The 55,977-nt window shown below is 69.3% G+C and carries 37 protein-coding genes; 16 read left to right on the forward strand and 21 right to left on the reverse strand.

Going from position 1 to position 55,977, the window contains the following annotated elements; all coding sequences use genetic code 11:
- The coding region (locus ACT6XY_RS06750; RefSeq protein WP_444747569.1) for a beta strand repeat-containing protein at nucleotides 1–16,084 on the reverse strand (16,084 nt) is incomplete at its 3' end.
- Nucleotides 16,085–16,221: 137 nt separating this feature from the next.
- Between ACT6XY_RS06750 and ACT6XY_RS06755 the strand changes: the two genes are divergently transcribed.
- Nucleotides 16,222–16,665 carry a hypothetical protein gene (locus ACT6XY_RS06755; protein ID WP_444747570.1) on the forward strand — a complete coding sequence of 148 codons (444 nt, stop codon included), beginning with the start codon at nucleotides 16,222–16,224 and terminating at the stop codon, nucleotides 16,663–16,665.
- Between the two features lie 1,278 nt (nucleotides 16,666–17,943).
- Here ACT6XY_RS06755 and ACT6XY_RS06760 read toward each other — a convergent pair.
- From ACT6XY_RS06760 to otsB, 6 genes are all read right to left on the reverse strand, one after another.
- Nucleotides 17,944–19,041 (reverse strand): alkene reductase, encoded by a 1,098-nt coding sequence (locus ACT6XY_RS06760; RefSeq protein ID WP_444747571.1) that lies wholly within the window; start codon nucleotides 19,039–19,041, stop codon nucleotides 17,944–17,946.
- Nucleotides 19,042–19,171: 130 nt separating this feature from the next.
- On the reverse strand, nucleotides 19,172–19,987 hold the full coding sequence (locus ACT6XY_RS06765; RefSeq protein ID WP_444747572.1) for an IclR family transcriptional regulator: 816 nt from the start codon (nucleotides 19,985–19,987) through the stop codon (nucleotides 19,172–19,174).
- A 119-nt stretch (nucleotides 19,988–20,106) separates the two neighbouring features.
- Nucleotides 20,107–21,561, reverse strand: a complete 1,455-nt coding sequence (locus ACT6XY_RS06770) for an MFS transporter (protein ID WP_444747573.1) — start codon at nucleotides 21,559–21,561, stop codon at nucleotides 20,107–20,109.
- Between the two features lie 63 nt (nucleotides 21,562–21,624).
- Nucleotides 21,625–23,862 (reverse strand): alpha,alpha-trehalose-phosphate synthase (UDP-forming), encoded by a 2,238-nt coding sequence (locus tag ACT6XY_RS06775; RefSeq protein ID WP_444747574.1) that lies wholly within the window; start codon nucleotides 23,860–23,862, stop codon nucleotides 21,625–21,627.
- A gap of 122 nt (nucleotides 23,863–23,984) precedes the next feature.
- Entirely contained in the window at nucleotides 23,985–25,790 is a 1,806-nt protein-coding gene (locus ACT6XY_RS06780) for a glycoside hydrolase family 15 protein (RefSeq protein ID WP_444747575.1), read from the reverse strand.
- A gap of 17 nt (nucleotides 25,791–25,807) precedes the next feature.
- Nucleotides 25,808–26,587: a trehalose-phosphatase gene (gene otsB, locus ACT6XY_RS06785; RefSeq protein ID WP_444747576.1), complete on the reverse strand. Its 780-nt coding sequence runs from the start codon at nucleotides 26,585–26,587 to the stop codon at nucleotides 25,808–25,810.
- A 221-nt stretch (nucleotides 26,588–26,808) separates the two neighbouring features.
- Here otsB and ACT6XY_RS06790 point away from each other — a divergent pair, with 221 nt between their 5' ends.
- Nucleotides 26,809–27,900 carry an ROK family protein gene (locus ACT6XY_RS06790; RefSeq protein WP_444747577.1) on the forward strand — a complete coding sequence of 364 codons (1,092 nt, stop codon included), beginning with the start codon at nucleotides 26,809–26,811 and terminating at the stop codon, nucleotides 27,898–27,900.
- Between the two features lie 12 nt (nucleotides 27,901–27,912).
- On the opposite strand, the gene ACT6XY_RS06795 is transcribed toward ACT6XY_RS06790, so the two are convergent.
- Nucleotides 27,913–28,590 (reverse strand): YggS family pyridoxal phosphate-dependent enzyme, encoded by a 678-nt coding sequence (locus tag ACT6XY_RS06795; RefSeq protein ID WP_444747578.1) that lies wholly within the window; start codon nucleotides 28,588–28,590, stop codon nucleotides 27,913–27,915.
- Nucleotides 28,591–28,737: 147 nt separating this feature from the next.
- Here ACT6XY_RS06795 and leuS point away from each other — a divergent pair, with 147 nt between their 5' ends.
- Genes leuS through holA form a run of 3 tightly spaced genes read left to right on the forward strand, consistent with a single transcriptional unit; the run spans nucleotide 28,738 to nucleotide 32,924 of the window.
- Nucleotides 28,738–31,356: a leucine--tRNA ligase gene (gene leuS, locus ACT6XY_RS06800; protein WP_444747579.1), complete on the forward strand. Its 2,619-nt coding sequence runs from the start codon at nucleotides 28,738–28,740 to the stop codon at nucleotides 31,354–31,356.
- Nucleotides 31,343–31,885 (forward strand): hypothetical protein, encoded by a 543-nt coding sequence (locus ACT6XY_RS06805; RefSeq protein ID WP_444747580.1) that lies wholly within the window; start codon nucleotides 31,343–31,345, stop codon nucleotides 31,883–31,885. Before leuS ends, ACT6XY_RS06805 begins: the two co-directional genes overlap by 14 nt.
- Nucleotides 31,886–31,889: 4 nt before the next feature.
- Nucleotides 31,890–32,924, forward strand: a complete 1,035-nt coding sequence (holA, locus tag ACT6XY_RS06810) for a DNA polymerase III subunit delta (RefSeq protein ID WP_444747581.1) — start codon at nucleotides 31,890–31,892, stop codon at nucleotides 32,922–32,924.
- A gap of 13 nt (nucleotides 32,925–32,937) precedes the next feature.
- Here holA and ACT6XY_RS06815 read toward each other — a convergent pair whose 3' ends face one another.
- The 8 genes from ACT6XY_RS06815 to hemE all read right to left on the reverse strand — a co-directional run bounded on the left by ACT6XY_RS06815 (nucleotide 32,938) and on the right by hemE (nucleotide 41,834).
- Nucleotides 32,938–33,813, reverse strand: a complete 876-nt coding sequence (locus tag ACT6XY_RS06815) for a ParB/RepB/Spo0J family partition protein (RefSeq protein WP_444747582.1) — start codon at nucleotides 33,811–33,813, stop codon at nucleotides 32,938–32,940.
- Nucleotides 33,814–33,887: 74 nt separating this feature from the next.
- A complete protein-coding gene (locus tag ACT6XY_RS06820; protein ID WP_444747583.1) occupies nucleotides 33,888–34,700 on the reverse strand; it encodes a ParA family protein in 813 nt (270 codons plus the stop codon).
- 21 nt (nucleotides 34,701–34,721) lie between these two features.
- Nucleotides 34,722–35,366: a 16S rRNA (guanine(527)-N(7))-methyltransferase RsmG gene (rsmG, locus tag ACT6XY_RS06825; RefSeq protein ID WP_444747584.1), complete on the reverse strand. Its 645-nt coding sequence runs from the start codon at nucleotides 35,364–35,366 to the stop codon at nucleotides 34,722–34,724.
- A complete protein-coding gene (mnmG, locus tag ACT6XY_RS06830; protein ID WP_444747585.1) occupies nucleotides 35,363–37,231 on the reverse strand; it encodes a tRNA uridine-5-carboxymethylaminomethyl(34) synthesis enzyme MnmG in 1,869 nt (622 codons plus the stop codon). Before mnmG ends, rsmG begins: the two co-directional genes overlap by 4 nt.
- 119 nt (nucleotides 37,232–37,350) lie before the next feature.
- Nucleotides 37,351–38,667, reverse strand: a complete 1,317-nt coding sequence (mnmE, locus tag ACT6XY_RS06835; protein WP_444747586.1) for a tRNA uridine-5-carboxymethylaminomethyl(34) synthesis GTPase MnmE — start codon at nucleotides 38,665–38,667, stop codon at nucleotides 37,351–37,353.
- A 67-nt stretch (nucleotides 38,668–38,734) separates the two neighbouring features.
- Nucleotides 38,735–40,000: a transcription termination factor Rho gene (rho, locus tag ACT6XY_RS06840; RefSeq protein WP_106751115.1), complete on the reverse strand. Its 1,266-nt coding sequence runs from the start codon at nucleotides 39,998–40,000 to the stop codon at nucleotides 38,735–38,737.
- A 251-nt stretch (nucleotides 40,001–40,251) separates the two neighbouring features.
- On the reverse strand, nucleotides 40,252–40,767 hold the full coding sequence (gene hemJ, locus ACT6XY_RS06845; protein ID WP_444747603.1) for a protoporphyrinogen oxidase HemJ: 516 nt from the start codon (nucleotides 40,765–40,767) through the stop codon (nucleotides 40,252–40,254).
- 29 nt (nucleotides 40,768–40,796) lie between these two features.
- Nucleotides 40,797–41,834, reverse strand: a complete 1,038-nt coding sequence (gene hemE / locus ACT6XY_RS06850) for a uroporphyrinogen decarboxylase (protein WP_444747587.1) — start codon at nucleotides 41,832–41,834, stop codon at nucleotides 40,797–40,799.
- Nucleotides 41,835–42,202: 368 nt separating this feature from the next.
- Here hemE and ACT6XY_RS06855 point away from each other — a divergent pair, with 368 nt between their 5' ends.
- From ACT6XY_RS06855 to ACT6XY_RS06880, 6 genes are all read left to right on the forward strand, one after another.
- Nucleotides 42,203–43,054 carry a pyruvate, water dikinase regulatory protein gene (locus tag ACT6XY_RS06855; protein ID WP_444747588.1) on the forward strand — a complete coding sequence of 284 codons (852 nt, stop codon included), beginning with the start codon at nucleotides 42,203–42,205 and terminating at the stop codon, nucleotides 43,052–43,054.
- On the forward strand, nucleotides 43,051–43,647 hold the full coding sequence (locus ACT6XY_RS06860) for a Maf family protein (RefSeq protein WP_444747589.1): 597 nt from the start codon (nucleotides 43,051–43,053) through the stop codon (nucleotides 43,645–43,647). Before ACT6XY_RS06855 ends, ACT6XY_RS06860 begins: the two co-directional genes overlap by 4 nt.
- Nucleotides 43,644–44,474 carry a shikimate dehydrogenase gene (locus tag ACT6XY_RS06865; RefSeq protein WP_444747590.1) on the forward strand — a complete coding sequence of 277 codons (831 nt, stop codon included), beginning with the start codon at nucleotides 43,644–43,646 and terminating at the stop codon, nucleotides 44,472–44,474. The genes ACT6XY_RS06860 and ACT6XY_RS06865 overlap by 4 nt, the downstream gene beginning before the upstream one ends.
- A gap of 2 nt (nucleotides 44,475–44,476) precedes the next feature.
- Nucleotides 44,477–45,073, forward strand: coding sequence for a dephospho-CoA kinase (gene coaE, locus ACT6XY_RS06870; protein ID WP_444747591.1), 597 nt, complete (start codon nucleotides 44,477–44,479; stop codon nucleotides 45,071–45,073).
- Entirely contained in the window at nucleotides 45,073–45,801 is a 729-nt protein-coding gene (gene dnaQ, locus ACT6XY_RS06875; protein ID WP_444747592.1) for a DNA polymerase III subunit epsilon, read from the forward strand. Before coaE ends, dnaQ begins: the two co-directional genes overlap by 1 nt.
- 83 nt (nucleotides 45,802–45,884) lie before the next feature.
- A complete protein-coding gene (locus ACT6XY_RS06880; RefSeq protein ID WP_444747593.1) occupies nucleotides 45,885–46,502 on the forward strand; it encodes a class I SAM-dependent methyltransferase in 618 nt (205 codons plus the stop codon).
- Here ACT6XY_RS06880 and pdeM read toward each other — a convergent pair.
- The 4 genes from pdeM to radC are packed head-to-tail and all read right to left on the reverse strand — an operon-like array spanning nucleotide 46,484 to nucleotide 50,925.
- Complete coding sequence (gene pdeM / locus ACT6XY_RS06885) at nucleotides 46,484–47,155, reverse strand: ligase-associated DNA damage response endonuclease PdeM (protein WP_444747594.1); 672 nt, start codon at nucleotides 47,153–47,155, stop codon at nucleotides 46,484–46,486. The two genes, ACT6XY_RS06880 and pdeM, sit on opposite strands and share 19 nt — an antisense overlap.
- 22 nt (nucleotides 47,156–47,177) lie before the next feature.
- On the reverse strand, nucleotides 47,178–49,760 hold the full coding sequence (locus tag ACT6XY_RS06890; protein WP_444747595.1) for a ligase-associated DNA damage response DEXH box helicase: 2,583 nt from the start codon (nucleotides 49,758–49,760) through the stop codon (nucleotides 47,178–47,180).
- Between the two features lie 49 nt (nucleotides 49,761–49,809).
- Nucleotides 49,810–50,148, reverse strand: coding sequence for a hypothetical protein (locus ACT6XY_RS06895; protein ID WP_444747596.1), 339 nt, complete (start codon nucleotides 50,146–50,148; stop codon nucleotides 49,810–49,812).
- Nucleotides 50,149–50,196: 48 nt separating this feature from the next.
- On the reverse strand, nucleotides 50,197–50,925 hold the full coding sequence (gene radC / locus ACT6XY_RS06900; RefSeq protein WP_444747597.1) for a RadC family protein: 729 nt from the start codon (nucleotides 50,923–50,925) through the stop codon (nucleotides 50,197–50,199).
- A gap of 157 nt (nucleotides 50,926–51,082) precedes the next feature.
- Here radC and acuI point away from each other — a divergent pair, with 157 nt between their 5' ends.
- From acuI to ACT6XY_RS06925, 5 genes are all read left to right on the forward strand, one after another.
- Nucleotides 51,083–52,069, forward strand: a complete 987-nt coding sequence (gene acuI, locus ACT6XY_RS06905; protein WP_444747598.1) for an acrylyl-CoA reductase (NADPH) — start codon at nucleotides 51,083–51,085, stop codon at nucleotides 52,067–52,069.
- A gap of 62 nt (nucleotides 52,070–52,131) precedes the next feature.
- Entirely contained in the window at nucleotides 52,132–52,602 is a 471-nt protein-coding gene (locus tag ACT6XY_RS06910) for a hypothetical protein (protein ID WP_444747599.1), read from the forward strand.
- Between the two features lie 90 nt (nucleotides 52,603–52,692).
- The gene (locus ACT6XY_RS06915) at nucleotides 52,693–54,045 is read left to right on the forward strand and encodes a TAXI family TRAP transporter solute-binding subunit (RefSeq protein WP_444747600.1); all 1,353 of its coding nucleotides are present in this window, start codon (nucleotides 52,693–52,695) and stop codon (nucleotides 54,043–54,045) included.
- Between the two features lie 71 nt (nucleotides 54,046–54,116).
- Complete coding sequence (locus ACT6XY_RS06920; protein WP_444747604.1) at nucleotides 54,117–54,542, forward strand: Fur family transcriptional regulator; 426 nt, start codon at nucleotides 54,117–54,119, stop codon at nucleotides 54,540–54,542.
- Nucleotides 54,529–55,395, forward strand: coding sequence for a lysophospholipid acyltransferase family protein (locus ACT6XY_RS06925; RefSeq protein WP_444747601.1), 867 nt, complete (start codon nucleotides 54,529–54,531; stop codon nucleotides 55,393–55,395). Before ACT6XY_RS06920 ends, ACT6XY_RS06925 begins: the two co-directional genes overlap by 14 nt.
- 16 nt (nucleotides 55,396–55,411) lie before the next feature.
- On the opposite strand, the gene ACT6XY_RS06930 is transcribed toward ACT6XY_RS06925, so the two are convergent.
- A partial coding sequence (locus ACT6XY_RS06930) for a PD-(D/E)XK nuclease family protein (RefSeq protein WP_444747602.1) occupies nucleotides 55,412–55,977 on the reverse strand: 566 nt, incomplete at its 5' end.

Consider the following 55,977-nt stretch of genomic DNA (forward strand, 5'->3'; position numbering starts at 1 on the left):
ACCCGGCGCCGCCGCCGGAACCACCGGTCAGGTAGAAGCCGTAGTCGGTATTGACGCCGGCCTGGCCGCTGCTGCCGTCGTTGCCGTCCGCCCCATCAGCGCCATCCGCGCCGTCGCTGCCGTCCTGGCCCGATGCGCCGGCAGCTCCGGTCCAGTTCGCATCGCCGTCGTCGACACCACGGGCGCCGCCCTGACCTGAGTTGCCGGAGGCCGTCGCGGCCGGCAGGACCGCCGTCCCTGCGGCACCGCCCGCATTGCCGCCGACGGTGGAGTTCGATCCAGGTCGCGACAGCGGCACGACCGCGGGACTAAGGCCGCCGACATCGACACGCCACGGCTCCCCGGACGTGCTGTCCACCATGAAGTAGGTGCCGGTTCCGGACCAGTAGCCACCGGTGCCGCCGGCGTATCCACCATCGATGGAATTGCCGGATTTCGCCAGGCCCACGGCTCCAGTGCCGCCATAGCCGCCGCCTGCGCCGGCGTTCTGCTGGGCCGCGGAGGCGTTGATCACCACACCCGTTCCGAGGGTAATGTCGTTGGTGGCCGTCATCGACAGCGACACAGCCCCGATCTTGGTCAGGTCGATCACCGTGTTCCGGGCGATGACGAGATTGCCCTTGAACACGACCCGGTCGGAGAGGACGGCATTCTGGTTGCCGTTGACGGTGAAGTCCCAGGTGTTGCCGGCCGCGATGAAATCGGTGCGGTTGGTGATGGTCTTGTCCGTCGTGCCGTTGCCGTCGAGGTCGACGGTGAGCACGGCGCCGGAGAACCAGCGGTCGTACATCCACGACGACATCTGCATCGGCGTGATGGATGTCGAACCGCTGGCGAGCGACAGCGTGTAGACGGGGATGACGGCGGCCCGGGTTTCGCTGACGACCGCGGAGACGAGGGTCGCGCCGACCTCGTCGACGATGACCCCTGCCGAGGCCGACCAGGTCACCTTCTTGGCCGCGGCGAAGGCGGCGTCGAAGGTCACCATGCGCTGGGTGGCGTCGACGGCGAAGGTCTGCTGGACCGTGGCGCCGCTCGCGGTGGTCACCGTGAAGGTGATCGTGCCGGAGCCGCTCGCCATCGACAGCGTCGCGCGGTCGAGGCGGAAGATGTCGCCCGCCGTGCCCGTCGTCGCCATTTCGAGGCTGGTGACGTCGCCGGGCGCACGGGCCTCCAGGCCGAGGGCGCCGGCAGCCGCCCGCTTGAGGCCGAGCGCCGAGCTGGTCGAGAAGCGAAGGGCATCCTCGGTATGGACGGCGACGCCCTCGGTGAGGCCGTTGAAGGAGGCGATCCGCCGGATCATGTTCCCATAGGCGTCGTATTCGGCCGTCGGCTGGCCATACTGGTCGAAGTCCGTCGCCGGATTGATCTGCCGGATGATGGCGGGATCGCCGGTCAGGTCGACCCGGTCGCCGGCGATGCGGCCGGTGATGCCGTCGCCATCGGCGCTGAGCGTCAGGCGGTCGTCGCCGCTGGTGCCGCCGATGATCCGCACCACCTCTGCCCCGCCCGGCTTCAGGACCGTCACCTTGGTGCCGACGACACCGTTCGTCACCGGGGCGGCGAAGACCGTCTGGCCATCGTAGAACCAGGCCGTAGCGAGGCTGTTGCCGGCGTTGTCGACGATCAGGGTCTCGGTAATCGTGGTCTTGAGGTTGCTGTACAGCGCCGCCGTGCCGGCATCCGGGCGGCCGGCGATCTTCACCTCGACGACGTCGTCGCCCTCGCCGCCGAAGAGATAGGTCGGGCCGCCGACGGAGGTCACCTTGATGCGGTCGTCGCTGACCCCGCCGTCGACGGTCAGCGCCAGCGTCCGCAACCGCCCGGCCCCGGCCGAATTGGTGTCCACCGTCACCGTGTCGTTGCCGGTGCCGAGCAGCAGGTCGAGCTTCTCGATGCCGTCGAGATCGAGCCCGGAGCCGGCCAGCAGACCCTGCAGGACGACCTTGCCGGCCGCCGTTCCATCCTTCACGGTGATGTCGAAGGCGGCGGTCGAGGTCGTGCGGTCGACGATCACCCGGTCCTCGTTGCCCAGGTCACCCTGGATCGTCAGCGGATAGGCCCCGATGGCACCGAGCGCGATCGTGTCGTCGCCCGCCCCGCCCTTGATCGTGACGGCGCCGTTGGTGCCGTCGAGGCGGATCTCGTCGTTGCCACCACCCGCATCGATGTCGAGCGTCCCGACCGTCGCCCTGACCGTGACACGATCCGCCTGGTCGCCCAGAACGAGGCTGGTGCCGGCGACGTTCTCCAGGCGGACGAAGGGGGCGGTGGCGCTGGCAAGACTCGCGGTCACGCGCTGGTCCACGTCGCGGTCCAGGATGACGTCCGACGCCGTACCGGTCGACCGGAGGATCACCTTGTCGTTGCCACCGCCCTTCACGGCGACCGGCGCCCTCAGCGAGGAGAAGACCCAGGCCGGATCGGTGGCGTCGCCGATGGTGATCGTGTCGGCGGCTGAGCCGGCGCGGGCGTCGATCGTGGTTTCGACGGCCGCCGCGGTGACGGAGACGTCGGTCGCGCCCTTGCCGAGAAGAACCGTGACGCTGGCGATGTCGGAGAAGACGACGCCGTTTTCGAGCGGCTTGTCGCCACCGAGCCCGAGGCCCGTGATGAGATTGCCGGACGAGCCACCGACGCGACCCGCCTTGTCGCCGGTGTTGGCGGCAGTGTCGCCGCTGTCGTCGATCACCAGCGTGTTCGTGCCGCCACCGGCCGATATGTCGACGAGGCGCGCGACGGCCCCGACGCCAACATTGCCGCCGACGATGATGCGGTCGTCACCGCTGCCGAGCGTCAGGCTCGTCACCGCCGACGTGCCGGTGATCCGCTGCGTGCCGCCGGTGGTCTTGCCGGTGAGGATGGCGAGTTTTTCGACCCCCTGGTAGCCGATGGACGCCTGCAGCGGCAGCGACAGGCCCGTCAGGCGGCTGGCCGAGAGCTCGAGGCTGCCGGACGCGATGGTGCCGGAATCATCGACGGTGACGGTGTCCGCGCCCTCGCCACCATCGATGTCCACGGAGCCTGCGAGCGCGCTGAGGACGCTCGTCGACTGGGACGTCGCCGTCGGAGCGGAACCGATGCGGATGTCGTCGTCTCCGGCGCCCGCCCGGATCGACAGGGCCAGCCCCGCGGCGAGTTTGCGCACGGTGATGGTATCGTTCTCGCCGCCGCCGTTGAGGTCGAGGCGCGAGGCGCTGACGTCGCCGGCAATGTCGAGGACGCCGCCCTGGCCCGTGTCCTTCGAGCCGACGTCCACGCCGAGCGTCGCCACCCCGCCCGCGACGATCGAGGCGCCCGCCACGAGTGTAATGTTGTCGCCGGCGGACAGGGAAACCGCGCCGGACGCGGCGCGCACCTGCGTTTGTGCCGTGAACCGGATGTCCTGCCCGTTGGCGCTGTCGTCGAGGGTCGCGACCTGGACGTCGCCGGTCTCCGCGCTCACCACGCCGAGTTGCAGGGCGCCCGTCCGGTTGACGATATCGACGCCGCCGCTGTTGGTCCTGGCGGTGACGGTCCGGCTCGTCTCGCTGCCGAGAGCGGCGAGGCCTAGGAAGATGCCGTCGGCAGCCGTTGCCGTGACGGCCTCGGACCGGACCTCCAGGCGGCGCTGGCCGGTGCCGACCGTTCCGTCGGTCGAGGACAGGATGACCTTGTCGAAGACGATGTGGCTCGGCGATGTGGCGGCGCCGGTGATGGCCCCGGCCGCCTTGATGGACGCCAGGCGATCCGTGTTCGTCGTGGCGACGAGGCCGATCTCCACGTCGCCGAGATCGCTGAGATAGATGTCCGTCGAGGCCGACGCATTGAGCAGGCGGGCATCCGTGACGAGAGGCGTCGACGAGCGGCCGATGCCGGCGCCCGACGCCGTCATCGTCACGGTGTCGGCACGCAGCACCTGCGTGTTGCCGGCGGCGAGAATGTCGCCGCGGCTGGCCGTGACGGTGATCGAGCCCTCGGGCGCCGCGACCGTGCCCATGAACGTGATGTTCGCCGCGTAGCCGAATCCGCCCGGAATGCTCTGGATGACGACCTTGGTCTTGGGCGTCACGGTGCCGTTGGAGAACTGGAAACCGCTGGTATCGCCCGCCGACCGGGAGATCCGCGCGTCGACCGAGGCGGCATCCGTCGTCGTGACGATATCCTGGATCGTGAGCGCCCGGGTCGACCGATTGGTGATCGTGACCGTCTCGAAGCCGTTCAACGTGTTGAAGACCGGGGCACCCTTCAGGACGCTGGTGCCCTGGATCGGCTGGAACGTCAGCGAACCGTCCACCTTCGCGGCGGTCACGGGGGTCTGGCCCGCATTGAAGGCCGCCGTCCCTGAGACGCCGGACGAGGCGATGAGGTTGGGGATGACGATCTGGCCCGCGCTGACCGCGACGTCCGCCACCCGCCCGCCGTCGGGCCGCGTGACGACGCCGTTGGAATCGATCTGGATGTTCGGGTCGTTGACGCCGCCCGCCAGGTGAACGGTCGAGGAGAAGTCGATCAGCCGGTCGAGCGAGATCGCGGGCGCGGCCGTGCGGTCGCCGGTGTCCCCGAGGCCGCCGTCCTGCTTGGCGTCGGCGACGAAGGCGGTGGTGATGGTCGAGGCCGCGTCGACCTGGAGGCGGCCGGTGCGGATGACGGAGCCGGCCTCCGCATCCACCTCGGAGACCAGCCGCGTCGTGTTGCGCGCCACCGAATCCGTATCGCCGATGCCGCCGAACAGGTCGGCGTCGGAAACGGCCCGGGTTTCAACCGTGCCGAAACCGGAATTGAGCGAGACCGTCGCACCCTCGATCCGCGCCCCGCGGTCGAGGTGGACGAGGGAGACGGAGGTCCTGTCGCTGTAGGCCTTGGTGCGCCCGCTGCCGAAGCCGGCCGGCGCATTGGCGGCGACGTCGACCACGGCGAGCGCGTCGGTATTGGCGGCGAGAGCGATGCCGTCGGCCTCCGCCTCCGCCTTGAGGCTCAGGTTGACCAGGGTGGACAGCGCCACCTCGCCCGCCGCGGCGCGCACCAGCGCATCCTCGGCGACGCTGACGGCCGTCATGTCGCTGTGGTTGACGCGCGCCTTGGTGTCGGCGCCGCCGACCAGCGTCAGGCCGTCTGTCTCGCCATCCGCCTCGAGCTTGTGCGTGCCCTTGGCAGTCAGGCGCACCGCGCCCGCAAGGGCGGTGAGGGCAGCCGCCTTGCCGATGTCGACGAGGGTGGAATCGGCGGAGGCGATCTTCGGCTCCGCCCAGGATCCTGCGATGAGGCCCGCGGTACCGCCCGCGGCCGAGACCTTCATCCTGTTGCTGGTGACCGCTTCGGCCGTCAGCGACGTCCCGGCGGTAAGCACCGCCTCTTTCCCGATCACGACACGCGTGTCGCTGACGATCGTGCCGACGCCCGAACCGACGACCAGCGCGCCGACGCCGACCGCACCCACGAGCGCAGACAGTGACCCGTCGATGGTCGAGGAAGCCCGGGCCTCGATGGCGCCGGTGGCGACCACATCGGCCTTGTCGCCGATCGACACGCGTGTGACGGGCTTGACCGTGAGCGACACCTTGAAGACCTGGCCCGCCAGCAGGCCGCCGCTCGCCGCGACGCCCGACAGGGTCGCCTCGATGGTCTGGGTCGCCGTGATCTTGACGCTGCCGGCGCGCACCGTTGCGGTGCCGACGCTGGCCGACGCGTTCGTGGCGACCGTCACGTCGAGGCTGACGCCGCCGACCGCGACGACGCCGAGGGCGGCGCCCGCCACGCTGATGTCGGTGATGTGGCTCTGCGCCGCCGCGCGCAGTTCGAACAGGCCGGTCGTGTAGACGGAGGCGCCGTTGCCGAGCCGGGCATCGGCGGAGCCACCCACGGCGATGTCGACCACCGCGGCGGACGCCCCGAGCACACCGCCGCCGACAGCGATGGCGGTGGGCACGGTCACCAGACCGGAGGCGGTCGGTCGGATCGCGCTGTTGCGCTGGGCCGCCACCGTGACGGTGCCGCTGGCCCTGTTGTCGTCGGTCGCCAGCGACGTGCCGGCACCGAGCCCGGCGTTCGACGACACGGTCTGGCGGCTCGACACGACGGCGGCGCCGAGGCCGACGGCGCCCGCGCCCAGAGCGCCGACGGACTGGCGCGCCGTGGCATCGACCATCGACGTGACGGAGACGGCCCCGATGTTCCTGAGGCTGGCGCCGGTGCCCTCGACCCAGTCGGTGTCGGCGCCGGCGAAGTTGGGCGACGCGCCGAGATAGGCCCGTGCCGAGGAGGTGTCGCGCACGACGCTCACCGAGGCCCCGAGGCCCACATAGAGGCCGCCGCCGGCCGCCACCGCCGTGCTGGTGATCGACGAGGTCGTGCCGGCATCGATCACGAGGCCCAGGCGATCGGCCGTGGAGAGACCGGACAGGCTCGCCCCGGATGCCACATAGGCCGAGGCGTCGGCATCGACGGTGGCGAGGCTAAGGCCCGCGCCGACGCCGCCCAGGCCACCGAAGCCGCCCGCAAGGCCGGCGATGTCGAGGTCGGTCACCTGCCGTGCGGTCACGGCGACGTCCTTCGCCACGACGACCGCCCCGCCGTGAACGGCAGCGACCGTGCCCGCGGTCGCCGCGACCTGCGGCGGGCCGCGATGTGCCTGGGCGAGGCGATAGGCCTCGACCTCGCCCTCGTAGCGCTCGAAGCGGTGCCCCGACCCGATCAATCCGGCGGTGCCGATGTCGATTCCCGCCGCGTCCTCGCGACGGGCCTCGTCGAGGGTGCGGGCCAGCTTGATCTTGGCCGAGCCGTCGCTGCCGGTGGCGGTGACGATGGCGTAGTAGGTCTCGCCGTCGGCGAGACCCTGAACCGGAGCGGCCCCGTCCTGCCGGTAGATCAGCCGCGTGCCGGTCTTCAGGCCCGCCGCGTCGGCGACGGTGATCTCGTCCGTGGCGACGTTGACGGCGGCGGCGCCGAAAGCACCCAGGGGCGGACGACCGGTCGACCCGGCGAGCGTCTGCTGCTCGATCCGTCCCGAGGCGCCGGTCTGACCGACATTGGCGCGCACCGCGCGGTCCACCTCGGCCGCATTGCGGGCGAAGACGTGGCTGGTGCCCGTCATCGTCGACGACGACAGGTCGATGGCCCGGCCAGCCTGCGCATCCGCCTTGGAGGCCGCGAGCTTGACCAGCTTGGGACCCGAGGGATTGGCGGGATCGGCGGGAACGACGATCGCGTAGTAGGTGGCCCCCGAGACCAGGCCCCCCACCGGCGCGCCGCCGTTCGCCAGGTAGGTCAGCTGGTCGCCGGTCTTCAGCCCGTTCGCACCGTCGAACGTCACGGTGTCCCCGGTGGCGTTCACGCCGGAAGCGCCGAACGTGCCGAGGGCCGGCTCGCCGTCGGTGGCCGCCCGTTGACCGAGCGTCGACATGAGGGTGGACACCGCGCCCCCGGCAAGAGCCGCCGCACCCTGGGTGGCGTTGTCGCTGCCGCCGCTCGCGTCATAGGAATCGTTGAAGTCACTGCCGAGGGTGAAGACGCTCACCGAGGCGCCGAAGCCGCCCTTGCCGCCTGCCCCGACGCCGATCGCATAGCCTTCGGCGTCCCAATCGCTCCACGCGTTGACCAGCACGTCGTCGCGGGCCCTGACCTGGCTCGCGCCCTCGATCGAGGCCCCCACATTGTTACTGAGGAAGCCGAGGTTGATGCCGCCCGCCAGACCGGCGGTTCCGCCGATGCCGACGCCGCCGGCGAGCGAGAACGCGTCCGCCCGGTTGGTGGCCACGACGGCGACGCTCTGTGCCGCGTTGACGGCGGGCACGGTCCCGTTGATCGCCGAGGGGCCCGAGACATTGACCGCCGCACCCGGCCCGATGCGCGCGAAGGTGTCGGAGTCGACGTCCACGAAGGTCAGCGACAGCGCACCGCCGGCCGTTCCGCCGGCACCGACCGCCCCGGCGATCGCCGTGACGTCCTCGCTGGACGTGGCGACCACACCGACGCCCCGCAGCTTGCGGGAGGCGCCGCCCGCCGTGTCGGAGGGGATCGTCAGTTCGGCAGCGTAGGGGTTTGTCTGGGCATCGAATGCGGCATTGTCTGCGCGCGCGAACACGTCGGCGGCGCCGTCGATGAACGCCAGCGTCGACTTGCGAAGGCTGACGAGGGAGAGCGTACCGCCGACGCCACCGGTCGCGCCGGCCGCCACGTTGCCCGCCGCGGTAACGACAGAGGTGTCGTCCTGCGCGTTGACGAGAATGTTGCCGCCGCTCTCGGCGCGGGCCTGGTTGGTGATCCGGGCGCTGGTGGTCGTATCGACCGTGACGACGGCGAAGGACCCGCCGCCGCCGAAGGTCTTGCCCCCGGCGATGCCGGCGGCCACGGCGACGATGTCGGTGTCGGCCACGGCCGAGACGGTGATGTCGTTGCGGGCGAAGACCCGTGCGGCGTCGGTGACGAGCGCGGACGTGGTTCCCTTCAGCGCGACGACGCCGACGCCGATCGCGCCGCTGGCCGTTGCGCCGCCGGAAAGGCCGGCACCCACGGTCACGGCGTCGTACTGACGCGAGGCGCTGACGCGCACGTCCTGGTGCCCGGCCGTGGCGGCGACCGGCTCGAGGCGATGGGTGCCCGCTGCCCCGGGCGCGAGGTCCTTGATGGCGATCAGGCCCGCGGTGCCGGACATCAGTGCATCCTCGCGGGTCAGCGCGAGGGCGATCGTGTCGGCGTTGATCACACGGACATAGTAGGTGCTGCCGGAGGTGAGCCCCCGCAGCGCGGTATCCTCGCTCCGGTAGACCACTGCTTGCCCGTCGACCAGACCATGGTCGGCGAGGGCGATCGTCCGGGCGGCCTCGTCCACCGTCGCGTCCTCGAAGGCCCGGGTCGAGACGTCGTTGATCTTGGCGCCGCCGCGGATTTCGGCCCTCGTGTCGATCGTATGGACGGCGACGCCGCCGGCAACGCCCAGTGACACGGCTCCGGCGCTGACCGCCGCACCGGCGCCGGCGGCCACGACGGTGGTCGTGCTGATCGCCGAGACGTTGACGCCCCGGAATTCCTCGGCGCCTGCGACCTTGCTGCGCTCGCCGACGACGGCACTCGATTCCGCGCCATCCAGATCGATGGTCGGGCCGGCGGTCTTGAGCTTCGGCAGGAGCGTGTGCCCGGAGGCGCGGGAGGCATCCCGGTCCTTCAGTGCGATGGTTTTCGAGACGTCCGACGACAGCGCATTCGCCCGCGAGGTGGCCAGCGCGATGGTATCGGCGTCGACAACCCGGACGAAGTACCGGGCGCCTGCCTTGAGGCCGCCGAGGGCCGTGTCACCGGTCGTGTAGACGACCTCCTGGCCATTGGAAAAGCCGTGGTCCTTGATCTTGATCGTCGACGCAGTCAGGTCCGCATCGCCGAAGACCCTGGCGTCTGAGGTCCCGGTGGCGACGCGGCGCAGCGTGCTGGTGTCGGTCGCCTTCACCCGGCCGCCGTCGAGCCCCAGCGCAATGGCCGTGCCCGCGAGCGCGTCGTCGCGCGTTGCGGCGAGCTTGAACGCGGTGTCGCTCACGCGGATGACGAAGTACCGCTTCTCCGTCGTCAGGCCGGAGAGGGCGTTGTCGGAGAGATAGACGACCTCGTCGCCGGTCGAGAGAAGATGGCCGGCCTTGGTGATCGTGTCGGCATTGACGGCCGAGGCCGCGAACTTCAGCGGCGCGTCGAAGGCCGTGCTCCTGGCCCCGACACCGGAGAGGCCGGCGGCCGTCACCGTCGCATCCTTGTCGATGAAGCTCTCGGTGGTCTTGTCGATCACACTGAAGACCAGCGGGATGCTCGCGGCGCCCTTGCCGGAGATGGCCGCATTGACCGATGCCGTCGTCGCGTCCAGGTCATCCTCGGCGGCGACGGAGATGCTCCCCTCCGTATCGACCTGGGCCTCGGATCCGATGAAGGCGCGCGTGGTCAGCTTCAGGGCCGAGATGCCGGCGGAGGCCCCCACCGCCGTCTGGCTGGCCGCGGCGAGCGCCGCCGAGACGCCCACCGTCTCGAAGCTTCCGGTGGCATCGACGATGACGGGACTCTTGGCGTCGATGCGGGCCTTGCCGCCGATGGACGCCTCGACCGTTCGCGTGAGGACGCCGACGTCGGCACCGAGGCCGACACCGAGCTTCTTCGATCCGGCGAGGGCGCCCGCGACGCCGGTCAGCGCGGTATCGCCGCGGGCGGCGACGAGGACCCCGGCATCGCGCGACGACACGCGCCCGCCGCTGGCCGCGGCGGGTCGGTCGCCAATGCGGGCGGTGACCGTCTCGTTGATGACGCTGAGGGTGGCGGCACCGGCGAAGGCGCCGTTGCTGGCGAGGGCGGCAGCCCCGGCCACCGCGAAGACCTGGACGCGACCCGTCGAGCTGGCCTCGATCCCGACGCCGGCACGCCTGTCGCCCGACAGGGCCGCGAAATCGGAGAGGCCAACCGCCGACACCGTGGCGGCTCCGTCGACGAAGGCCTCGGTCGTGGCGTTGACGACGACCGCCGTGACGGCGCCACCGATGGCGGTGCTGTCGGAGCTCACGCCGAGGCCGCCCGCCGCCACCATGACCGAGCCGTCGTTGACGGCGCGGACCTGGGCGCTGCCCTGCGCCTCGACCTGGGAGGCTGCGCCGGTCACCACGGCGCGGGTCGAGGTGCTCACGTAGTTTGCGGTGATCGACCCTCCGGCGGCGAAGCTCTTGCCACCGGCGGCGCCGATGGCGAGCGCCTGGATCTCGGTCGCCTCCCGGGCGACGACGAAGACGTTGCCGCCGGCCTCGGCGGTCGACTGGTCGATCTTGGCGGTGACCGCGTTGGTGACGACGTTGATCGCGATGGCCGCCCCGACGGCGCCGGCAGTGCCGCCGCCGCGCAGCGACAGGGCCGCGCCGCCGGTCAGGGCGCGCACGAGGGCGTCGTCGCTGGCGGTAAACGAGATGTCGGGCGCCCTGGACGGATCGCCGCTCGCCGCCTTGACGACGGCGCCGTTGATCGCGCCGGCCGTCACGGCATTGTCGACGATGTTCAGGGAGAGCGATGCGCCGATGGCTTTCGCCGACCCGGTCGATCCCCCTGAATCGACGGCCGCGCCGATCGCCGCCGAGACGATCTTGCCGTCGATCAGTTCGGTCGAGTCGTCCGACACGGCCGTGACCGCAACCCCGCCGGACGTGCTCGTCACCCTCGCGTTGTCAACCAGCGCGCTGGTGTTCACCGCGGTCTTGTTGACGGCGAGCGCCGCGCCGATGCCGTTGCCCTTGGCGACGGAGCTCCCGGCCTTGACCCCGAGGCCGCCGGCGATGGTGGTGATGCCGGACAGGTCCTTGGCCGCGGCCGACACCGACCCGGCCGTCACGTCCGCATTGGCGATCCCCGCCCGCACGCCGCCTGCATCTCCGGCCAGCTGCGACTGGGAGTCGATGAAGTTGAGGGACATGGTGAAGCCGAGCGCGGTCGTATCGCTCGCGTTCGCCCCGACGCCCGCCGTGTTGGCCGCCGCGCCGATGCTGTAGCTGTCGATGCGCTGGTCGTTGGCGGCGGCCATGTCGAGGTCGCCGGAGACCGCAAGGGTGGTGCGGCGGCGATCACCGCGAATTTCGGCCTTGGTGCTGGACGACAGCCAGTTCACCGCAATGGCGGCACCGACCGCCATGGCGTTGGTCGAGCCGCCGAGACCACCGGCGATGTTCAGGAGATCGAAGCTGTTCGAGGCGTTGATCTTCGCATCAACGCCCGTGGCGCCGGCCGCCGACCGGATCGCGGCGCCGTCCACATAGGCCGACACGTCGTCGCGCAGCGCATTGGCGGCCACAGACCCGCCAAAGCCCGAGCCGCTGGCGCTGCGGGTGACGCCGACCCCCATGGAGAGGTTGACGACGTCGCCCGCCCGGCGGGCATCGACCAGGAGGTCGCTCACCGCCGCACCGTCGGTCAGGGTGATGGTGAGATCCCTGGCCGGATCGGACGGCTGCGAGGGCAGGGCGGTGCGGTTGGCGATGAAGGCCTGGACGTCGGAGAGGATGACGTTGACCGCGAAGGCGCCTGCCATCGCCGATCCGCCGGTCTGTCCCGAGGTGTAGGTGACGCCTCCCGTCAGGGCCATCACGTCGGTGTCGTTGACGGCCTGCACCGTGACCTTGCCGGCATTGATGGCGCCGGCGGCGTTCACATAGGCGCGGGCCGCCTCGGACGCGATGTAGATGTTGGCCGCGCCGGCATAGCCGGCGCCGCTGGACCGCGGCGTGGTCGTGAATTCCTTCGCCTGGGCGGAACCGTCGTCCAGAAGCGACGAGAGGCTCCCGAACAGGTCCTCGTCGACGTCGTCGGTGAGCGAGGTCTGCGCCGGCGTCTGGCTCGCGGCGGGCGCCTGCGTCGCCGAAGACTTGTTGGCGGGGTTCGCCGACGAGACCTGGCTCTTGTTCTCGGCATCGGTCTTGGCCGTGCCGGACACCACGACGTTGTTGATCGAGCCGCGCAGCCGGGCATCGACCGCGAGCGATCCCGCGGCGATCGACACGGCGCCCGTCGGCGTCGTGCTCGCGTCGGGGGACGCACCGATAAACGACGCCACGTCCCGGTTGTTGTTGATCACCAGCGCCGAGGCGCCGACCGAGGCTCCCTTGCCCCCGGACTGGACGAGGGTGCCGACCACGTTGATCTGCGTTCCCGAGGCGGCCGAGGCGATCGTCACGGCGCCGCCGCCTGCGATCGTCGGGCCCGCCGCCGGCCCGGTCGCGAGACCCGCATAGGTCTCGCTGTCGTTGACCATCACGCCGACGCTGCCCGACACCGTCGACTTGGCGCCGTCGCCGCCCGTCGTGGCGCCGGACTGGACGAGCTGGAGGCGGGTGAGCTTCTCGGTGGCCTTGACGTCGAGCGTGCCGGAGCGCCCCGTCGTGACAGCGGCCGCGCCGGAAATGGTGGCGACTGTCTTGGTGTCGTAGAAGCCGCCGACGAAGGCGCCGCCGACGCCTCCCCCGCCCGTCCGGTTGCCGAGGCTGACGACGTCGCCGCCGGTGATCGCCTTGCCGACGCCCTGTTTGGCCAGGGTGTAGCCGGCCCCGAGATCGACCTTCCAGCGGCCGAGCCCGCCGATGTCGATCAGCTCGCGCAGCGTGCTGGCCTCGACCGCGACGCTCTGGTCGTCGCGCGGCTGGATCGGCACGCCCGCCACGGAGGCGGCGGAGCCGCGCTGGTTGATCCGGGCGCCGTCGTCCACCGACGCGGTAGCCTCGTCGCTGTAGACGAGGACCGAGATGGAGCCCGAATAGCCCACCGAGCCGGCCGCCGCCGTGTTCGCCATCGCGGTGGTCCAGGAGTTCATCAGGCGGCTGTCGAAGCCCCCCGTGCCGTCCAGCAGATCCTTCAGCCCGGAGCCAGGCTTCTCCTTGATGTCCTTAGCATAGTTCGACCAGTAGTCCTTCAGCGGCGTGATGAAGGGATAGGCGGTTTCGGCCTTCACGCTGGTCTTGCCGACGGCGTCGAGATCCGCCGTCCCGGCGATCCGCGCCTCGCTGGCATTGTTGTAGACGGCGACGGAGACCGCCACCGAAGACGGCTTGTCCGCAGCGCTGCCCGTCTGGGCGCCGGTCGGATCGACCGGCTTCGACAGGAAGCTCTTCGAGGTGATCTGCGCCTTCTGCTGGACGTTGGCGATGACGTCGATATCCCCACCCGAAGTCAGGGTGGCGCGGTCGCCCGCCGTGGCGCCCTTACCGACGGTCGCGGAGACCTCGTGGGAGGCGTAGGTCACGGTGACGGCGCCGCCGAGGCTGAGGCCGCCGTTGGTGGGCTTCTGCGCGGTGCCGTTGGTGTTGGTCTTGGCGGTCTTGGCCTTGTCGTCGGTCCGCAGCTCCTTGATGACGTCCAGGACGCCCGACAGCGCTTCCGCACCGACCGCATTGCCGGCGGTGAACGCGCCTTCGAGCGGGTTCGCCTTCGCCCCGATCTCGACCTCCGCCTCGTTGCGGATCTTGCTTTCGAGGATGGCGCGAATGCCGATGCCGACGGTCAGTCCGCCGTCGGTGAAGGTGTGGCGGTTCCCCTTGCCGAGGCCTGTGAGATCGACGGCGGCGATGTCGGTGGGGCTTTCGACGAGCTGGATCCTGTTCGCGTCGAGCCGCACCACGTAATAGACCTGGTTGGTCGTCAGGCCGCCGATCGCGCTGTCCGGCGCGCTGATGGTGCGCGTCGGCGCGAGGGGGTCGCCCGTCTGCTGGACGATCTGGCGCGTGACGGTCGGATCGACGCGATAGATGACCTGGTCACCCGACTGGAAACCGTGGGCGGCGATGGTGATCTCGTCCTTGGTGCCATTCACGGCCGTCTTGGCGACGAAGTTGGTGACGTCTTTGACGAAGGAGAGCTGATGCTGGCCGCCCGCGGCAGGGACCGAGAGGTCGACCGTGTTGCCGGTGGTGGCGTCCACGAGCTTGAAGCGATCGGCGTCCACCACCTGGACCCGATAGGCGCCGCCGACCTCGAGCCCGCCGATGGTCGCCTCGTCCGTCGAGTTGACCAGGCTGTAATAGACGGTGGTCGGCTTCGCAGGATCTGTCGAGAAGCCGTGACCCTTCAGGATGATCGCATCGGTGACGGCATCGACCCCCATGAGCGTGAGGTCGGCGACCTTCGGCTTGAGGGTGAAGCTGTGGGATCCCGTGCCGATGGCGCCGATGTCCACCAGCGTTCCGCCCGCGGCACGGAGCTGGAAGGTGTCGGCACTTCCCGCCACGACGACATAGGAGGTTCCGGCCGTGAGGCCGCCGATGGCGGTGGCCGTCGTCGCGTAGGTGACGACGTCGCCGGTCCGGAAGCCGTGACCGGCGGCGGTGAGGGTGTCGGCGGCGATGTCGACCGCCACGTCGGTGGCTGGGACCGTCGTGACGACGGGCGCCCGTGTGGACGTGAAGACGTGGTTCCCGATGGCGCCGGCCCCGCTCATCTCGACAAGGGCGCCGGACTGGTCCTTCAGGGCGAAGCGGAGATCATCCACCACGGAAACCGTGTAGACGGCCCCGTTCGTCAGGCCGCTGATCGCGCCCGACCCCTCGGCATCGTAGCGAACCTCGTCGCCGTCGGTGAAACCGTGGCCCTGATCCACCCGGATGGTCGCGGGGTTGCTGCCAGCCTTCGGCTCGACCGCCTGGAGCGTCGCAACGCGCGCGTCTGTGGTGGAAAGCGAATGGACCGAGGTGGCACCGACTGCGTCGGCGGTGAGGTCGATGGGGGCCGCGGTGGTGAGCTGGAACCGGTCCTGGTCGACGACGCGGATGTAGTACCACGACCCGTCGGTCAGCCCGACGATCGCCCGCTTCTGCACGGTGTTGAAGTTGATCTCCGGCTCGACGGCCGCCGTGTAGAGGACCTTCTGGCCGTTGACGTAGCCATGGTCCTTGAGGGTGATGATATCGGTGGCGATATCGACGGCCGTCGCGCTCTCGGCCTTGACGAACTTCTTCCCGCCGCTGGTTCCGCTGGTGCTGGCGCCGGCCGACACGGAGCCGTCGATGCTCGTCGTCACCCTGGCCTTGTCGATCACCACCGAGGCGGCGACGGCTCCGGTGACGTCCTTGTCGCCGGACACGGACGACTTCGCCTCGTTCGCGGTCGTTCCCTTGGCGATGATGTTGACGTTGCCCGTCTTCGACGTGATGGCGGTCGTTGCGCCCGCCGTGACGCTGGCGTCGTAGTCGAGGAAGGTGACAAGCAGGGAGGTCGACTTGGCGTTGTTGTCGTCGGTGACGTTGTCCGCCGCGACCGTGCCCTGCTGGGTGCCCATCGCCTTGGCCTTGGCGCTCCCCTTGATGGCGACGTCGCCGGTGGCGTTGATCTGCACGTCGTTGACGGCGGTGATGGAGGTCGAACCCTCGAGGGTCGCGGCCACCGTCGACCGTGCTGTTCCGGCCGCACCGGCGAACTGGACCCCGTTGATGAGCTGGCCGTCCCCGGCGGTGTAGGTCTTGCCCTTGACGTCGACGCCCGTCTTGCCCACGGGGGTGGCGATGGCGACCGGACGCGCGCCCGTCTTCGTCTCGGCCGCGACGGTCACCGAACCGGAACTGTCGATCGCGGTATCGGCGAGGCGGATGACCGCCTCGGTTTCGCGCACGACCACGGAGGCACTGACGCCGCCGAGGCCTGCGAGCTGCGAGGCGCCCTTGGCAGCCTCGCTGGCGACCAGACTGCCGACGGCGCTCGGCAGGCCGAGATCCTCGGCTTCCGCCGTCGTTCACCGCCTTCGCCGACAGCGCGATGTCGCCGCCGCGCAGCGTCGCCCCGGTCAGCGCGATCGATGCGGACCGCTTGGTGACGCTGAGCTGCGAGACGAGGAAGACCTCGCGCTCCTGGGCGTCGATGGTGATGGCTCCGCCGGCGCCGGGCGCGGTGGCGAGGAGGCTCGACCCGCGGTCGACCGTGGTGGTGCGCGAGCCGATGCGGATGTCGCCGGCGAGCGCACCGGCGGAGGTGTTGATCTCCACCGGGGTCGTCGCGCTCCCGATCGTGACCTTGTCGCCGATCAGGGTCAGGGCGGCGCCGGCCGTCCTCAGGTCGCCGGTGACCGCGATGGCGCCCTCGTTGGTCAGCCACTCTGTCGCCGAGAGGCTGAAGCCGTTCAGCGAGGCGTCGAGATTGCCGAGGGTGGTGGACGGCGGCGTCTTGCCGAAAGGATCATATCCGGTGGCGACGCTGACATAGAGTTCGGCGCCGAAATTGGCGCTCAGCGAGCGCAGCTCCACCTTGTCGCCGACATCGCCGCCCTCGCCGTCCGCCTTGGCGCCGACGACGCCCAACCTCACGGTCGGCGTGTTGAAGGTGACGCCGAGGCCGGGGGCAGCGGCGTCGGAGATGCGCATCTGGGGCGCCCCCGACTGGGTCGCGTCCTCGACCACGAACTGGTTGGAGGCATCGCGGAAATCGACGAGGGAGAAGCTCGCCGCCGTCACGTCGAGGTCGAGGGCCGCACCGCCGTTGGCGCCATCGAGGCGAAGCACCGTCTGGGCACCGACATTGAGGAACGAATGGTCGCTCTTGATGCCGAGCGCCAGGTCCACCGCCCCGGTGGGCGTTCCCGTGATCCGGACCGAATCGCTCGTTCCGAATCCCTTGATGGTGATTTCGTGCCCGCTGCCGAGCGAGAACAGGCTGGCATCGACCACCACGAGGTCATTGCCGGAACTGCCCTGGACGTCGATCCCGGAGATATCCGACAGCCGGTAGGTCTCGGTGCTCGTCCCGTTCCTGACCTCCAGTTTGCGCGTCGAGGCCGTCGATTGCGAGGCGTCGGCCGCCTCGTCGAAATAGCGCATCGTCACCTGACGCTCGCCATTGACCAGCGCGGCGCTGGACATGTCGATGTCGACGACGGTGGAGAGCAGGAGACGGGGTTCGACGGCCTCGAAGCGGAGAGCCTGCGGCTTCAGGCGCGGCGGGGTCCAGACGCGCGCAGCAGACGCGCGGAGGCGCTCACGCAGCGAACGCCCAAAACGGCGCTGACTACCCTCCCCGTCGCTCGTAGCCATCGAACAGCGCGTCTCCCCATGCGAACAGCGCCGCCGAGGAAGGCCCCAGGGCGCGTGCCGTTGGGTTCGGAGCTTAACGCAAGGTTAAGACAAAAAGGTAAAATGGTAACAAGTCAAGGGCCGGCCGGGGTTGGCACACCAAAGATAAAAATCTTCCTGCAAGTTTGGCTAACGACCGGATTCCGCGTGTCTCGCACTCAATGTGCGAAGCGCTTGGCGCATGCTCCTGATCCCACCGCCCAACCCGACCCCGACGGCTACCCCAGGCGCTGGCTGAGACGACGATAGTGCCAGGGTCAGGCTGAGAGATCCGCCACGGTAAGTCTCTGGTTGATTGCCGGATTATCGGGGCGATTGATCGCCGTGGAGACAGCCAGAGAGACTGTTCTGTTACCCCGCACGTTTCGGCGCCGTCGGTGAGGACGGAGCGGCTGGCGCCGCCCCGTCCCCGTCGTCACTCCGCCGCGTCGGCGAGCGCCGGATAGTCCACGTAGCCCTTCTCGCCGCCGCCATAGAGGGTGGCGCGGTCGAGTTCGTTGAGCGGCGCGTCGAGGCGCAGGCGCTCCACCAGGTCCGGATTGGCGATGAAGGCCTTGCCGAAGGCGACGAGGTCGGCCTTGCCGTCGCGCACCGCGTCGATGGCGAGGTCGCGAGTATAGCCGTTGTTGGCGATATAGGCGCCCGAGAAGGCCTTGCGCAGCGCCACCCAGTCGAACGGGACGTTGTCGCGCGGGCCGCCGGTCGCGCCCTCGACCACGTGAATGAAGGCGATGCCGCGCTTCGACAGCTCCGAGACGAAGAGGCCGAAGACCTCGGACGGATCAGAGGTGACGGTGTCGTTGGCCGGGCTCACCGGCGAGAGGCGGATGCCGAGGCGGGTCTTCGGGAAGACCTTGAGGATGGCGTCCACCACCTCGAGGCCGAAGCGCACCCGGTTCTCCGCCGAGCCGCCATAGGCGTCCTGGCGCTGGTTGGCACCGTCCTTGAGGAACTGGTCGATGAGATAGCCGTTGGCGCCGTGGATCTCCACGCCGTCGAAGCCGGCCTTCAGCGCATTGGCGGCGGCATCGGCATATTCGCCGACGACGCCCGGGATTTCGTCGAGGGTGAGGGCGCGCGGCGGGGTGACGTCGGCGAAGCCGCCGGCAATGTAGGTCTTCGACTTCGCGGCAATCGCCGAGGGCGCCACCGGCGTGCCGCCGTTGAGCAGGGATTCGTGCGAGACGCGGCCGACATGCCAGATCTGGGCGAACATGCGCCCGCCGGCGGCATGGACCGTGTCGGTGACCGACTTCCAGCCGGCGATCTGCGCCGGGCTGTAGAGGCCTGGCGTCTGGAGATAGCCCTGGCCCTGGGGCGAGACCTGCGTGCCCTCGGAAATGATGAGGCCGGCGCTGGCGCGCTGGCGGTAATAGGCCGCGGTGAGCGCGTTGGCGGCGTCGGTGCCCGGCGTCGCGCGGTTGCGGGTCAGTGGCGCCATGACGATGCGGTTGGGCAGCGTCAGGTCGCCGAGGGTGAAGGGTTGAAACAGCGGGCTCGGGTCCTGGCTCATCGAAAGTCTCCTGGGATGATGGGGGCGGCCGAAGGGGCTCACCGGCGAAAGGGACAAGGCCGATCTGGGGGCGCTGCTGCAGTGCAGCAAGCGGTGCGGCCGGGGGCGGGTGATCACATCGGGGTGTGGTTCAGCCGGAGAGGGCGCGGGCCGCCTCGATGGCGAGCGGCGCGAAGCGCTTGCGGAACTCCTCGACCGACCAGTCGGCGAGCGAGCCGGCGATGTGGATGGCGCCGGCGGGCATGTTGCGCTCCTTGACCACGGCTGCGGCCACCACGATCTCGCCCATCAGGCTCTCCTCCTGCACATAGGCATAGCCGTCGCGCCGCGCCTCCTCGATGCGCTGGCGGATGAGGCCGGCATCCACCAGCGTCTTGGGCGTCAGGGGCGCGAGCTTCGAGCGCCGAAGGATGTCGTCGGCGTGGCGGTCGTCGAGGCAGGCGAGCATGGCGCGCCCGCCGGCAGTGGCGAAGGTCGGCATGCGCCGCCCCGAGAGGGTGGCGTAGAAGGTCTCGCGCTTGCTCTGCAGGCGGATGGCATAGAGGATCGTCACGTCGTCGAAGAGGCTGAGATCCACCCGCTCGCCGCAGGTCTTGCGCAGTTCGGTGAGGATGGGCGTCGCCCGCTCGATCAGCGGGTTTGAGCGGAGATAGTCGAAGGACCGGTCGAGGATGCGCCGGCCCGGGACGACGCCGGTGCCGGTGGGCGAGCGTTCCAGGTAGCCGAGGACGAGCAGGGTCTGCACCACCCGCTGCGCCGCGCTCTTCGAGATCTTGGCGCCCTTGGCCACCTCCGCCAGGGAGAGCGGCCGCGGGCTGCGGGCGAAGGCCTCGAGCACGTAGAAGGACCGGGCCGCCGACTTCAGGAAGAGCCGCTCGTCCACCTCGATGATCGGCTCGCGTTCTGGCGCCTGGTAGCGGCGCTCGAAACCCTGCTGCGTCGACACGGTGATGATCCTCTCAATGGCCGCCCGAAGCGTCTTCCGGAACGGTTGTATCGATCATCAATACTCATGCAAAGACCAGCGGGCCACCCGCGCAGCCGCCATGCACGGGATGCGTTCCGTCAGTCGATATGGGAGAGAGGCCTGCTGATGTCCTCCAGCGAGCGCCTCTCGGCGGCGACGCCCCAGCGCAGCATGACGCCCGCGGCGATCACCATGAGCGCGGCGCCAAAGAGGTAGCCGCCGAACAGCGACCAGCGCGAGCCCGTCTCGATGAGGGTGCCGAAGAGCCAGGGGCCGACGATGCCGCCGATCCCGGTGCCGATCGCATAGAAGATCGCGATGGCGAGCGCCCTGAGCTCCAGCGGGAAGGTCTCGCTGACCGTGAGATAGGCGGCACTGGCGGCGGAGGAGGCGAAGAAGAAGATCACCATCCAGGCGATCGTCTGCGTCTGCGCGGTCAGCATCCCCTCGGCGAACATCCATCCGGTCGCGGCAAGAAGCAGGCCGGACATGGTGTAGGTCAGCGCGATCATGGGACGGCGGCCCCAGGTATCGAAGAAGCGGCCGAGCACGATGGGACCGAGGACGTTGCCGAGCGCGAAGGGCAGGATGTACCAGCCGACCTGGTTCGCCGCGATGCCGTAGAAGTCGGTGAGCACCAGGGCGTAGGTGAAGAAGATGGCGTTGTAGAAGAAGGCCTGCGCCGCCATCAGCACGAAACCGACGGCCGAACGGCCGCGGTGACGGTGCAGCAGCGTGTGGAACACGTCCGAGAAGGGCGTGGAGGCCCGCGCCCTGAGGCGCACCTTCGGCAGGGGCGTGTCGGGGATGACGTGGCCCTCCGCGCGCATGCGGGCCTCGATGCCGGCGACGATGGCCTCCGCCTCGGCGATCCGGCCGTGGGTCATGAGCCAGCGCGGGCTTTCCGGCAGCCACAGGCGCATGAGGAAGATGACGAGGGCGAGCAGCGCGCCGATGAGGAAGGCGGCGCGCCAGCCGTAGTCCGGCGAGAGGTAGGCGGGGTCGAGGAGGACGATGGCCCCGACGGCGCCGAGAGCCGCGCCGATCCAGAACGAGCCGTTGATGACGAGGTCGGTCCAGCCCCTGACCCGCGCCGGCACCAGCTCCTGGATGGTCGAGTTGATGGCGGCATATTCGCCGCCGATGCCCGCACCCGTGACGAAGCGGCAGAGCATGAAGGTCCAGAGATTCCAGCTGAAGGCCGTCGCGGCGGTGGCGACGAGATAGACCGACAGGGTGATGAAGAAGAGCTTCTTGCGGCCCAGCCGGTCGGTGAGCCAGCCGAAGAACAGGGCGCCGAGCACGGCGCCGGCGAGATAGGCGCTGCCTGCGAGGCCAACGTCCAGGTTGGAGAACTGCAGCACGGGGCTCGCCTTCAGCGCGCCGGCGACCGTGCCGGCGAGCGTCACCTCCAGCCCGTCGAGGATCCAGGTGATGCCGAGCGCGGCGACCACCAGCGTATGAAACCGTCCCCAGGGCAGGCGATCGAGGCGCGCGGGAATGTCGGTTTCGATGACCGGGCCCTCGCCCGCCTGTGTCGTCTTGGTCGTCACGCCAGCCTCCTCGCGCCCCTCACGCAACGCGGGCGGAGGCTTCCGGTTTCGCCGTGCGGCCGTTCAATCGCCGTTGGCGAACTCCTGCACCCGCTGGCGTTTGCGCAACCGGGAGGCGTCGAGCAGGATCTGGCCGGCCCAGCGGTAGACGTTGCGCTCGCGGACATGGCTGCGCATCAGGCGCATGCGCTCGCGCTGCTCGGCCTCCGGCATGACCAGGGCGCGGCCGATGGCCTCCGCCATGCCCTGCACGTCGTAGGGGTTGATGATCAGCGCCTCCGACAGCTCGCTCGACGCGCCGGCGAAGCGGGAAAGGACCAGCGTGCCCTGCTCGTCGTCACGGGCCGCCACGAACTCCTTGGCGACGAGGTTCATGCCGTCGTGCAGGCTCGACACCACGCAGATGTCGGCGGCGCGGAACAGCTCGTAGACGTCCTCCGGCTCGTGGTGACGGATGACGAGGTGGATGGGCTGGTAGCCCTCGCTACCGTGGCGCGCATTGACCTCGGCGGTGATCCGCACCGCGTCCTCCTGCAGGGCGGTGTAGCTGGCGAGCTTCGAGCGCGTCGGCGCCACGATCTGGATGAAGGTGAAGCGACCCTTCCACTCGGGCTGGCGGGTCAGCAGCTCGTCGATAGCCAGAAGCCGGTCGAGGATGCCCTTGGTGTAGTCGAAGCGCTCGATGCCGACCCCGACCTTCATGTCGGGGGAGAGGCCGTAGCGCTCGCGCACCGCCTGCCGGCAGGTGTCGACCGGCTGCTGGGAGAGGAGGGCCGCCGGCGGCCATTCGATGGAGATCGGATAGGGCCGGACCATCGTCTCCTCGCCGCCGAAGACCACCGAGCGGTGCTCGCGGTCGATGCGGCTCTCCATGAAGCGGTCGACCGTCTCGAAGAAGTTGTTGCAATAGGCCTGGGTGTGGAAGCCGAGGACGGTCGAGCCGAGGAGGCCGGCGATGATCTCCTCCTTCCAGGGACAGATGCCGAAGGCCTCGGCGTTCGGCCAGGGGATGTGCCAGAAGGTGAGGATCGTCGCCTTCGGCAGCTGCTCGCGGATCATCCGGGGCACCAGGGCGAAATGGTAGTCCTGGACCATGATGATCGGGTCGGGGCGGGTCGCCTCGCGCACCACGGCGTCGGCGAAGCGCTGGTTGATCGCCACATATTGCTGCCAGTCGCTCTCGCGGAAGATCGGGCGCACATAGGCCAGATGGCAGAGCGGCCACAGGCCCTCGTTGGACAGGCCGTAATAATAGCCCTCCTGCTCCTCGTCGGTGATCCAGATGCGACGCAGCCGGTAAGCGGGCTTTGCCGGCGGGACGGCGACATGATCATTCCCGTCGACGGTTTCGCGGTCGGCCGAGCCCGATCCGTGGGCGACCCAGACGCCGCCGCAGGCGCGCATGACCGGCTCCAGCGCCGAAACGAGCCCGCTGGCGGGCCGTTGCACCACGATCCTGTCGTCGTTGCGGTTGTGGATATAGGGCTCGCGGTTGGAGACGACGAAGACCTCGGCGTCGGGGAGCTCCTTCTCCAGAAGGTCCTGCAGCGTCGAGGGCGACCACTCCACCGGCGTGCCGTCCTCCTGCCGGATCTTCTCGCGGAAGTCGCGCAGCAGCCCGCGGATTTCCCGGCTCTCCTCCTGCACCCGCGGATCCATGACGCTGCGCGAGCGCGCCGGGCGGCCCGCCTTGAGGTCCTGGATGCTGGAGAGCACCGCGCGCATGTAGCGCCGTTGCAGAAGGCCGACCATGAGCGTCGCCACGGCCCCGACGAGCAGCAGCAGCGCGAGGCCGACCATCACCAGGTACCAGCGCGCCTCGACGATTCGGTCGGCGACGAAGCCGAGCTCGTGCAGGATGACGAGATGGGCGGACTGGCCGGCGGCGGCGATGGGGAAGACACCGATGAGCACCCGCTCGCCGGCGATGCGCACCCGGGTGAACCTCGCCGCGGACTCTGGCGCGCCAGCCGAGGGCGGAATGCGGCAGTCGAGGTCGCGCGGCATCCGCGGGGTCGCCACCGTGATGCGCCCCTCCGCATCGCACAGCCCCAGCGCCATGATCCGTTCGTCAGTGGTCAGCCGCTGGAAGAAGGGGATGAGCTCCTGGGTCTGCCCGGCGATCTCCCGCTCCACCCGGTCGCGGATGGAGTTGAACACGAGTTCGGAGCGCAGCTCGACGTCGCGGCGCGCCCATTGCTCGATCAGCGAGTTCGACAGCGGCACGAGTGCGGCGAACAGGCCGACCAGGGCCGCGACGGCCATTGCCAGGACGATCGCGCCTCGGGTGAATTGCTTCATCGCACCTGACCAGGGCCCGGCCCGCGAGGTCGCGGACCGCCTTGCCCCCTCCGTTTGTTGGCCGGCCTCCGCAGGGGAGGCCGGATCGTGATCTTCCGCCTGACCCCGGACGGGGCCGGCCTCTAGTGAATCCAGTCGCGCGACAGCCGCATCGCCGTGACGATGATGCCGACCATCGAATAGGTCTGCGGAAAGTTGCCCCAGAGGTCGCCGGTCTCGGGATCGATGTCCTCGGACAGGATGCCCACGTGGTTGCGCCGGGCCAGCAGCGCCTCGAAGATCTCCCGCGCCTCCTCGACCCGGCCGATGGCGTAGAGCGCGTCCGCGAGCCAGAAGGTGCAGATGGTGAAGGAGGTCGAGGGCGTGCCGAAGTCGTCGCGCTCGTCGTAGCGCAGGAGATAGCCCTGCCGCGTCAGCCGCTTCTGCAGCGCTTCCACCGTACGCACGAAGCGCGGATCGCTGGCCTCCACCACGCCGAGTTCGTGCAGGAGGAGCGTGCTGGCGTCGGCGCCGCTGCCGTCGAAGCTCGCGGCGAAGAAGCCCTCGGCCTCGTTCCAGGACCGCTCGAGGATGGCGGCCCTGATCCGCTCCGCGTGGGCCTGCCAGTAGTCCTGGCGCACCCTGAGTTCCAGCCGTTCGGCGATCTTCGCCAGCCGGTCGCAGGCGGCGAAGCACATGGCGGCCGAATGGGTGTGGACGGACTGCCGGCCGCGATATTCCCAGATGCCGGCGTCGGGCTCGAAGGCCATGGCCGCCGCGGTCTCGCCGAGCGCCTCCAGCTCGTGGAACAGCGCGGCGTCGCCGAGCTTCGGCAGCCGGTGGTCGTAGAACATCTGCGACGCCGCGAGGATCATGCTCCCCGTCACGTCGTGCTGGATCTGTTCGGCCGCGGCATTGCCGATCCGCACCGGGCCGTCGCCGTCGAAGCCGGTCAGCGATTCGGAGATCCACTCGTGCAGAGAGTGCTCAGGCACGATGGCGTAGACAGGCTTGAGGTAGGGCCCCTTCTCGGTGGCGATGACCGAGCGCATGTAGTCGAGGAAGCGCTCCATGGTCAGCGTGGCGCCGAGCTTGTTGAGGGCATGGACGGTGAAATAGGCGTCGCGCAGCCAGCAGAAGCGGTAGTCCCAGTTGCGACCCGTGCCGGGTGCCTCGGGAATGGAGGTGGTCAGCGCCGCGACGATGGCGCCCGTCTCCTCGCAGGAGCACATCTTCAGCGTCACCGCCGCGCGGATCACCGCGTCCTGCCATTCGTAGGGAATGGAGAGGTAGCGCACCCAGTCCAACCAGTATTGCCGGGTCGAACGCAGGAAGGCGAACCAGACGTCCTCGATGGAGTTCGGGAAGGTCTCGTCGGCATGGATGATCATGGTCATCGGCCGGGTGACGACGAACTGCGCCTCCGACGACAGGTAGGCCACCGGGATGTCCGAGGTCAGGCGCACGGCCCCTGCCTCCGAGACGTAGCGGATGTGGTTGGAGCCGGGGATGGGACGACCGTCGTGGCGCCCATAGGCCATGGTCGGCCGCATCTTCACCCGGACCCGCGGCGTGCCGGCGATGGGCTCGATGCGCCGGAGGATCATCGGCGGGCGGAAGATGCGGTCATACTGCTTGAAACGCGGGGCGAAATCGGTGACCCGGATCGCCGAGCCGTCGGCCGCCGTCATCACCGTGATCAGGATCGCGGTATTGCGCTCGTAGGACTGGGTCGACGCGGTCATACCCTCCAACTCTACCGACAGGAATCCACGCTGCGGATCGGGGCCGCCGACGAGGGCCGAGAACAGCGGATCGCCGTCGATCCGCGGCCAGCACGTCCACAGGATCCGCGCCTTCTGGTCGATCAGGGCGGCGATCGTGCTGTTGCCGATGATCGCCATGGGCGGCGGCGCCGGGCGCTGGATATGGGTCGAGGCGTCTGTCATGGAGCTTGCCTTGATTGTCATCGGCTGTGAGCGGCAAGCGCCGCGATGAAGTCACGGACCTCGCCGGCGTGGCGGAACGGCTCGTCGCCGTCCTTGAAATGCTCGCCGGCGACCTTGAGGCCGAGGCCCCCGGACGCCTGCGCGACGGCGAAGGCGTCCTCGTCCGCCTTGTCGTCGCCCATCATCACGGGGATGCGCCCGGCATAGGGCGTCCGGCGCATGAACTCGGCCAGCGCCGTGCCCTTGGAGGTGCCGTTGGGGATGATTTCGATGACGGCCCTGCCGTCCTTGAGGTGATGATCGAGGTTGAGGCGGTCGATGACCTCTTCGAGCGCTGCCCGCAGGCGACCGCCCGCCGCCGGTACTTGGCGAAAATGCACCGTGAGGATCGCGCCCTTGTTCTCGAGGCGGAAGCCTGGCTCGGCCGCGACGATCTTCACCACCTCGGCGACGAGCTCGCGGGGTGCTTCCAGCGTCGCGGGCGATCCCCCCGCCGTCAGGGGGAAATTGAACTCGATCCCGTGCAGTCCCGAGGCTTCGAGCCCCGCCGCGCCGATATAGGCCGCCACCTGCCGCAGCGGGCGGCCGGTGATGATGCCGAGAGCCCCGCCCAGCATCGTGCGCACGCGCCCGAGATTGGTGGCGAGGTCGGCGGGAACCATGACCTCTTCCGGCCGTTCGGCGATCTCGACGAGCGTCCCGTCGAAATCCGAGAACAGGGCATAGCGGTCGGGCCGGGCGGTGATCTGCGCCATGAGGTCGGCCAGGACCGGATGGGCGCTCGGTCTCACGAGCATGCGCCGGAACCGGCGATGCGGGATGCGGGCCGAGCCGCGTTCAACCCAGACCTGGACAGCAAAAACCGCACGGAGATACCGGTCCCTCAACTCGACCCAATATCCCGGCAACACCCGACGCCGCGTTCGGTTCCCTCCTCGGCCGCAACGCCGGCGCGGGCGCCGCGGAACGAGGCAGGGGGCCGCGCGTTGATGGGTCCGGTAGAACGAGGGGGCAACAGATGGCCAAGGCGGCGGCGACGAAACAATCCGGCAAGGCCAACGGCAACCGGGAGCAAATTGCCGGCCACGGCGCCGAGCAACTGCCGTCAGTGACCATTTCGAGCTACAATCTCGAGCTGCGCGACAAGGAAGGCTTCATCGGCGACCGCGCCAGCAAGCGCGCCTTCTCGGCCAAGCTCGACGAATGGCGTGACAAGCTCGGCAAGCTCGACGCCGATCCCTTCGGGGACGTCGAGACGGCGGAACTGAGCAAGAAACAGCTCGACAAGATCATGCAGGGTGAGGACAAGGAGGCGGCGGCCGTCGTCCATGGCGCCATTGAGGACTTCGCCCAGGAGCTCGCCGGCGTCATCCGCCGCTTCCGACGCACCAAGGCCTGGGCGAACGTCGCCCGCATCGCGGTCGGCGGCGGCTTCCGCAACAGCCGCATCGGCGAGTTCGCCATCGCCCGGACCGACATCCTGCTCAAGGCGGACGGGGTCGACGTCGCCCTGAAGCCGATCCGCCACCACCCCGACGAGGCCGGGCTGATCGGCGCGGCCCACCTCATGCCCGCCTGGACGCTGTCGGGGCATGACGCGATCCTCGCCGTCGACATCGGCGGCACCAATATCCGCGCCGGCGTCGTGGCGCTCCACATGAAGAAGGCCAAGGACCTCTCGAAGGCCGAGGTCTGGAAATCGGACCTGTGGCGCCATGCCGATGACGAGCCCTCCCGCACCGCGACGGTCGACAAGCTGGCCGCCATGCTCGAGGACCTGGTCGGCAGGGCTGGAAAGGAAGGCCTAAAGCTCGCGCCGGTGATCGGCATCGGCTGCCCGGGCATCATCGACCAGGACGGCTCCATCGACCGCGGCGGCCAGAACCTGCCCGGCGGCAACTGGGAGAGCGAGCACTTCAACCTGCCCGCCGCCCTCGCCAAGGCGATCCCGGAGATCGGCGGCCACGAAACCTTCGTCGTCATGCACAACGACGCCGTGGTTCAGGGCCTCAGCGAGGCTCCGGACATGCAGGACGTGGCGGAATGGGGCGTCGTGACCATCGGCACCGGCCTCGGCAACGCCACCTACGTCAACCGCGGCAAGGACTGATCGCCAGCGGCCTCAGCCCCGAGCGCCGAAGATGGCGCTGCCGACCCGCACATGGGTGGCGCCCATGGCGATGGCCGTCGGATAGTCGGCGCTCATCCCCATGGAGACGGTCTTGAGGCCGTTGCGTCTCGCGATCGTGGTCAGCAGGGCGAAGTGGGGAGCCGGCGGCTCGTCGGCCGGGGGAATGCACATGACCCCCTCCACGTCGAGGCCATAGGTCTCGCGGCAGGCGCGGATGAAGGCGTCGGCTTCCTCGGGGAGAACGCCCCCCTTCTGCGGCTCGGCACCGGTGTTCACCTGGACGAGGAAGCGCGGCACGCGGGCACCGGCATCCCGGGCCTTCGCCACTTCCTTGGCCAGCTCCTTCGCCAGCGACGGACGGTCGAGCGTCTCGATGACGTCGAAGAGGGCCACCGCCTCCTTCGCCTTGTTCGACTGCAGCGGCCCGATCATGTGGACCTCAGCATCCGGATAGCGCTGGCGCAGCTCCGGCCACTTGCCCTTGGCGTCCTGCACGTAGTTCTCGCCGAACACGCACTGGCCGGCCGCCAGCACCGGCTCGATCGCCTCGGCCGGGAAGGTCTTCGACACCGCGACCAGCGTCACCGACCCCTCGGGACGTTTCGCTTCCGCCGTCGCGACGGCGATGGCGGAGCGGACCTCGGCGAGGCGGCTGACGGCGTCGGACATGGGCGGTCTCCTCGAACGCGGCCTCCGCTAGCATGGTGCGGCGCCGGGGGCCAGCCGCCCCGCATGCGCCAAATCCTTGACCGGCCGGGCCCTTTCGTGTGTTGTCCGCGCTCGCTTTTGCCCTGATTTCCGGACCTGCCGCCCATCATGTCGACCGAACGCTACAATGCCCGTACCGCCGAGCCCAAGTGGCGCGCGGTCTGGGACGAGAAGGCCATCTTCGAGACGAAGAACGACGATCCGCGGCCGAAATACTACGTCCTCGAGATGTTCCCCTATCCGTCGGGGCGCATCCACATGGGCCATGTCCGCAACTACACGATGGGCGACGTGGTGGCCCGCTACAAGCGCGCCCGCGGCTTCAACGTGCTCCATCCCATGGGCTGGGACGCCTTCGGCCTGCCGGCGGAGAATGCCGCCATGGCCTCCAAGGTCCACCCGAAGGAATGGACCTACGCCAACATCGCCACCATGAAGGCGCAGCTGAAGAGCATGGGCCTGTCGCTCGACTGGTCGCGCGAACTGGCCACCTGCGATCCCTCCTATTACCGCCACCAGCAGAAGCTCTTCGCCGATTTCATGCGGGCGGGCCTGGTCGAGCGCCGCTCCGCCAAGGTCAACTGGGACCCGGTCGACCAGACCGTGCTGGCCAACGAGCAGGTGATCGACGGCCGCGGCTGGCGTTCGGGCGCGCTCGTCGAGCAGCGCGACCTCACCCAGTGGTTCCTCAAGATCACCGACTATTCCGACGACCTCCTGACCGCGCTGGACGGGCTCGACCGCTGGCCGGACAAGGTCCGGCTGATGCAGAAGAACTGGATCGGCCGCTCCGAGGGCCTGATGGTCCGCTGGGCCCTGAAGGCAGGCACGGCGCCCGCCGGCCATTCCGAGCTCGAGATCTACACGACGCGGCCGGACACCCTGTTCGGCGCCGCCTTCATGGCGATCGCCCCCGACCACCCGCTCGCGAAGGCTGCCGCCGAGACCAATCCGGATCTCGCCGCCTTCTCGGACGAGTGCCGCCGCATGGGCACCTCGGTCGCGACGCTGGAGACGGCGGAGAAGCTCGGCTTCGACACCGGCATCAGGGCCGTCCACCCCTTCGACCCGTCGTGGGAGGTGCCGGTCTATGTCGCCAACTTCATCCTGATGGACTACGGCACCGGCGCCATCTTCGGCTGCCCCTCCGGTGACCAGCGCGACATCGAGTTTGCCAACAAGTACGGCCTGCCCTTCAAGACCGTCGTGAAACCCACCGATGCGGGCGACGATTTCGCCGTCACGGACATCGCCTATGACGGCGACGGCGTGATGATCAATTCGCGCTTTCTGGACGGGCTGACCACCGACGCCGCCTTCGCCGAGGTCGCCTCGCGGCTGGAGAAGACGACGCTCGGCAATGCCCCCGTCGCCGCGCGCAAGGTCAATTTCCGCCTGCGCGACTGGCTCATCTCCCGCCAGCGCTACTGGGGCTGCCCGATCCCGGTCGTCCACTGCGACGATTGCGGCGCGGTGCCGGTGCCGGACGCGCAACTGCCCGTGCTGCTGCCCGACGACGCCGACTTCTCCAAGCCCGGCAACCCGCTGGACCGTCACCCGACCTGGAAGCACGTCGCCTGCCCGTCCTGCGGCAAGCCGGCCCGTCGCGAGACGGACACGATGGACACGTTCGTCGATTCGTCCTGGTATTTTGCCCGCTTCACCGATCCCTGGCGCACCGACACCCCGACCGACCCGGCCGTGGTCGACGCCTGGCTGCCCGTGGACCAGTATATCGGCGGCATCGAGCACGCGATCCTGCACCTGCTCTATTCGCGCTTCTTCACCCGCGCCATGAAGGCGACCGGCCATGCAGGGCTGGACGAGCCGTTCCGCGGCCTGTTCACCCAAGGAATGGTGGTGCACGAGACCTATCGCGACCCGGACGGCGCCTATGTGACGCCTGCCGAGGTGACGATCACGGGCGAGGGCGACCAGCGCCGCGCTGTGCTCAAGGGCTCCAACGCGCCCGTGGAAATCGGCTCCATCGAGAAGATGTCGAAGTCGAAGAAGAACGTCGTCGATCCCGACGACATCATCGACACCTATGGCGCCGACACCGCCCGCTGGTTCATGCTCTCGGACTCGCCCCCCGAGCGCGACGTCATCTGGACCGAGGCCGGCGTCGAGGGCGCCAGCCGCTTCGTCCAGCGCCTCTGGCGCATCGTCGGCGAGATCGCCGCCGTATCGGGCGGCGCGTCCGCCGCCACTTTCGGCGATGAGGCGACTGCGGTCCGCCGCGCGGCGCACCAGGCCCTTGCCGCCGTCGAGGCCGACGTCGAGCGCCTCGCCTTCAACCGCTGCGTCGCGCACATCTACACGCTCGCCAACGCGCTCGCGAAGACGCTCGACGCGGTGCGCGGCGGCGCGCCTGCGCCCGACATGGCTGCGGCGCTGGCCGAGGCCGGCAGCATCCTGGTGCGGCTCGTCGCGCCGATGATGCCGCATCTCGCGGAGGAGTGCTGGCAGGCGCTCGGCCATGCCGGGCTGGTCGCCGAGGAGGCCTGGCCGGTCGTGGATACCGCAATCCTGGTCGAGGACACGATCACTTTGCCGGTTCAGGTCAACGGCAAGAAGCGGGCGGACTTGACGATCGCGCGCGAGGCGGCCCAAAAGGATATCGAGACCGCCGCCATCGCCCTCGACGCCGTCCAGAAGGCGCTCGAAGGCCGCCCCGTCAAGAAGATCATCGTCGTGCCGCAGAGGATCGTGAATGTCGTGGGCTGACACCTCCTTCGCACGGATCGGCCGCCTCCTCGCCGTCTGCGCCTGTTCCGCCGCCCTCGCCGGCTGTTTCACGCCGCTCTACGGCGATCCGACGGTCGTCTCCGGCGGCCGCAATGCCCAGGCGTCGCTGCGCGACCTCGAAATCCCGGAAATTCCCGGCCGCAACGGCGTCATCCTGCGCAACGAGCTGATCTACCTGACCCAGGGCGGCGGCGGCCGCGCTGCGGCGCCGACGCATGTCCTGCGCGTCAGCGTCGGCGTCGACACCGTGCCCCTCGCGCTCAACACGGCCGCTGGCCGCCCCTCGGCCCAGGCGATCACCGTCATCGGCAACTACACGATCACCCCCGTCGGTGCGCCGCAGGTGATCCATCGCGGTTCGGCCTTCGCCTCCGCCTCCTTCGACCGCACGGCCCAGCGCCTCGCCTCCGACCGCGCCGTCATCGAGGCCCAGGAGCGCGCCACCAAGGCGCTGGCGGAGAACATCATCACCCAGGTGGCCGGCTGGTACGCGACCCAGCCGCGGTGACCGCGTGACCATCCTCAAGGGCGTCGAGATCGACCGTTTCGTCGCTGCTCCCGACTCCTCGCGTCCCGTCATCCTCGTCTACGGCCCCGATGGCGGCCTCGTATCGGAGCGCGCCCGCGCGATCGCCGGCAAGATCGCAGCCGATCTCGACGATCCCTTCACCGTCACCCGGCTCGACGGCGACGTGCTCGCCTCCGATCCCGCGCGGCTTGCCGACGAGGCCGGCACCCTGCCCATGTTCGGTGGCCGGCGCCTCATCTGGGTGAAGGCCGGCGAGAAGCCGATCGCCGCCGCAGTCGCCCCGCTTCTCTCCTCGCCCCCGGAAGGCGCCGCCATCCTAATCGAGGCCGGCGACCTGAAGAAGACGGCGCCCCTGCGCACCGACGCCGAGCGCTCCGGCGCAGCCGCCGTCATCCCGTGCTACTCCGACGGCGAGGCGGACCTGAAACGCCTCATCGCCGAGGAAGCCCGCCAGGCCGGGCTCCAGGTCGATCCGCAGGCCGTGACGCTTCTCGTCCAGATGCTCGGCGGCGATCGTGCAGCATCGCGGGCCGAAATCCGCAAGATCTGCCTCTATTGCCACGGCCAGGGGACGATCACCCCCGCTGACGTCGAGGCCGTCGCCGGCGAGAGCCTGACCCTCGGCGTCGACGCCATCGTCGATGCGGCGCTCGGCGGCCAGCCAGACGAGCTCGACCGGTTGCTCCTCCGCGCGGAGGGCGCCGGGATCGCCGTGGCACAGATCATTTCGGCGACGACTCGACATGCCATGAGCCTGCACAAGGCGCGCCTCGCGGTGGAAAACGGCACGCCGGCGCGCAGCGCGGCCGAGCGCTTCGAGCCGCCGGTCTTCTTCCGCCGCAAGGTGGCCGTGGAACGGCAGATCGGCCTGTGGACCGCCGAACGGCTCCACAGGATCATCGTACGGCTCGCAGAGGTGGGTTTCGAGGCGCGCGCCCGCGCCTCCATCGCGCCGACGCTCGCCGGCCGCCTGCTCATGTCCATCGCGACGACCGCGCGCCAGGGCGCGCGCGGCTGAGGGGCAGGGTCCGTCAGCCCCTGAGGCGCTGGCAGATGTCCTCGAGCTGCTCGAGCGAACGATAGCGGATCCGCAATTCGCCCCCCGAACCGCGGTGGTCGATGCTCACCGCCATGCCGAGAGCGTCCGAGAGGGTCTTTTCCAGCGCGCGGGTGTCGGCGTCCTTCTCCGTCCGCTCGCGCTGCTTCGGCGCACGACCGGCCTTCTCCGACTGCTCCTGCGTCAGCGCCTCGACCTGGCGGACGTTGAGACCCTGGTCGATGATCTGCGAGGCGAGCTTCGCCGGATCCTCGACCGCCAGCAGCGCACGGGCATGGCCCGCCGTCAGCTGGCCTTCGCGCAGCATGCCCTGCACGGGATCGGGCAGCTTCATGAGGCGCAGCGTGTTGGCCACGTGGCTCCGGCTCTTGCCGATGATCTTCGCGAGGTCGGTCTGGCTGTAGCCGAACTGCTCGATGAGCTCGTTGTAGCCCATCGCCTCTTCGAGAGGATTGAGGTCGGCGCGCTGCACGTTCTCGATGATCGCGAGCTCCAGCGCCTCGCGGTCGCCGACCTCGACCAGATGGATCGGAACCTCGTGCAGCTCGGCACGCTGCGCGGCCCGCCAGCGGCGCTCGCCGGCGACGATCTCATAGGCGTCGACCACACCGGCGACCGTCCTGACGACGATCGGCTGGATGATACCCCGCTCCCGGATCGAATCGGCGAGTTCCTGCAGGTCCTCCTCGCGGAACATGCGGCGGGGGTTGCGCGGGTTGGCCCGGATGAACTCGATCGGCACCTTGCGGGTGGCGCGGACGCGGTCGACCGCCGCCGTTTCCTCCCCGACGTCGCCGATGAGGGCGGCGAGGCCGCGCCCGAGCCGCGACCGGTTCGCATCCTCAGCCATGTCTTGTCTCCTTCGGGACGCCAACGTAACGACGTCGGCCGGCAAATCGGAACGTGGGCGAATCGAATCCATGATCAGGCCGCCCGCAGGACGCGTTCGCGCTGGATGATTTCGGAAGCGAGACGCAGATAGGCCTGGCTGCCCACGCACTTGAGGTCATAAAGCAGCACCGGCTTGCCGTAGCTCGGTGCCTCCGACACCCGCACGTTCCGCGGGATGATGGTCTGGTACACCTTGTCCCCCATGAACTGGCGGACGTCGTCGACCACCTGGGCCGAGAGATTGTTCCGTGCGTCGTACATGGTCAGCACAATGCCGTGGATCGTCAGCCGCGGGTTCAGTGTGGTCTTCACCTGCTCCACGGTCTTGATGAGCTGGGACAGGCCTTCGAGAGCGAAAAACTCGCACTGCAGCGGCACGAGGATGGCGTCCGCCGCCGTCATGGCGTTGATCGTGAGCAGGTTGAGCGAGGGAGGGCAGTCGATCAGCACATAGCTGTAGTCGCCGCCGAGGCTTTCCACCGCCCGGCGCAGCCGATAGGCCCGGTCGCGCGAACTGGCGATCTCGAGCTCCACGCCGGACAGGTCCATGGTGGACGGGGAAATCGACAACCGGGGAACCGATGTCTCCTGGATCGTTTCGGCGAGAGAATGATCACCGACCAGAACGCTGTAGGTGGACTTCGCACGCGCACGCCGATCGATGCCGAGGCCCGTGGAGGCGTTGCCTTGGGGATCGAGGTCGAGGATCAGCACCCGCTCGCCGATGGCCGCCAGCGCCGTACCCAGGTTGATGGCGGTGGTGGTCTTGCCGACGCCGCCCTTCTGGTTGGCGAGAGCGAGAACCCTCGGCGCGGAATGGGGTGAGGCGGCGGGCAGGAGCGACATGGGTCACGTCCGATCTGGAGGTCATCCGGCATTTTGGGAGAGGTCGCCGACCACGAGGATGCGGCCCCGGCTCTCCGTTACGCTCGGGATCGATTGGTGCGTGAATCTCCAATATTTAGCGGCGTCCGTCAATTCAGACACCACATCTTGCCCCTTCGGAAAGATTCCCACCGCGCCAGTTTTCAACAGGGGATTGGCCAGTCGGAGCAGATCGGTCAACGGAGCCAGCGCCCGTGCCGTCACGACGTCGGCCGTGAGCGGTTCCCGCCCGATAACGTCCTCGATCCGCTTGGCCCAGACCCGCACCGGAACCTTCATCTGGCGGGCAGCCTCCTGGAGGAAGGCCGCCTTGCCGAGCTTGCTTTCAATGCAGTGGACTTCGGCGCCCTTCTGCCCTTTCAGCGCGGCGGCGATCACCAGGGCCGGCAGGCCCCCGCCCGACCCCATGTCCACCCATCGGCGGGCGGCGGGCGCCAGCCGCATCAGCTGCAGACTGTCGGCCACATGGCGCGACCAGACCGCCTCCAGTGTGGAGGCCGATACTAGGTTCTTCGTCGGATTCCAGCGGCGCAACAGCGCCACGTAGAGGGCGAGGGCCTCCGCCGTTTCACGTGAAACAGGGACGCCCGCCAGCTGGGCCGCCTCGAGCGCCTGGTCGACGCTCACGCGGCTGTCCTTGCGGACGCGCGTCGGGCCCAGACCGCGATGAGGGTCAGAGCGGCCGGTGTCATCCCGTCCATCCGCCCTGCCTGCCCGAGTGTCCGCGGCCGATAGGTGCGCAGCTTAGAGCGGATCTCGTTCGAGAGCCCCGGGAGCGCGTCGAAGTCGAACTCCTCCGGCAGCGCCAGGTTCTCATCACGCCGGTGCGCGTCGATCTCGGCCTGCTGACGGTCCAGATAGACTGCATAGTGCGCGTCGATCTCGATTTGCTCTGCAATTGGCGTCGGCACCGCGGACAGCTCAGGCCAGACGCGGCAAAGGGCCGCCCAGTCCATGTCCGGACGCGACAGCAGCTCGAAGGCGCTGCGACGAATGCCATCCTGGTTGATGCTCAGGCCTGCTGCCGTGCCCTGGTTGGGCGTCAGCGTCAATGTTTCGAGCCGCGCCCGGACGTCGTTCAGGGCATCGAGCTTGTGACGGAACCGAATCGATCGGGTATCCCCCACACAGCCGATCGCCATTCCGAGCGGCGTCAGGCGCTGGTCGGCATTATCGGCGCGAAGGGCGAGACGGAACTCGGCGCGAGAGGTGAACATGCGGTAGGGCTCGGTAATGCCGCGGCTGGTGAGGTCATCCACCATCACGCCGAGATAGCCCTCGTGGCGGCCGACGGTGATCGTATCGCCACCGCCAGCCGTCAACGCCGCATTGATTCCAGCAAGAAGGCCCTGCGCGCCGGCCTCTTCATAACCGGTCGTGCCGTTGATCTGCCCAGCGAGGAACAGCCCGCGGATCCGCCGCGTCTCCAGCGTCGGGTGCAGCTCGCGCGGATCGACATGGTCATACTCGATGGCATAGCCGAAGCGTTTGATCGCCACCTGCTCCAGGCCGGGGATGGAGCGCAGGAAAGCCGTCTGCACATCCTCCGGCAGAGAGGTCGAGAGCCCATTCGGATAGACGGTGCTGTCGTCCAGCCCCTCGGGCTCGAGGAAGATCTGATGGCCGTCGCGGTCGCCGAAACGGACGATCTTGTCCTCCACCGAGGGGCAATAGCGCGGTCCGACGCCCTCGATGCGCCCCGAATACATGGCGGACCGCGCGAGATTGTCGCGGATGATGGCGTGGGTCACCGCCGTCGTGCGGGTGATGCCGCAGGCGATCTGCGGCGTCGTGATCCGGTCGGTCAGCGTCGAGAAAGGTTCCGGATCCGAATCGGCCTCCTGCATCTCGACGGAAGCCCAGTCGATCGTGGCGCCGTCCAGACGTGCCGGTGTCCCTGTCTTCAGGCGACCCAACGAGAAGCCCGCCCTCTCTAGACTGCGGGCGAGACCGATGCTGGGCGCGTCGCCTTCCCGGCCGGCCGGCCACTGCCGCTCGCCGAGATGGATGACGCCGCGCAGGAAGGTTCCGGTCGTGATCACGATTGCACCGGCCGACAGCGTCACCCCTGAGGCCAGCGTCACGCCCGTAACGCGGCCGTCGATCGCGACGAGATCGCTCGCCTCCCCCAGCACGATCGTCAGCCCCGCCTGCTCCCGTAGCGCCGCCTGCATGGCCGCGGCGTAGAGCTTGCGGTCCGCCTGGGTGCGCGGGCCCCGCACGGCGGGACCCTTGCGCCGGTTGAGCATGCGGAACTGAATGCCGGCCTGATCGGCCACGCGGCCCATCAGCCCATCCAGGGCATCGATCTCGCGCACGAGGTGACCTTTGCCGAGTCCACCGATCGCCGGATTGCAGGACATGGCGCCGATCGTCTCGAAGCGTTGGGTCACGAGGGCCGTCCTGGCGCCCATGCGGGCAGCAGCCGCCGCAGCCTCGCAGCCGGCATGCCCCCCACCGATCACCACAACATCGAAGCGAATGTCGCCCATGGCCCTCTTCCTGGGACCGTCATACCGGCGGCGTTGCCCCGGAGCAATCGGCATGACGGAAGCTAACTGTTGCGGGGGCGAATCGAGCGTTTCACGTGAAACACCTCCGACCGCGGATATTACTTGCCGATGCAGAAGGCGGAGAACAACTGGTCCAGCATGGCTTCCGTACCGATCCGGCCCCGGCTGCGCCCCAGAGCTGCCAGCCCCCCGCGAAGCTGTTCAGCCACCAACTCGGGCGCCTCATCCCAGTTCTGGATCGATAAAGCCGCCCCGACCGCCGCTGCCAGATCCTCGACGATGAGGCGATGCCGCCGGTGCACGATCACGGCTGGCTCGCCGCCCGCCTGCTCGGCCGCAAAGGCCGTGAGCGCCTCGATAAGTGCCGCCATGCCCTCGCCGGTGACGGCCGAGATGCGGTGCTGCGCGCCGTCCAGCCTGTGGTCATCTCGGTCAATCTGGGTTTGAACCGGCCATACCGCCCCCGCACCGGTCTGAGACGCCTGGGCCAGGGCTGCCCTGTCCGTCGCGAGCCACAACGTGAGATCGGCCCCGGCGATCCGTTGCCGCGTCCGCCGGATCCCCTCAGCCTCCACGGGATCAGCCGTGTCGCGCAGCCCCGCGGTATCGACCAGGACCACCGCCATACCCCCGAGATCGAGATGGACCTCCAGGCTGTCGCGGGTGGTGCCGGCCTGCGGGGAGACGATTGCGACGTCCCGCCGCGCCAGCGCGTTGAGCAGCGTCGACTTGCCGGCATTGGGCGGGCCGGCAATCGCGACCATGACCCCGTCGCGAACGCGTTCGCCGCGACCGGCCGACGCAAGCAGAGCTGAAACCTCTTCCGCAAGCCTTGAGAGGTCCCCGCGCGCCGCGACCAGCGCCGCGTTCGTCACGTCTCCCTCGTCCGGAAAATCGATCGTCGCCTCGACCTGGGCCAGGATCGGCAGCAGGAGCGACTGGAGGCGGTCGGCCTCCGAGGTCAGGCGGCCAGAGAACAGACCGAAGGCCTGGCGGCGCTGCGCCTGTGTCTCCGCCTGGAGAAGGTCGCCCAGTCCCTCCACCTCGGACAGGTCGAGCCTTCCGTTCTCGAAGGCCCGGCGGGTGAACTCGCCAGCCTCGGCCGGTCGGGTACCCGGAACGGCCAGCACGGCATCTAGGACCGCCGCGACGACGGCACGGCCGCCGTGCACCTGCAGCTCGAGCACGTCTTCGCCCGTAAAACTTTGGGGCGCGGGAAACCAGAGCACGAGAGCCCGGTCCAGCGGATCGCCGCTCTGGTCACTGAGGGTTGCGAGGGTAGCGCGGCGCGCAGCCGGCAGCTTTCCGGCCACGCCGAGGGCGACCTCGCGGGCCCGCTCGCCCGACACCCGGATCACCGCCACGCCCGAGGTCCCGGGCGGCGTGGAGACCGAAGCAATAGTACCGGCTGTCATGGCGATCCCGCTGTTTCGCAGGCGAATCGGATGGTGGGTATCCGATTCGTTTCGCTCCTGAATCGGATCAGGTGTTCATCGAGTCGAAGAAGTCGCTGTTGACCTTGGTCTGCCGCAGCTTGTCGAGCAGGAACTCGATCGCATCGACCGTCCCCATCGGATTGAGGATGCGGCGCAGCACGTACATCTTCTTGAGGATGTCCTGCGGCACCAGCAGCTCTTCCTTGCGGGTGCCGGAGCGGGTGATGTCGATGGCCGGGAAGGTCCGCTTGTCGGCCACCTTGCGGTCCAGGATGATCTCGGAGTTGCCGGTGCCCTTGAACTCTTCGAAGATCACCTCGTCCATGCGGCTGCCCGTGTCGATCAGCGCGGTGGCGATGATGGTGAGCGAACCGCCCTCCTCGATGTTGCGGGCCGCGCCGAAGAAGCGCTTGGGGCGCTGGAGGGCGTTGGCGTCGACGCCGCCGGTCAGCACCTTGCCCGAGGACGGCACCACTGTGTTGTAGGCGCGTCCCAGGCGGGTGATCGAATCGAGCAGGATGACGACGTCACGGCCGTGCTCCACCAGGCGCTTGGCCTTCTCGATGACCATCTCGGCCACCTGCACGTGGCGCGTCGCGGGCTCGTCGAAGGTGGAGGAAATGACCTCGCCGTTCACCGAGCGCTGCATGTCGGTGACCTCTTCCGGCCGCTCGTCGATGAGCAGCACGATGAGGTAGCACTCCGGATGGTTGCGCGTGATCGACTGGGCGATGTTCTGCAGGAGCACGGTCTTGCCGGTCCGCGGCGGCGCCACGATGAGGGCGCGCTGGCCTTTGCCGAGCGGCACCACCACGTCCATGATGCGCGCCGAATAGTCCTTCTTGGTCGGATCCTCGGCCTCCATCTTCAGCCGCTGGTTCGGATAGAGCGGCGTCAGATTGTCGAAGTTGACCTTGTGCCGGGCCTTTTCCGGCTCCTCGAAATTGATCCGGTTGACCTTCAGCAGGGCGAAATACCGCTCGCCCTCCTTCGGGGAGCGAATCTGCCCCTCCACCGTGTCGCCGGTGCGCAGGCCGAATCGGCGGATTTGCGAGGGTGAGACGTAGATGTCGTCGGGACCGGCAAGGTAATTGGCGTCCGGCGAGCGCAGGTAGCCGAAGCCGTCCTGGAGCACCTCGACCACACCCTCACCGATGATGTCGGTCTCCTGCGAGGCCAGCTGCTTCAGGCAGGCGAACATCAGCTCCTGCTTGCGCAGCGTCGAGGCGTTCTCGACCTGAAGCTCCTCGGCGAAGGCGAGAAGCTCCGTCGGGGACTTCGACTTGATGTCCTGGAGTTTGATCTGCTGCATCGGAACCACAAATGGCTGGGAACGGCCGGTGGCGCGGAACTCGGGACGGGGTCCGGGCCGGATCGGGGAAGGCGACTGGATGCAGATCGGGGCTGGAACCTGAAAACGCGGGTGCCGCCCGGGTGCGGGCCGTGCTCTTCGGAAGAGCCGCCGCGCAAGACCCTGTCTGCGTGAGGAGGGAATTCCGCAATAAGCCCTGTACCCGGCGATTGCAAGTGCCGCCGCCGAGTCCGCCTGTCCACGAGACCGTTTCAGAACGGCTTGACGATCACCAGGATGACGATGAGCACCATGAGGACGGTGGGGACCTCGTTCATCATCCGCCAGAACCCGTGGCTGCGGGTGTTGCGATCCTCCTCGAACCGGCGCACAGCGCCGGCGAAGAAGCCATGGGCGCCGGAGAGTAGGATCACCAGCGCGATCTTGCCGTGGAGCCAGCCGCCCCGGAAGCCGAATACCTGCCAGGCGAGCCAGAGGCCTGCCACCCAGGTCACGATCATGGCGGGATTGATGATGTATTCCAGGAGCTTGCGCTCCATCACCTTGAACGTCTGCGAGGTCTCGGAGCCCGGCGTCGCCTGGCTGTGATAGACGAAGAGCCGCGGCAGGTAGAGCATGCCGGCCATCCAGGAGATCACCGCCAGAACGTGCAGCACCTTGATCCAGGCGACGGCGCTCGCCGGGGCTACCGCGCCGAGGACCAGGACGCCGACGACGGTGGCGACGAGGGCGATGGCGGCACGGATCATCCTCTGTCGCGGTGACATGGCGGCGGAACCGCCGGAACCGACTGTCGTCACCGCGCCGCCCTCCAGGCCCTGACCCGGGCCACCATCTGCTCGACATGGGCGATCGGCGTCGGCGGCAGGATGCCATGGCCGAGATTGAACACCAGGCGGCCCCGTCCATAGGCCTCGAGCGTCGCGTCGACCGCTGCGTCGAGCGCCTTGCCGCCGGCGAGGAGGGCAATGGGGTCGACATTGCCCTGCACCGCCACCTGCGGCTGGATTTCACGTGTGACGAAGGCGGCATCCGCCGTCCAGTCCAGGCCCACCGCGTCGGCGCCGGTCCCGGCGACCGTCGCCGCCAGGCGCGTGCCGGCGCCCTTCGGAAAGACGATCACGGGAATGTCCGGCGCAACCGCCTTGACCCCGGCGACGATGCGCCCGATCGGCTCGACCGACCAGGCCCTGAACTGGGCGTCGGGCAGGACACCCGCCCAGGTATCGAAGATCTGCACCGCCTCCACACCGGCCCGGATCTGGCCGAGAAGATAGGCGATCGACGCCTCGACGATGAGATCGATCAGCCGCGAGAACCCTTCCGGATCGCGATAGGCGAAAAGACGCGCCGCCACCTGGTCGTCACCGCCCCGCCCCGCGACCATGTAGGTCGCGACCGTCCACGGTGCGCCGCAGAAACCGATGAGCGTCGTGGTCTCGGGCAACTGCTCTTTGATCCGCGCGACCGCCTCGTAGACCTTGCCCACGATGGCCTCGTCGAGCGCCCCCGACAGGCGCGACAGGCCCCCGGCATCGCCGAGCGGATCGAGACGGGGACCCTCGCCCGCCTCGAAGGCGACCGTCTGACCCAGGGCGTGGGGGACGACGAGGATGTCGGAGAACAGGATGGCGCCGTCGAAGCCGAAGCGGCGCAGCGGCTGGAGCGTCACCTCGGCAGCAAGTTCCGGATTGAAGCAGAGATCGAGGAACGATCCGGCCTGCTCCCGCACGGCGCGATACTCGGGGAGATAGCGTCCGGCCTGGCGCATCATCCAGATGGGCGGGGAGGCCGCATGGCCGCCTTTCAGGACGGCGAGAAGAGGCTTGTGCACGGTCGCTCCCTGGGTCCCCTCTTCCCCTTCATACTTGATGAAAGAGAGTCTTCTTTGATTCCTTGACACTGGATTAGGAGAAGACAGTTTCCTTCACAAGTTGTCCACCGCCGCCGTGCGTCCGCCGATGTCCCGCGCCTGACATGGGGGTGGCCTCAAGTCCTTGAGGTGAGGCGCGAATTAGCGTCGCGCTGAAGGGGAAGTTCGGCGATGCGGGACTTATCCCCGCACCCTCTCCAGGTCCGTCCCCCACGTCATCCCTGGGGACGGATCCGGGACGGGGACAGCGAGGCCCCTTGCGGACCGACCGCTTCCATGGCCTTTTCCCTGCTCGTCCACAGCCCCGGCCGACTTCATACAGAGCGCTGATGCCGCATCGTCGCGAGAGCTACTTCCATCTCCATCTCGTGTCCGACGCCACCGGCGAGACCCTGATGACGGTCGGCCGCGCCGCGGCGGTGCAATATTCCACCGTGTCCGCGATAGAACACGTATACCCCCTGGTGCGTTCCCAGAAACAGCTCGACCGGGTGCTGAGCGAGATCGAATCGAGCCCCGGCATCGTCCTCTACACGCTCGTCGACCAGGAGCTGACCGACCGGCTCAACGCCAAGTGCAAGGAGTTCGGCTGTCCCTGCCTCTCGGTCCTGGCGCCCATCCTCTCCATGTTCCAGAACTATCTCGGCGCCGCCTCGACGCCGCGCGTCGGCGCGCAGCACGTCCTCAACGCCGAATATTTCCGGCGCATCGACGCGCTCAACTACACGATGATGCACGACGACGGCCAGTTGCCGGAGAACTGGGAGGAGGCCGACGTCCTCCTCGTCGGCGTGTCGCGCACCTCCAAGACGCCGACCTCGATCTATCTCGCCAACCGCGGCGTCAAGGCTGCCAATATCCCGCTCGTGCCGGGAATTCCGCTGCCCGATGCCATCTGGTCGCTGAAGAAGCCGCTGATCGTCGGCCTCTTCGCCAGCCCCGAGCGCATCGTGCAGATCCGCGAGAACCGCATCCTCACGCTCAACGCCCCACAGGACCATTCGAGCTATGTCGACCGGGTAGCGGTCGCCGAGGAGATCGCCCAGTCCCGCCGGCTCTTCGGCACCAACAACTGGCCCATCATCGACGTTACCCGCCGCTCCATCGAGGAGACGGCCGCCGGGATCATCTCGCTGCTCAAGGACCACCGCCGGGCCCTCGACGACAAGGCGCGGGCATGACGCGCCTCATCCTCGCTTCGAAATCGGCGGCGCGCGCCGCCATGTTGCGTCAGGCCGGGCTCACCGTGGACCTGGTCCCGGCCGATATCGATGAGCGGGCGCTGGACGAGTCGCTTGCCCGCGAGGGTCGCGATCCCGCCGCCATCGCCCTCGCCCTCGGTGAGGCCAAGGCCCTCGCCGTCAGCCGGGCCCATCCCGCCGCCATGGTCATCGGTGCCGACCAGACGCTGGCGCTGGGGCCGCGCCGCTTCTCGAAGCCCGGCTCCATGGCCGCCGCCCGCGACAATCTCCTCGCCCTGCGCGGCCAGACCCATCATCTCCATTCCGGCGTTGCCCTCGCCCGTGGCGGCGAGATCGTTTTCTCCGCGGTCGCGTCCGCCGCCATGACCATGCGGCCCTTCTCCGACGCCTTCCTCGACGCCTATCTCGCCGGCGCCGGCGAGCGACTGCTCTCCTCCGTCGGCTGCTACCAGCTCGAGGCCGAGGGCATCCAGCTCTTCGATCGCATCGAGGGCGACTACTTCACCATCCTCGGCATGCCGCTGCTGCCGCTCCTGTCGGCCCTGCGCACCCAGGGGCTCGCCGTCCCATGATCCGCGCCTGCTGCATCGGGTGGCCGGTCACCCATGTCCGTTCGCCGCTCATCCACGGCTTCTGGCTGAAGCGCTACGGGATCGACGGCGCCTATGGCCGCGAGGCGGTGGAACCCGGCGGCGTCGAGGCCTTCCTGCGCAGCCTCGGCGATCGCGGCCTCGCCGGCTGCAACGTCACCATTCCCCACAAGGAAGCGGCCTTTGCCGCCATGGACGAGGTCGATCCGGGTGCCGTGGCGGTGGGCGCTGTGAACACCGTGTGGCTCGACGGCGGCCGTCTCGTCGGCATGAACTCCGACGTCATCGGCTTCCTGAAGAACCTCGACCAGCAGGCCCCCGGCTGGGAGGGTGAGGTGGGCCACGCTCTCGTTCTGGGCGCCGGCGGTGCCGCCCGGGGCATCGTTCACGGCCTCCTCTCCCGTGGCGTGCCGGTCGTCACGGTGGCGAATCGATCCCTCGCCAAGGCCGAGGCCATCGCCGCCGGCCATCCGCAAGCGATCCGCCCCCTGTCCTGGGACGCGCTGCCGCGGGAGCTCGACGCGGCCGATCTTCTCGTCAACACCACCTCCCTCGGCATGGTGGGCCAGCCCCCGCTCGACCTGCCGCTCGACGCGCTGAAGACCTCCGCCATCGTCTCGGACATCGTCTATGTGCCGCTCGAGACCGACCTGCTGGTCCGCGCCGCGGCGCGCGGCCACCGCACCGTCGAGGGCCTCGGCATGCTGCTCCACCAGGCGGTGCCCGGCTTCGTCCGCTGGTTCGGCGTGACGCCCGAGGTGACGCCGGACCTGCACGCCCACCTCGCCGCCGACATCCGCGGGCACTGACCATGTTCCTGCTCGGGCTTACCGGATCGATCGGCATGGGCAAGTCGACCACCTCGGGCTTTTTCCGCGCCGCGGGCATTCCCGTGCACGATGCAGACGCCTCCGTTCACCGTCTCTATGCGGGTGCCGCCGTGGGCCCCATCGGCGAAGCCTTTCCGGGCGTCGTGGTCGACGGGGTCGTCGACCGTACGCGGCTCGGCGCCATCGTCCTCAAGGATGGCGTCGCCATGAAGCGGCTCGAGGCCATCGTCCACCCCCTCGTCGGCACAGCCGAGCGCGCGTTCCGCGACCGCATGCGGGCTGCAGGACATGCCCTCGCCGTGCTGGACATCCCGCTGCTTCTGGAGACCGGCGCCGAGCGCCGCGTCGATGCCGTCGCCGTCATCTCGGCCCCGGCCGCCGTCCAGCGCGCCCGCGTCCTGGCACGCCCCGGTATGACCGAGGAGAAATACGCGGCCATCCTCGCCCGCCAGATGCCCGACGAAGAGAAGCGGATGCGGGCTCATTTCGTCATCGAATCGGGTTATGGTCTGGAGGCGGCGCAGCGTCAGGTCGCCGACCTCGTCCGGGCCCTCGCCGGCAGCCGCAGGAGCCACTGATGCGGGAGATCATCCTCGACACCGAAACGACCGGCCTCGATCCGCTGCGCGGTGACCGGCTGGTCGAGATCGGCGGAATCGAGCTGATCAACCACTTCCCCACGGGGCGGACCTACCACGTATATATCAATCCCGAGCGCGACATGCCGGAGGAGGCCTTCCGCGTCCACGGCCTCTCGGCCGAGTTTCTTGCCGACAAGCCGCGCTTCGCGGATCTGGTCGCGGACTTCTGGTCCTTCGTCGAGGATGCGACGTTGGTCATCCACAACGCCTCCTTCGACATGGGCTTCATCAATGCGGAATTGAAGCGCACGGGGCGGCCGCCCTTTCCCATGGACAGGGTGGTCGACACCCTCGCCATGGCGCGGCGCCGCTTTCCGGGCTCGCCGGCGAGCCTCGACGCCCTCTGTTCCCGCTTCGGCATCGACAATTCGCGCCGCACGCGCCACGGCGCGCTCCTCGACGCGGAACTTCTCGCCGACGTCTACATCGAGCTGATCGGCGGCCGGCAGGCCTCGTTCGGCCTCGCGGAGGCGGCCAGCGCCACGCGGCGCGCCGCCCGCGGCCAGGCCATTCAGCTGCAGCGCCCCGTGCCGCTTGCCCCCCGCCTGACCGAGGAGGAGATCCGCGCCCACGCCGCCTTCATCCTGGAGATGGGCGACAAGGCCATATGGTATGACCAACTGCCGCGTCCCCCCGAGGGTGGCGCCGCCTTGACCCCCCGGTGACATACCGATACCAATGACCCCCTCGTGACAGGGCTCGTGGGGAGCTCCTCTTCATCGGACCGATGATGGTCGACCAGACACCCATGAGCCGTGCAGCCGTCCTCCGCCGACCCGAGAAGCGGAGGGATGACGACGCGCGATTCCTCAAGAACTGGCTGAAGAACCCGCTCCGCATGGGCGCCGTCGCGCCATCCGGACCGATCCTCGCCCGCCGCATGGCGAGCTACGTGGACGCCGCGGGAACCGGTCCGGTCATCGAACTCGGCCCGGGCACGGGGGCCATCACCGCCGCGCTCGTCGCCCACGGCGTCGATCCGGGGCGCCTGGTTCTCGTCGAATATTCCATCGAGTTCTGCCGGCTGCTGCGCGAGCGGTTTCCCGCCGCCACCGTCGTCCACGGCGACGCCTATACCCTGAGCCGCACCCTCTCCGGCCGGCTCGCCGAACCCGCCGACGCCCTCGTCTCCGGCCTGCCGCTGATGACGCGCCCCGAACCGATCCGGCTCAAGCTCCTCAACGAGGCGCTGGCGCTGATGAAACCGGGCGCGCCCTTCGTGCAGTTTACCTATTCCGTGACCTCGCCCATCCCCATCAAGGGCGCCAGCTTCACGGCGCACCCCTCCGAGCGGATCTGGCGCAACATCCCGCCGGCCCGCGTCTGGGTGTACCAGCGCGCCGGAATTCAGGCCGCGACCCTGTAGGCGCGTTGCTCGCCGAGGGCGAACACCGTCATCCTCTCCGGAAACAGCGAACGGATCGCCGGCGCGCGGATGTCGAGCCCGCCGGTGAACGCGCCGAAGGCCGGCATGACGATCCGCGTTTCACATGAAACGAAAGCCTTGCGGCGCACGCTGCCGCCGCGCGCGACCACGGTCACGCAGGGGTGCAGGTGCCCGGCGATCTCTCCCGCCGCGGGAACGGCGGTCGGTTCGTGGGCGAATCGAATGGCACCCTCGACGATCTCGGCCACACAATCCCCGCTGACCGCCCCCTCCAGCACCGGATCGTGGTTGCCCGCGATCCAGATCCAGTCGCGTCCGGCCTGAAGGCTCTTGAGCGTCGCGACGTCGCAGGCGGCCATCCGCGCCGGCCCCGCGCTGTCGTGGAAGCTGTCACCGAGCGAAATCACCGCCCGCGGGCGGTAGCGGGCGACGACGGCGGCGAGACGCGCCAGCGTCTGGGCCGTGTCGTAGGGCGGCAGGTGCAGGCGTCGCGCGGCCAGTGACGATCCTTTTTCCAGATGCAGGTCGGAGACGACGAGAAGCCGCGCCGCCGCGCACCAAAGCGCCCCTGAGGCGTCGGCGACGAAAGGGCGGCCGGAAAGGCTGATCACGGTCTCGGTGGGCGCGGTCATTCCAGGTCCGAATCGAAGTCCGTCAGTCGTTCATGGTCAGGCCGGCATCGGCGAGGAGCGACGCCTCCGCCTCGGCCAGCAGCGCCTCGCCCGCCTCGCCATAGACCGGCTCGCGGCCGATCTCCAGCATGACGGGCACCGCGAGCGGCGAGACGCGTTCGAGGTCACTGTGCACGATTCGCCCGCGGATGCGTGACAGCATCTGACCGAGCCGCGCGATGTCGAGGAGACCGGTCGCCGCATCCGCCCGCGCCGCCCGGAGCAGCAGGTGGCCGGGCTCGTGCCGGCGCAGCACGTCGTAGATGAGGTCGGTGGAGATGGTGACCTGCCGCCCGGTCTTTTCCTTGCCCGGATGGCGCCGCTCGATCAGCCCGGCGATGACGGCGCAGGTGCGGAAGGTGCGCTTCATCATCTGGCTCTCGTCGAGCCAGGCTTCGAGGTCGTCGCCAAGCATGTCCTCGTCGAAGAGGGCGGACACCGACAGGTCGCCCCGCCGGATCGCGGCGCCCAGGTCGGACAGGCCCCAGACCGAGAGGGAATAGTCGTTGGCGACGAAGCCCATGGGCCTCAGCCCCCGCCGCTCCAGCCGGCGCGTCAGCAGCATTCCGAGCGTCTGGTGGGCGAGGCGCCCCTCGAAGGGATAGGCGACGAGATGGTAGCGGTCACCGCGGGGAAAGGTCTCGACCAGCAGCTGGTCCCGCCCCGGGATCAGCGACACGGCGCGCTGAAGTTCGAGCCATTCGGCGACCTGGGCCGGGAGCTTCCGCCATTCGGCCGGTTCGGAGAGCATTCGCCTGACGCCGTCGGCCAGGAAGGTGGAGAGCGGGAACTTGCCGCCGGCATAGGCGGGCACCTTGGGCTCACGCGACGCCGACCGCGCCACATAGACCTCGTTCTCCACCAGCGCCTCGTAGCGCAGAACCTCGCCGGAGAAGACGAAGGTGTCGCCCGGCACGAGACCCTCGACGAAATACTCCTCCACCTCGCCCAGCACCCGCCCGCCGCGCATCAGCGGACCTGAGGGCCCGCCGGCAGGCCCGCGGGCGCTGCGCACCAGCCGCACCTTGAGCATGGGGGATTCGACGATGGTGCCGACATTCATGCGGTAGCGCTGGGCGACGGACGGGTGCGCGACCCGCCACAGGCCCTTCTTGTCCCGGCGGATCTTGGCGAAGCGCTCGTAGGACTTCAGCGCATAACCCCCCGTGGCGACGAAGGCGATGACGTCCTGGAAGGTCGCCGGGTCCAGCCCCGCATAGGGCGCCGCCGACCGCACTTCCTCGTAAAGGGCTGTCTCGTCCATGGGCCCGGCACAGGCCATGCCGAGCACGTGCTGGCAGAGCACGTCGAGCGCGCCGGCGCGCAGCGGCTCGGTGTCCTGCGCCCCCCGGTCGATCGCCTCCAGGGCGGCGCGGCATTCCATCACCTCGAAGCGGTTGGCTGGCACGAGGACGGCGCGCGAGGGCTCGTCCAGCCGATGGTTGGCGCGGCCGATCCGCTGCATCAGCCGGCTGGAACCCTTCGGCGCGCCGATGTTGAGCACGAGATCGACGTCGCCCCAGTCGATGCCGAGGTCGAGCGAGGAGGTGCAGACCACCGCCTTCAGCTTGCCCGCCGCCATGGCGTCCTCGACCCGACGTCGCTGCGCCACGTCGAGCGAGCCGTGATGGAGCGCGATGGGCAGGTTCTCCTCGTTGATCGTCCACAGGAGCTGGAACAGCATTTCCGCCTGGCTGCGGGTGTTGACGAAGACCAGCGTCGTCCTGTGCGCCTTGATGGCGGCGTAGAGTTCGCCGGCCGCGTGGCGCGCCGAATGGCCCGACCAGGGCAGGCGCTCCGCCGTTTCCAGGATGGACACCGCCGGCGCGGCGCCCGCCGCCGCCATGACCACGGCGGCCTCCGGCGTTCCCGCGCGCTGCGGCGTCAGGAACCGTGCGAGATCGGCCGGGTCCTTGACCGTCGCCGACAGGCCGACGGTCTGCAGGTCCGGCGCCAGGCTGAAGAGGCGGGCGAGGCCGAGGGAGAGGAGGTCGCCGCGCTTCGAGGTGACGAGGGCGTGCAGTTCGTCCAGCACCACCCGCTTCAGCGAGCCGAACAGATAGGGCGCGTCGGCCGAGGCGAGCAGCAGCGCGAGCTGCTCCGGCGTCGTCAGCAGGATCTCCGGCGGGTCGGAGCGCTGGCGCTGCCGCTTGGAGGCGGGCGTGTCGCCGGTGCGCGTCTCGATGCGGATGGCAAGGCCCATCTCCTCGGCCGGGGCATAAAGATTGCGGGCGACATCCACCGCCAGCGCCTTGAGCGGCGAGATGTAAAGCGTGTGAAGGCCGCTCCGCCGCTGCGGCGGGGCGCGTCCAACCGGTGCAGCCGGCGCGGCCGCGGCCCTGCGGGCCGGCTTCTCAGCGAGATCGACGAGCGACGGCAGGAACCCGGCGAGGGTCTTGCCGGCACCGGTCGGTGCGACGAGCAGCGCCGAGCGCCCCTCCCGCGCCAGCCGTAGGAGGTCGAGCTGGTGGGCGCGCGGTGCCCAGCCGCGTCCCGCGAACCAGGCGCCGAACCGCTCGGGCAGAAGCAGCGCGCCGCTCACGTCGGCATCGTTTCGCGCGGACATGGCGTCAGAACTAAACAAGAACGAGGCCGAGGGGAAGGGCGCCGGTGCCTCAGGGGCAGGCCCAGGGGAGGAAGGTGCTGGCCATTCCGGCATTCATTGCCCGGACGGTCATCACATTGGCGAGATCGATCTCGCGCGGCGAGCGCGGGCACACCCGCTCCGGGCCCCTGCAGCCGCCGGAAATGAACCGGTCGTGGGCGGCGAGGAAGTCCGCCGACAGGCCGTCGCGCCCCTGCCGTTTCAGCGCGTCCTCGTAGGCCTGGCGGTAGCGGTTGCACTTTTCCTCTGCCCAGCTGCGCGTCGGAGCGGGCTGCGCGAGGGCTCCGCCGGCAAGAGCGAGAAGAACGAAGGCGGCCACGGCGGCCGACAGGCGAGCGAGAGAGGTCATGCCGCTCCTCTGGCGGCGGGCCGGGGCGATATCAAGGCGCGACCTGCATCAGGCGATGAGTTTCAGCGCCCGAAAGCTCGCGTGGCCGTCGCGCCCGACGATGATGTGATCGTGCACGGTGATGCCGAGCGGGCGGGCGATGTCGACGATCTGCTGGGTCATCAGGATGTCCGGCCGCGACGGTGTCGGATCGCCTGAGGGGTGGTTGTGCACCAGGATCACCGCGGTGGCGGAGAGCTCCAGCGCCCGTTTCACCACCTCGCGCGGATAGACCGGCGTATGGTCGACGGTGCCCTCTCCCTGCACCTCGTCGGCGATGAGCGCGTTCTTGCGGTCGAGATAGAGCACACGGAACTGCTCCCGCTCGGAAAAGGCCATGGCGGTGCGGCAATAGTCTATCAGCGCCGTCCATGACGACAGCACCGTCCGGCGGGCGATCTCGGCCCGTCCCATGCGCAGGGCCGCCGCGTGGACGAGCCTGAGCTCCGTCGTCACCGTCGCGGTGACGCCATCCACTTCCGCCAGCCGCGCCTCAGGAGCTGCGAGAACGTCGGCAAAGGAGCCGAAGCGCTTGAGCAGCGCTTTGGCGAGGGGCTTCACGTCGCGCCGCGGAATGGCCCGGAAGAGGATCAGCTCCAGGAGTTCGTAATCCGCGAGCGCATCGGCCCCCGCCTCGCGGAACCGGCTGCGCAGCCTCTCCCGGTGGCCGTGGAAATGCGGCGCTTCGGCAAAGCCCCGAGGGTCGTCGCCCTGAGGCGCTGTGCTGTCGGTGGACATGGCTCCGTTCCCCCACGAACGGTAGCCGACAATGCCCCGCGACAGCCCTCCGGACGTTTCCGGATGCGCTCGCCATCGGTCCTTCGACGGAGCGGCGCGCGCTTGCCCTCGGCGCGCGGGAGGTGGACTGTCGCCGCCGCGAAAAGGAGCACATGCGATGGGTACATTCAGGGCGGTCGTGGTCACCAAGACCGAAACCGGCACACAGGCGGAATTGACCCGCTTCGACGAGGCCGACCTGATGGACGGCGACGTGACGGTGCGGGTGTCGCACTCCACCCTGAATTACAAGGACGGCCTGGCGCTCACCGGCAAGGCGCCCGTCGTGCGCCGCTTCCCCATGATCCCCGGCATCGACTTCGCCGGCATCGTCGAGAGTTCGACCCATGCCGACTTCAAGCCGGGCGATGCCGTCATCCTCAACGGCTGGGGGACCGGCGAGACCCATCTCGGCGCCTATGCCGAGAAGACGCGCGTCAAGGGCGACTGGCTGGTGCCGCTCCCCGACGGCCTGACCGCGGCCGAAGCCATGGCCGTCGGCACGGCCGGCTATACCGCCATGCTCTGCGTCATGGCGTTGGAGCGCCACGGCATCACGCCCCAGCGCGGGCCGCTGGTCGTCACCGGCGCCGCCGGCGGCGTCGGCTCGGTCGCGACCGCCCTCCTCGCCCGCCGCGGCTATCACGTCGTCGCTTCCACCGGCCGTCCGCAGGAAGCGGACTACCTGAAGTCGCTCGGCGCCGCCGAGATCATCGACCGCGCCGAACTCTCGGCCCCGGGCCGGGCGCTCGGCAAGGAGCGCTGGGCCGGCGGCATCGATTCGGTCGGTTCCCACACCCTGGCAAACGTGCTCTCCATGACGCGCTATGGCGGCGCGGTGGCCGCCTGCGGCCTCGCCCAGGGCATGGATCTGCCGACGACGGTCGCCCCCTTCATCCTGCGCGGCGTGTCGCTCCTCGGCGTCGATTCGGTGATGGCGCCGAAGACGCTGCGTCTCGAGGCATGGTCGCGCCTTGCCTCCGAACTCGACCGCGACAGCCTCGCGCGCCTCACCTCCACCATCCCGCTGGAAGGGGTGATCGAGGCGGGAACCGCCATTCTCGAAGGGCGCATCCGTGGCCGCGTCGTGGTCACGATCGACTGACATCCTCGTCGGAACGGGGGTGACGCCGCCGCGTTGATCCCGTCAGGACCCAGGAACAGCCGATGCCGCTCACGCGCCGGGCCGCCATGGCCCTCATCTTTGCCGCGGCCGCCCTCGCCGGGCGGCCGGAGCCGTCCGCCGCCCAGGCGGGCTATCCGCCGCCCCCGCCCGGGATAGCCCCGCCGTCCTTCGGTGAACCGACCCGGCAGCATTTCGAGATCCTGCGCCAGCAGGAGACCGATCGCCGGTCCTTCGACAGCTTCCAGCGTGGCCAGCAGCGCGAGACCGACCGCAACCTCGACACCCTTCGCCGCCAGCAGCGGGACCAGCAGCGCATCCGCGATGCCGACCGGCGCCAGGGACGGGCGGCGGACGAGGCACGCACCGGCCCCGGAGGCCAGGTTCAGGGTCGGCGCACCGGGCGTCCGCTCACCGAGGCCGAGCGGGAGCGGATCAACCGCGCGGCACGGCGATCGGGCTCCCTCGGCACGCCCTCGATCATGATCGAGGATCCCCCGCGCCGCCGCCGTTGACCAGGGTCGGGGCGGGAGCCGCGGGAGCGGGCCGCAGCGGTAGATTTCGCACCGCAAAAGAGCCATGATCCCTGCGGAACCTGAACCTCCATGTCCCGCACCCGCCTCACGCTCCTCTCCGTCATCTGCGCGCTCGTCGGCTGCGCCGCCCTGGCGACCTTCTGGTACAACCGTCCGACGACGGTCACCATCGCGGTCGGGCCCTCCGGGTCGGAGGCGGCGCGCCTGATTGACGCCTTCCGCCTCGCCCTCCAGCGCGAGCGGTCCAGCGTGCGCCTCAAGCTCGTGTCGTCTGATTCGCCCTCGGACAGCGCCGCGCGGCTCGAGCGCGAGGACGTCGATTTCGCCATCGTGCGGGCCGACATCGCCTTTCCGCCCATCGCTATGGTCGTCGCCGTCTGGCAGCGCAATCCCGTCGTGCTGTCCGCGCCCGCGACGGCCGGCATCGAGCGCTGGACGGACCTCGGCGGCAAGACCATCGGCGTCATGGGCCGGGGCGTCGGCTACAACATCCGCCTCATTCAGACGATCCTGCGCGAGCACGGCGTCCAGCCCTCCACCGTTCGGATGGTGGAGGTGCTGCCCTGGGAGACGGCGGACATCTTCCGCAAGAAACAGATCGAGGCGCTGGTCACGGTCGGCCCACCCTCGTCCAAGCCGGTGGCCGATGCCATCGCGGGCCTGGTGCGCGAAACGCCGGACGGCAAGGTGGTGCTCGTGCCCGTGCGCGAGGCCGAGGCGGTGGCCGACCGTGTCCCTTATCTGGAATCCATCGACATCGTCGCCGGCTCCTTCGGCTCCAATCCGCCGCGGCCGGCCGAGAATTTCCCGACGCTCGGTGTCGCCCACTATCTCGTGGCGCGCCGCGGCGTCGACGATACGGTGGTTTCCGAGTTCACCCAGCAGCTGTTCACGCTGCGTCCCGCGCTCGCCACCCAGCACCCGGCAGCCAACCGCCTGGAAGTCCCGGACACGGAAAAAGGCTCCTCCGTGCAGGTCCATCCCGGCGCGCTCGCCTACCTCACCGGCGAACAGAAGACCTTCGTCGAGAAATACAGCGACTATCTCTACCTGGCGATTTTCGGCCTCTCGCTCGGCGGCTCGGCTCTCGCCGCGGTCCTCGGTTATTTCGGGTTGGGCCGCCGCGACAAGGACCCCGGGCACCTGCCCGAGGTTCTGATGATGCTCCGCCAGGTCCGCGCCACCGACGACAACGACGTGCTCGACGGCATTGCCCACCGGGCCGACGACATCTTCGTGGAATCCATCGAGGCCTCGAAGCGCCCGGACTTCGATTCCAGCCAGTTCGCCACGCTCACCCTCGCCCTCGACCGTCTGAACGCCTCCATCGCCGACCGGCGCCGGACCATCGCCATGATGGAGGACGAGGAGGAGGAAGAGCAGCCTCCCGCTCCCGGCCCCGTCGCCGTCGCCCGGGGGTGACGCGGCGGGCCCGCAAAGCTATAGGATCGGTCCGTCGCCCACTGAGGAGGACCGTGGTGGTAGCGCACCGGATGGAAAGCCGGACCAGTTCGATCGAGGAGGCCTGCATCGCCAAGGGCATGCGGATGACCGATCAGCGCCGCGTCATCGCCAGGGTCATCGAGGCGGCGGCCGACCATCCCGACGTCGAGGAACTGCACAGGCGCGCGGCCTCGGTCGATTCGAACATCTCGCTCTCCACCGTCTACCGCACGGTGAAGCTCTTCGAGGATTCCGGCATCATCACCCGCCACGCCTTCGGCGATGGCCGCGCGCGCTACGAGACCATTCCCGAGGCCCACCACGACCACCTGATCGACCTCAGGTCCGGCCGCGTGGTGGAGTTCCAGTCCGAGGAGATCGAGCGCCTGCAGGCCGAGATCGCCCGCAAGCTCGGCTACCGGCTGGTCGACCATCGCCTCGAACTCTATTGCGTGCCGCTCGATGAAGAATCCTGACAGGCCGGGCACCGAATTCGGCCGTGGCGGCCCCAGCGTCTTCGATACGATTCGCGCGCTGGTCTGGCTCGTCTTCCTGATCGCGGCGGCGGTGGTCCTGCTCCCCGCGCAGATGATCGCCCATGGCCTCGGCCTCTCGGCCCGCCGCACCATCCCGATCCTGTTCCACCGCATCGTCCTGCGGGCGCTCGGCGCGCGGATCACCGTAAGGGGCGAGCCGACCTCGCACCGGCCGGTCCTCTTCGTGCCCAACCACGTCTCGTGGATGGACATCATGGTGCTCGGCGCCTTCGCGCCGGTCTCCTTCGTCGCCAAGTCCGAGATCGCGACATGGCCGCTCTTCGGCTATCTCGCCCGGCTGCAGCGCTCGATCTTCGTCGACCGCGAACGGCGCCACACCACCTCCCGCACGGCGGACGAGATGATCGCCCGGATGCGCGAGGGCGAGCCCGTCGTCCTTTTCGCCGAGGGCACCTCGTCCGACGGCAACCGGGTCCTGCGCTTCCGGCCGGCCCTGGTGGGCGCGGCCGAGACCCTCGCACGGGCCACCGGCGAGATCGTCTGGATCCAGCCGATCGCGCTCGCCTATCGCCGCATCAACGGCCTTCCCGCGGGCCGCCAGCACCGCCCCCGCGTCTCCTGGGTCGGCGACATCGAGCTGGTGCCGCACGCCTGGGCGCTGCTGAAGGACGGCGCGGTGGACGTCGACCTCATCTTCGGCAACCCCGTGCCCTTCGATCCGAGCGCCGACCGCAAGGCTATCGCCCATTTCCTCGAGCAGCGCGTCCGCGGCCTGCATGCCTCCGCCCTGACCGGCAAGGAAGACAACCTGCCCCCGCTCGCCGCTCTTTGAGAACCGCAGATCCCGCTCAGCCGAGGCCGAGCTGGGCGATCATCGCGTCGAGACGCTCCGAAGGGATAGCCATCACGTCGGGAAGCGCCGTCCAGACGAGCCAGGCCTCCACCGGCCTTCCGGGCGCGATGGCCGCCAGCAGGGCACGGTAGATGGCGAGCTGCGCCACATAGCCCTCCGGTACGTCGTCGATGCGCCGGGGCGCCGGATCGTTGGTCTTGAAGTCGGCGATGATCACCCGATCCGGGGTCACCACGAGCCGATCGATCTGGCCGGAGATCGGCTTGCCGCCGAGCCGCCCGGCGACCGGCACCTCAGCCCGGCTGTCCGGGCCGAACAGGGCGGCGACGCGGGGGTCGGTCATCACCCGCATGGCCTCTTCCGCCAGCCTGGCGGCCGCCTCGTCCTCGATGTCGCTCTGCGCGGCGAGGAAGCGGCCGGCCGCCTCCGCCCGCCGGTCGTAGGGAAGGTCGGGCAGCGACTGCAGCATCCGGTGAACGAGGGTGCCGCGGCGGAGCGCCGCCTCGCGGCTCATCAGGGCCTCGCGCGAGCGGGCGGGGGCCGCCTCGCCGCCGAAGCCCG

Source organism: Phreatobacter sp. (assembly GCF_052440005.1).
In the GTDB taxonomy this organism is placed as follows: domain Bacteria; phylum Pseudomonadota; class Alphaproteobacteria; order Rhizobiales; family Phreatobacteraceae; genus Phreatobacter.

What these genes read in the sequence shown, in the direction of transcription:
- leuS (WP_444747579.1), top strand. Translation starts at nt 28,738, where the DNA reads ATGTCGACCGAACGCTACAATGCCCGTACCGCCGAGCCCAAGTGGCGC.
- rho (WP_106751115.1), bottom strand. Translation starts at nt 40,000, where the DNA reads ATGCAGCAGATCAAACTCCAGGACATCAAGTCGAAGTCCCCGACGGAG.
- mnmE (WP_444747586.1), bottom strand. Translation starts at nt 38,667, where the DNA reads ATGACAGCCGGTACTATTGCTTCGGTCTCCACGCCGCCCGGGACCTCG.
- ACT6XY_RS06755 (WP_444747570.1), top strand. Translation starts at nt 16,222, where the DNA reads ATGTCGCCGCCGCGCAGCGTCGCCCCGGTCAGCGCGATCGATGCGGAC.
- mnmG (WP_444747585.1), bottom strand. Translation starts at nt 37,231, where the DNA reads ATGGGCGACATTCGCTTCGATGTTGTGGTGATCGGTGGGGGGCATGCC.
- dnaQ (WP_444747592.1), top strand. Translation starts at nt 45,073, where the DNA reads ATGCGGGAGATCATCCTCGACACCGAAACGACCGGCCTCGATCCGCTG.
- ACT6XY_RS06760 (WP_444747571.1), bottom strand. Translation starts at nt 19,041, where the DNA reads ATGAGCCAGGACCCGAGCCCGCTGTTTCAACCCTTCACCCTCGGCGAC.
- ACT6XY_RS06865 (WP_444747590.1), top strand. Translation starts at nt 43,644, where the DNA reads ATGATCCGCGCCTGCTGCATCGGGTGGCCGGTCACCCATGTCCGTTCG.
- otsB (WP_444747576.1), bottom strand. Translation starts at nt 26,587, where the DNA reads ATGCTCGTGAGACCGAGCGCCCATCCGGTCCTGGCCGACCTCATGGCG.
- ACT6XY_RS06855 (WP_444747588.1), top strand. Translation starts at nt 42,203, where the DNA reads ATGCCGCATCGTCGCGAGAGCTACTTCCATCTCCATCTCGTGTCCGAC.
- coaE (WP_444747591.1), top strand. Translation starts at nt 44,477, where the DNA reads ATGTTCCTGCTCGGGCTTACCGGATCGATCGGCATGGGCAAGTCGACC.
- ACT6XY_RS06860 (WP_444747589.1), top strand. Translation starts at nt 43,051, where the DNA reads ATGACGCGCCTCATCCTCGCTTCGAAATCGGCGGCGCGCGCCGCCATG.
- ACT6XY_RS06880 (WP_444747593.1), top strand. Translation starts at nt 45,885, where the DNA reads ATGAGCCGTGCAGCCGTCCTCCGCCGACCCGAGAAGCGGAGGGATGAC.
- ACT6XY_RS06910 (WP_444747599.1), top strand. Translation starts at nt 52,132, where the DNA reads ATGCCGCTCACGCGCCGGGCCGCCATGGCCCTCATCTTTGCCGCGGCC.
- ACT6XY_RS06815 (WP_444747582.1), bottom strand. Translation starts at nt 33,813, where the DNA reads ATGGCTGAGGATGCGAACCGGTCGCGGCTCGGGCGCGGCCTCGCCGCC.
- ACT6XY_RS06805 (WP_444747580.1), top strand. Translation starts at nt 31,343, where the DNA reads ATGTCGTGGGCTGACACCTCCTTCGCACGGATCGGCCGCCTCCTCGCC.
- ACT6XY_RS06780 (WP_444747575.1), bottom strand. Translation starts at nt 25,790, where the DNA reads ATGACAGACGCCTCGACCCATATCCAGCGCCCGGCGCCGCCGCCCATG.
- ACT6XY_RS06895 (WP_444747596.1), bottom strand. Translation starts at nt 50,148, where the DNA reads ATGACCTCTCTCGCTCGCCTGTCGGCCGCCGTGGCCGCCTTCGTTCTT.
- ACT6XY_RS06890 (WP_444747595.1), bottom strand. Translation starts at nt 49,760, where the DNA reads ATGTCCGCGCGAAACGATGCCGACGTGAGCGGCGCGCTGCTTCTGCCC.
- ACT6XY_RS06795 (WP_444747578.1), bottom strand. Translation starts at nt 28,590, where the DNA reads ATGTCCGACGCCGTCAGCCGCCTCGCCGAGGTCCGCTCCGCCATCGCC.
- ACT6XY_RS06920 (WP_444747604.1), top strand. Translation starts at nt 54,117, where the DNA reads ATGGAAAGCCGGACCAGTTCGATCGAGGAGGCCTGCATCGCCAAGGGC.
- pdeM (WP_444747594.1), bottom strand. Translation starts at nt 47,155, where the DNA reads ATGACCGCGCCCACCGAGACCGTGATCAGCCTTTCCGGCCGCCCTTTC.
- radC (WP_444747597.1), bottom strand. Translation starts at nt 50,925, where the DNA reads ATGTCCACCGACAGCACAGCGCCTCAGGGCGACGACCCTCGGGGCTTT.
- ACT6XY_RS06790 (WP_444747577.1), top strand. Translation starts at nt 26,809, where the DNA reads ATGGCCAAGGCGGCGGCGACGAAACAATCCGGCAAGGCCAACGGCAAC.
- ACT6XY_RS06915 (WP_444747600.1), top strand. Translation starts at nt 52,693, where the DNA reads ATGTCCCGCACCCGCCTCACGCTCCTCTCCGTCATCTGCGCGCTCGTC.
- hemJ (WP_444747603.1), bottom strand. Translation starts at nt 40,767, where the DNA reads ATGTCACCGCGACAGAGGATGATCCGTGCCGCCATCGCCCTCGTCGCC.
- ACT6XY_RS06820 (WP_444747583.1), bottom strand. Translation starts at nt 34,700, where the DNA reads ATGTCGCTCCTGCCCGCCGCCTCACCCCATTCCGCGCCGAGGGTTCTC.
- ACT6XY_RS06775 (WP_444747574.1), bottom strand. Translation starts at nt 23,862, where the DNA reads ATGAAGCAATTCACCCGAGGCGCGATCGTCCTGGCAATGGCCGTCGCG.
- ACT6XY_RS06925 (WP_444747601.1), top strand. Translation starts at nt 54,529, where the DNA reads ATGAAGAATCCTGACAGGCCGGGCACCGAATTCGGCCGTGGCGGCCCC.
- acuI (WP_444747598.1), top strand. Translation starts at nt 51,083, where the DNA reads ATGGGTACATTCAGGGCGGTCGTGGTCACCAAGACCGAAACCGGCACA.